General features: G+C 64.4%; 56 protein-coding genes and 2 pseudogenes (1 of these 58 only partly in view). 20 read left to right on the forward strand and 38 right to left on the reverse strand.

Translation table 11 applies throughout. The features are described 5' to 3' along the window. Positions 1–250 carry the 5' portion of a DUF2267 domain-containing protein gene (locus tag BMY29_RS04180; protein WP_049990788.1) on the reverse strand. The gene continues 161 nt to the left of window position 1, outside the view, so only the first 250 of its 411 coding nucleotides appear in the window; it begins with the start codon at positions 248–250; its stop codon lies off the left edge, out of view. Between the two features lie 175 nt (positions 251–425). On the opposite strand from BMY29_RS04180, the gene BMY29_RS04185 reads away from it, so the two are divergent. Together BMY29_RS04185 and BMY29_RS04190 are read left to right on the forward strand one after the other, a co-directional pair. Next, entirely contained in the window at positions 426–1604 is a 1179-nt protein-coding gene (locus BMY29_RS04185) for a redox-regulated ATPase YchF (protein WP_049990789.1), read from the forward strand. 126 nt (positions 1605–1730) lie between these two features. Beyond that, entirely contained in the window at positions 1731–2207 is a 477-nt protein-coding gene (locus BMY29_RS04190) for a hypothetical protein (protein ID WP_074854625.1), read from the forward strand. Positions 2208–2481: 274 nt separating this feature from the next. On the opposite strand, the gene BMY29_RS04195 is transcribed toward BMY29_RS04190, so the two are convergent. The 4 genes from BMY29_RS04195 to BMY29_RS04205 all read right to left on the reverse strand — a co-directional run bounded on the left by BMY29_RS04195 (position 2482) and on the right by BMY29_RS04205 (position 4376). Then, entirely contained in the window at positions 2482–2838 is a 357-nt protein-coding gene (locus BMY29_RS04195) for a hypothetical protein (protein ID WP_074854626.1), read from the reverse strand. 227 nt (positions 2839–3065) lie between these two features. Next, complete coding sequence (locus BMY29_RS20895; RefSeq protein ID WP_007141801.1) at positions 3066–3206, reverse strand: hypothetical protein; 141 nt, start codon at positions 3204–3206, stop codon at positions 3066–3068. 25 nt (positions 3207–3231) lie between these two features. Beyond that, a complete protein-coding gene (locus tag BMY29_RS04200) occupies positions 3232–3720 on the reverse strand; it encodes a type II toxin-antitoxin system death-on-curing family toxin (RefSeq protein ID WP_049990790.1) in 489 nt (162 codons plus the stop codon). Between the two features lie 260 nt (positions 3721–3980). Further along, positions 3981–4376, reverse strand: a complete 396-nt coding sequence (locus BMY29_RS04205) for a GNAT family N-acetyltransferase (RefSeq protein ID WP_081985479.1) — start codon at positions 4374–4376, stop codon at positions 3981–3983. 28 nt (positions 4377–4404) lie between these two features. On the opposite strand from BMY29_RS04205, the pseudogene BMY29_RS04210 reads away from it, so the two are divergent. After that, positions 4405–4626: pseudogene (locus BMY29_RS04210) on the forward strand (hypothetical protein); the annotation flags it as partial. Positions 4627–4802: 176 nt separating this feature from the next. Further along, on the forward strand, positions 4803–5060 hold the full coding sequence (locus BMY29_RS04215) for a hypothetical protein (protein ID WP_173424923.1): 258 nt from the start codon (positions 4803–4805) through the stop codon (positions 5058–5060). Positions 5061–5120: 60 nt separating this feature from the next. Here the strand turns inward: BMY29_RS04215 and BMY29_RS04220 are convergent, their stop codons facing one another. Then, the gene (locus BMY29_RS04220) at positions 5121–5981 is read right to left on the reverse strand and encodes a UbiA family prenyltransferase (RefSeq protein ID WP_049990793.1); all 861 of its coding nucleotides are present in this window, start codon (positions 5979–5981) and stop codon (positions 5121–5123) included. A gap of 114 nt (positions 5982–6095) precedes the next feature. Between BMY29_RS04220 and BMY29_RS04225 the strand changes: the two genes are divergently transcribed. Then, on the forward strand, positions 6096–7796 hold the full coding sequence (locus BMY29_RS04225; protein WP_049990794.1) for a thiamine pyrophosphate-binding protein: 1701 nt from the start codon (positions 6096–6098) through the stop codon (positions 7794–7796). Positions 7797–8143: 347 nt separating this feature from the next. Here BMY29_RS04225 and BMY29_RS04230 read toward each other — a convergent pair whose 3' ends face one another. From BMY29_RS04230 to BMY29_RS04250, 5 genes are all read right to left on the reverse strand, one after another. Further along, positions 8144–9400 (reverse strand): cation:proton antiporter, encoded by a 1257-nt coding sequence (locus BMY29_RS04230; RefSeq protein ID WP_049990795.1) that lies wholly within the window; start codon positions 9398–9400, stop codon positions 8144–8146. Beyond that, the gene (locus tag BMY29_RS04235) at positions 9401–9940 is read right to left on the reverse strand and encodes a cation:proton antiporter regulatory subunit (protein ID WP_049990796.1); all 540 of its coding nucleotides are present in this window, start codon (positions 9938–9940) and stop codon (positions 9401–9403) included. A gap of 326 nt (positions 9941–10266) precedes the next feature. Further along, on the reverse strand, positions 10267–11925 hold the full coding sequence (locus tag BMY29_RS04240) for a potassium channel family protein (RefSeq protein ID WP_049990797.1): 1659 nt from the start codon (positions 11923–11925) through the stop codon (positions 10267–10269). A gap of 197 nt (positions 11926–12122) precedes the next feature. After that, positions 12123–13670: a TrkH family potassium uptake protein gene (locus BMY29_RS04245; RefSeq protein WP_049990798.1), complete on the reverse strand. Its 1548-nt coding sequence runs from the start codon at positions 13668–13670 to the stop codon at positions 12123–12125. Positions 13671–13894: 224 nt separating this feature from the next. Next, positions 13895–15325 (reverse strand): FAD-binding oxidoreductase, encoded by a 1431-nt coding sequence (locus BMY29_RS04250; protein WP_049990799.1) that lies wholly within the window; start codon positions 15323–15325, stop codon positions 13895–13897. 6 nt (positions 15326–15331) lie between these two features. On the opposite strand from BMY29_RS04250, the gene BMY29_RS21695 reads away from it, so the two are divergent. From BMY29_RS21695 to BMY29_RS04265, 3 genes are all read left to right on the forward strand, one after another. Further along, entirely contained in the window at positions 15332–15835 is a 504-nt protein-coding gene (locus BMY29_RS21695) for a DUF8152 family protein (protein WP_394297064.1), read from the forward strand. 141 nt (positions 15836–15976) lie between these two features. Further along, on the forward strand, positions 15977–16984 hold the full coding sequence (locus BMY29_RS04260) for a TIGR04024 family LLM class F420-dependent oxidoreductase (protein WP_049990800.1): 1008 nt from the start codon (positions 15977–15979) through the stop codon (positions 16982–16984). A gap of 131 nt (positions 16985–17115) precedes the next feature. Then, on the forward strand, positions 17116–17517 hold the full coding sequence (locus tag BMY29_RS04265) for a DUF7344 domain-containing protein (RefSeq protein WP_049990801.1): 402 nt from the start codon (positions 17116–17118) through the stop codon (positions 17515–17517). 72 nt (positions 17518–17589) lie between these two features. On the opposite strand, the gene BMY29_RS04270 is transcribed toward BMY29_RS04265, so the two are convergent. After that, positions 17590–18555, reverse strand: coding sequence for an NADPH:quinone reductase (locus BMY29_RS04270; protein WP_049990830.1), 966 nt, complete (start codon positions 18553–18555; stop codon positions 17590–17592). A gap of 145 nt (positions 18556–18700) precedes the next feature. Here BMY29_RS04270 and BMY29_RS04275 point away from each other — a divergent pair, with 145 nt between their 5' ends. After that, positions 18701–19267, forward strand: coding sequence for a type 1 glutamine amidotransferase domain-containing protein (locus tag BMY29_RS04275; protein WP_049990802.1), 567 nt, complete (start codon positions 18701–18703; stop codon positions 19265–19267). A gap of 43 nt (positions 19268–19310) precedes the next feature. On the opposite strand, the gene BMY29_RS04280 is transcribed toward BMY29_RS04275, so the two are convergent. Together BMY29_RS04280 and BMY29_RS04285 are read right to left on the reverse strand one after the other, a co-directional pair. After that, positions 19311–19640, reverse strand: coding sequence for a YbjQ family protein (locus tag BMY29_RS04280; protein ID WP_049990803.1), 330 nt, complete (start codon positions 19638–19640; stop codon positions 19311–19313). Positions 19641–19769: 129 nt separating this feature from the next. Next, positions 19770–20891 carry a pyridoxal phosphate-dependent aminotransferase gene (locus BMY29_RS04285; RefSeq protein ID WP_049990804.1) on the reverse strand — a complete coding sequence of 374 codons (1122 nt, stop codon included), beginning with the start codon at positions 20889–20891 and terminating at the stop codon, positions 19770–19772. 110 nt (positions 20892–21001) lie between these two features. Between BMY29_RS04285 and BMY29_RS04290 the strand changes: the two genes are divergently transcribed. Beyond that, the gene (locus tag BMY29_RS04290; RefSeq protein ID WP_049990805.1) at positions 21002–22048 is read left to right on the forward strand and encodes a hypothetical protein; all 1047 of its coding nucleotides are present in this window, start codon (positions 21002–21004) and stop codon (positions 22046–22048) included. A gap of 89 nt (positions 22049–22137) precedes the next feature. Next, complete coding sequence (locus BMY29_RS04295) at positions 22138–22806, forward strand: DUF6517 family protein (protein ID WP_049990831.1); 669 nt, start codon at positions 22138–22140, stop codon at positions 22804–22806. 163 nt (positions 22807–22969) lie between these two features. Here the strand turns inward: BMY29_RS04295 and BMY29_RS04300 are convergent, their stop codons facing one another. After that, entirely contained in the window at positions 22970–23836 is an 867-nt protein-coding gene (locus BMY29_RS04300) for a 2-oxoacid:ferredoxin oxidoreductase subunit beta (protein WP_049990806.1), read from the reverse strand. Beyond that, positions 23836–25590, reverse strand: coding sequence for a 2-oxoacid:acceptor oxidoreductase subunit alpha (locus BMY29_RS04305; protein ID WP_049990807.1), 1755 nt, complete (start codon positions 25588–25590; stop codon positions 23836–23838). The genes BMY29_RS04300 and BMY29_RS04305 overlap by 1 nt, the downstream gene beginning before the upstream one ends. A 271-nt stretch (positions 25591–25861) precedes the next feature. Here BMY29_RS04305 and BMY29_RS04310 point away from each other — a divergent pair, with 271 nt between their 5' ends. After that, complete coding sequence (locus BMY29_RS04310; RefSeq protein WP_049990808.1) at positions 25862–26497, forward strand: FAD-dependent oxidoreductase; 636 nt, start codon at positions 25862–25864, stop codon at positions 26495–26497. 13 nt (positions 26498–26510) lie between these two features. Here BMY29_RS04310 and BMY29_RS04315 read toward each other — a convergent pair whose 3' ends face one another. Next, positions 26511–26987, reverse strand: coding sequence for a DoxX family protein (locus tag BMY29_RS04315; protein ID WP_049990809.1), 477 nt, complete (start codon positions 26985–26987; stop codon positions 26511–26513). A 135-nt stretch (positions 26988–27122) separates the two neighbouring features. Here BMY29_RS04315 and BMY29_RS04320 point away from each other — a divergent pair, with 135 nt between their 5' ends. Further along, positions 27123–28076 carry a hypothetical protein gene (locus tag BMY29_RS04320; RefSeq protein ID WP_049990810.1) on the forward strand — a complete coding sequence of 318 codons (954 nt, stop codon included), beginning with the start codon at positions 27123–27125 and terminating at the stop codon, positions 28074–28076. A 34-nt stretch (positions 28077–28110) separates the two neighbouring features. Here the strand turns inward: BMY29_RS04320 and mce are convergent, their stop codons facing one another. The 5 genes from mce to BMY29_RS04345 all read right to left on the reverse strand — a co-directional run bounded on the left by mce (position 28111) and on the right by BMY29_RS04345 (position 34154). Continuing rightward, a complete protein-coding gene (gene mce, locus BMY29_RS04325) occupies positions 28111–28497 on the reverse strand; it encodes a methylmalonyl-CoA epimerase (protein ID WP_049990811.1) in 387 nt (128 codons plus the stop codon). Between the two features lie 90 nt (positions 28498–28587). Further along, the gene (locus BMY29_RS04330; protein ID WP_049990812.1) at positions 28588–29424 is read right to left on the reverse strand and encodes an aldo/keto reductase; all 837 of its coding nucleotides are present in this window, start codon (positions 29422–29424) and stop codon (positions 28588–28590) included. Positions 29425–29536: 112 nt separating this feature from the next. Then, the gene (locus tag BMY29_RS04335) at positions 29537–31732 is read right to left on the reverse strand and encodes a PQQ-dependent sugar dehydrogenase (protein WP_049990813.1); all 2196 of its coding nucleotides are present in this window, start codon (positions 31730–31732) and stop codon (positions 29537–29539) included. 290 nt (positions 31733–32022) lie between these two features. Next, complete coding sequence (locus tag BMY29_RS04340) at positions 32023–33705, reverse strand: acyl-CoA mutase large subunit family protein (protein ID WP_049990814.1); 1683 nt, start codon at positions 33703–33705, stop codon at positions 32023–32025. A gap of 86 nt (positions 33706–33791) precedes the next feature. Continuing rightward, positions 33792–34154, reverse strand: coding sequence for a DUF7967 family protein (locus tag BMY29_RS04345; RefSeq protein ID WP_074854627.1), 363 nt, complete (start codon positions 34152–34154; stop codon positions 33792–33794). Positions 34155–34210: 56 nt separating this feature from the next. On the opposite strand from BMY29_RS04345, the gene BMY29_RS04350 reads away from it, so the two are divergent. Further along, a complete protein-coding gene (locus BMY29_RS04350; RefSeq protein ID WP_049990833.1) occupies positions 34211–34456 on the forward strand; it encodes a DUF8142 family protein in 246 nt (81 codons plus the stop codon). A gap of 74 nt (positions 34457–34530) precedes the next feature. Here the strand turns inward: BMY29_RS04350 and BMY29_RS04355 are convergent, their stop codons facing one another. From BMY29_RS04355 to BMY29_RS04365, 3 genes are all read right to left on the reverse strand, one after another. Continuing rightward, positions 34531–35112 (reverse strand): GNAT family N-acetyltransferase, encoded by a 582-nt coding sequence (locus BMY29_RS04355; protein WP_049990815.1) that lies wholly within the window; start codon positions 35110–35112, stop codon positions 34531–34533. A gap of 155 nt (positions 35113–35267) precedes the next feature. Next, positions 35268–36209, reverse strand: a complete 942-nt coding sequence (locus tag BMY29_RS04360; protein WP_049990816.1) for a DUF7983 family protein — start codon at positions 36207–36209, stop codon at positions 35268–35270. A gap of 141 nt (positions 36210–36350) precedes the next feature. Next, complete coding sequence (locus BMY29_RS04365; RefSeq protein WP_049990817.1) at positions 36351–37025, reverse strand: HAD family hydrolase; 675 nt, start codon at positions 37023–37025, stop codon at positions 36351–36353. 131 nt (positions 37026–37156) lie between these two features. Between BMY29_RS04365 and BMY29_RS04370 the strand changes: the two genes are divergently transcribed. Next, complete coding sequence (locus BMY29_RS04370) at positions 37157–38293, forward strand: alpha/beta fold hydrolase (protein ID WP_049990818.1); 1137 nt, start codon at positions 37157–37159, stop codon at positions 38291–38293. A gap of 2 nt (positions 38294–38295) precedes the next feature. On the opposite strand, the gene BMY29_RS04375 is transcribed toward BMY29_RS04370, so the two are convergent. From BMY29_RS04375 to BMY29_RS04390, 4 genes are all read right to left on the reverse strand, one after another. Next, the gene (locus BMY29_RS04375; protein WP_049990819.1) at positions 38296–39123 is read right to left on the reverse strand and encodes an alpha/beta fold hydrolase; all 828 of its coding nucleotides are present in this window, start codon (positions 39121–39123) and stop codon (positions 38296–38298) included. A gap of 9 nt (positions 39124–39132) precedes the next feature. Beyond that, positions 39133–39636, reverse strand: a complete 504-nt coding sequence (locus tag BMY29_RS04380) for a YciE/YciF ferroxidase family protein (protein WP_081985481.1) — start codon at positions 39634–39636, stop codon at positions 39133–39135. A 134-nt stretch (positions 39637–39770) separates the two neighbouring features. Further along, on the reverse strand, positions 39771–40328 hold the full coding sequence (locus tag BMY29_RS04385; protein WP_049990821.1) for an FAD-dependent oxidoreductase: 558 nt from the start codon (positions 40326–40328) through the stop codon (positions 39771–39773). 135 nt (positions 40329–40463) lie between these two features. Beyond that, entirely contained in the window at positions 40464–41765 is a 1302-nt protein-coding gene (locus BMY29_RS04390) for a cation:proton antiporter (RefSeq protein WP_049990822.1), read from the reverse strand. Positions 41766–41921: 156 nt separating this feature from the next. Here BMY29_RS04390 and BMY29_RS04395 point away from each other — a divergent pair, with 156 nt between their 5' ends. Beyond that, on the forward strand, positions 41922–42479 hold the full coding sequence (locus tag BMY29_RS04395; protein ID WP_049990823.1) for a DUF8159 domain-containing protein: 558 nt from the start codon (positions 41922–41924) through the stop codon (positions 42477–42479). 48 nt (positions 42480–42527) lie between these two features. Here the strand turns inward: BMY29_RS04395 and BMY29_RS04400 are convergent, their stop codons facing one another. After that, positions 42528–43070 (reverse strand): YciE/YciF ferroxidase family protein, encoded by a 543-nt coding sequence (locus BMY29_RS04400; RefSeq protein WP_049990824.1) that lies wholly within the window; start codon positions 43068–43070, stop codon positions 42528–42530. 63 nt (positions 43071–43133) lie between these two features. Then, positions 43134–44024 carry an SDR family oxidoreductase gene (locus BMY29_RS04405; protein ID WP_049990825.1) on the reverse strand — a complete coding sequence of 297 codons (891 nt, stop codon included), beginning with the start codon at positions 44022–44024 and terminating at the stop codon, positions 43134–43136. Positions 44025–44171: 147 nt separating this feature from the next. Between BMY29_RS04405 and pdhA the strand changes: the two genes are divergently transcribed. Both pdhA and BMY29_RS04415 read left to right on the forward strand, forming a co-directional pair. Beyond that, on the forward strand, positions 44172–45260 hold the full coding sequence (pdhA, locus tag BMY29_RS04410) for a pyruvate dehydrogenase (acetyl-transferring) E1 component subunit alpha (RefSeq protein ID WP_049990826.1): 1089 nt from the start codon (positions 44172–44174) through the stop codon (positions 45258–45260). Further along, a complete protein-coding gene (locus BMY29_RS04415; protein WP_049990827.1) occupies positions 45253–46221 on the forward strand; it encodes an alpha-ketoacid dehydrogenase subunit beta in 969 nt (322 codons plus the stop codon). The genes pdhA and BMY29_RS04415 overlap by 8 nt, the downstream gene beginning before the upstream one ends. Positions 46222–46269: 48 nt before the next feature. Here the strand turns inward: BMY29_RS04415 and BMY29_RS04420 are convergent, their stop codons facing one another. Beyond that, complete coding sequence (locus BMY29_RS04420; protein WP_083402516.1) at positions 46270–47094, reverse strand: hypothetical protein; 825 nt, start codon at positions 47092–47094, stop codon at positions 46270–46272. A 184-nt stretch (positions 47095–47278) separates the two neighbouring features. Between BMY29_RS04420 and BMY29_RS04425 the strand changes: the two genes are divergently transcribed. Both BMY29_RS04425 and BMY29_RS04430 read left to right on the forward strand, forming a co-directional pair. After that, complete coding sequence (locus BMY29_RS04425) at positions 47279–48856, forward strand: FAD-dependent oxidoreductase (RefSeq protein WP_049990902.1); 1578 nt, start codon at positions 47279–47281, stop codon at positions 48854–48856. A 275-nt stretch (positions 48857–49131) separates the two neighbouring features. Beyond that, positions 49132–49373 (forward strand): annotated as a pseudogene (locus BMY29_RS04430) (IS5/IS1182 family transposase); the annotation flags it as partial. Between the two features lie 244 nt (positions 49374–49617). Here the strand turns inward: BMY29_RS04430 and BMY29_RS04435 are convergent. From BMY29_RS04435 to BMY29_RS04455, 6 genes are all read right to left on the reverse strand, one after another. Next, positions 49618–50370 (reverse strand): YqcI/YcgG family protein, encoded by a 753-nt coding sequence (locus BMY29_RS04435; protein WP_074854628.1) that lies wholly within the window; start codon positions 50368–50370, stop codon positions 49618–49620. Positions 50371–50393: 23 nt separating this feature from the next. Continuing rightward, complete coding sequence (gene cysC, locus BMY29_RS04440; RefSeq protein ID WP_049990900.1) at positions 50394–51251, reverse strand: adenylyl-sulfate kinase; 858 nt, start codon at positions 51249–51251, stop codon at positions 50394–50396. Continuing rightward, on the reverse strand, positions 51251–51418 hold the full coding sequence (locus tag BMY29_RS20900; protein ID WP_160290109.1) for a hypothetical protein: 168 nt from the start codon (positions 51416–51418) through the stop codon (positions 51251–51253). The genes cysC and BMY29_RS20900 overlap by 1 nt, the downstream gene beginning before the upstream one ends. Positions 51419–51497: 79 nt before the next feature. Next, a complete protein-coding gene (locus tag BMY29_RS04445; protein ID WP_049990899.1) occupies positions 51498–52721 on the reverse strand; it encodes a sulfotransferase domain-containing protein in 1224 nt (407 codons plus the stop codon). A gap of 674 nt (positions 52722–53395) precedes the next feature. Beyond that, entirely contained in the window at positions 53396–54172 is a 777-nt protein-coding gene (locus BMY29_RS04450) for a hypothetical protein (protein WP_049990898.1), read from the reverse strand. 97 nt (positions 54173–54269) lie between these two features. Next, entirely contained in the window at positions 54270–54863 is a 594-nt protein-coding gene (locus BMY29_RS04455; RefSeq protein ID WP_049990897.1) for a DJ-1/PfpI family protein, read from the reverse strand. Positions 54864–54915: the final 52 nt, after the last annotated feature.

Raw genomic sequence — 54915 nt, forward strand, 5'->3', positions numbered from 1 at the left:
CGTCGCCGACTTCCTCGCGGTCGGCGACGCGGTCGACGTACCCGTCGAAGTCGAACCGCTCGACGTCGTCGCCCTCCTCAAGGAACCGACCGAGTTCCTCGGGCAGTTGGGCGCCGATATTCTCCGCCTGGCCGGGTTGAGTTCGCTCGGAGAGGGTGGTCAGGGTGGCCCGAGTAATGCTCAGCGCGGCCTCTCGGGAATCGAGCTGTGCGCGGTGCTGGACTTCGCCGATGAAGTCGTCGTACTGCATGTGCGGCGGTTCCGCCGCCGCGGTGTTGAGGCTGAACCCTTCGGTACAAGCGATGGACGATGGGTGACGGGTGGACGGTGGGTGACGGGTGGCGGATGGCGAGCGCAGGGGCGCGCTCTCGGAGCGCATTCGAGGAATCGAAAGACAATTCCTGTAGACGGCGCTACGACACGGTATGCTTTCGATCGCGCTTGCCGGAAAGCCGAACGCCGGCAAGTCCACCTTCTACACGGCGGCGACGATGGCGGACGTGGACGTCGCCAACTACCCCTTCACCACGATCGACGCCAACCGAGGGGTGAGCTACGTCCGGACCGAGTGCCCCTGCCTCGAGCGCGACGAGCGGTGCAACGCCGATAACTGCGAGGACGGCAAGCGCTACGTCCCGATCGAACTACTCGACGTGGCGGGCCTGGTCCCCGGCGCCCACGAGGGGAAGGGCCTGGGCAACCAGTTCCTCGACGAACTGACGAACGCCGATGTGATCGTCAACGTCGTCGACGCCTCCGGCGGGACCAACGAGAAGGGCGAACCCGTCGACATCGGCGCACACGACCCGCTCGAGGATATCGACTTCATCGAGGAGGAAATGGACCTCTGGCTGGCGGGCATCGTCGAGCGCAACTGGGAGTCCGTCGAGCGCAAATCCCGCTCGCCCGACTTCGACATCGACGACGCCCTGGCGGAGATGCTCTCGGGCTTCGGCGCCTCGCCGAAACAGATCGCGACCGTCCTGCGGGAACTCGACTACCCCGAGGACCCGATCCAGTGGGAGGACGACCACCGCGAGGAACTGGCGCGCCTGGTCCGTGAGCGCACGAAGCCGATCGTCGTCGCGGCGAACAAGATCGACGTCGCGCCCGAGGAGAACGTCGAGCGGCTGCTCGACCTCGATAAGCCCGTGATCCCCACCACCGCGGAGGGCGAACTCGCGCTCCGCCGGGCCGCGGACAACGGCCTGGTAGAGTACGATCCGGGCGACGAGACGATCGAGATCGGCGACGACGTCAGCGACGCCCAGCGGGAAGCGCTGGAAGGCCTGGCGGACACGATGGCCGAGTGGAACGGAACGGGCGTCCAGTCGGCGCTCGACTACGCAGTCTACGACCTGCTGGACCACCTCACCGCCTACCCGGTCGAGGACGCCTCGAAGTGGTCCGACGGGAGCGGAAACATCCTGCCCGACGCCTTCCTGTTATCCGAGGGGTCGACGCCGGTCGACCTGGCCTACGCCGTCCACTCCGACATCGGCGACGGCTACCTCCACGCGGTCGACGCCAAGTCGAACCGAGAGGTCGGCGAGGGCTACGAGTTAGAAGAGGGGGACGTAATCAAGATCGTGAGCACTAACTGACAATAAGATAACAAACCGAATACTGTGTTTTAGGCGGGTGTGGCGACCAGTACAGGGCGTACAAGCATCGTCCATTCCAATTCCTCACACAGAAAGCTTATATGAATATGTCGCAGATATGATTATATGATTTCTCGTCGCGCTACCCTCCGAGCTACGTTCCCTCTACTCGCCGGTACGCTTTCTGGATGTACTGCCTCGGCTTTTTCCAACAGGCATCCTCATCTCAACTGTATCGAACTAATTAATTTAGACACCGAATCGAATACTGTTCACCTGCGTGTTGAATACGAGAATGGAGAAACATTCTCTGATTCCTATACTATTGATGGTCGTGAAGAAGACGGTCGGGTTAAACAACGATGGATTCCACAGGAGTTGCCCGATGAGACGGGACAATTCCGTGTCCATTTTCGGATGGACACGCATTCAGAGTGGGTAACAATCGAATCTGAGGAGGAGTTGGGCGAGTATGCTATCCAGATAGCGTATCGGATTGATTCAGATGGCCACGGCATACCCTTTTGGGAAATGCGTGATGCTGATCACGACGAGCGAGGTTGTAGCGAATCGCTCGCAAACCCAATTGAAATTGACGGGTGAACCAATGTTCATATTGAATGTGGTTTCCGTCGTTCTCCCCCCATAGCCGGTCAGTTCGCATCTGCAGTGATCGCGAAGTTCGAAGCAGATCAAAATGGAGTTTATATGTTGTGTACACTGTGTGTACTCAGAAATGGTAATCAAGATCGTGAGTACCAACTGACAAAAACCTAATAAATATGGCCTCCGCTTTTTATTTAGTTGGCCCCAGCGATCAGTACGGGGATTCACGTATCACTCGGTACAGAGTAGATACTGAGCGCCGATAGCTTGTTTAGGCAGTCCGAGATTTCTGATATCGGGACGTAGAGAGATGGAGAGCGGCAAATGTACTCAACAGAATAACTGCACTCAACAGGACAGTGATCGACATTTCATTGCTGACCGTAGTGAATTCAACCACAATCCGTGGGACAAGGACACCTGCAATAATAACCGCACCGACACCGAGGACACCAGAAGGTAACCATGCCTCGCGAGGTACGAATATGACTGTTCCAATAAGAACCCCTCCGAGAACAATCGCGGGAAGAGGATCAGAGACACCCATCAACATATAGATGATCAGCGCCAGACTGCTGGCGACGGTGACCACTATGTTGAACTCGATCTCTTGAACCGTGTTTCTCATGCATAATACCCCATCTTGATTTGATAAAATTCTATGAGTTATAAGCGCTATTGACAAGATGGTGTTCGTCTCCGATCCCAATTGTGTATCTACAGCATTTGCATCTGTAGTGATCGCGAAAGTCAGGTCGGGTCAAAATGGAGTTTATACGTTGTGTACACTGTGTGGACTCAGTATTGGTAATCAAGATCGTCAGCACGAACTGATAAAATTAGAGTCGAAGTGCGTTACTCGTTTTCGAGCGCGTCGTAGATATCTCGATTCGAGTCTCGGTCAGCCGCCGCCACTCGCTGGACGAGTTCTCGTCGGATATCGTCCATCACTTCATCGAGCGGGGAACCGGACTCCGAACCTTCCTCGGTCGCCATATTTGGGGTATCGTCCCGACCGTGGTTAACCGTTCGGGTTAGATGAGTCACCGGTTAGTTCATCCAGTCCGTACTGGATGAGGTCGTCTCGCCACTGTTCGATCTCGCCTGCAAGGTCGATTTCTTCAGTGTGAGATCGAAGATATTCGAGAGTTTCCGTTTCGTCGACGGTCGCCTGATCGGTGCCGAACTGCTTGAGGATCGTCCTGATTTCGTCGTCGTACGTGAACCGATATCCGTTGAGAAAGTAGAACACGACCGTTGTGTTGAGCGCAGTGCGCTTGTTTGCGTCGACGAACGGATGGTTCGCCACCAATAACCGGAGGAGGTGAAACGCCTTCTCGTGAATCGTCTCGGGTGTCGTTCCGAAACTTCCGTTCTCGATGTAGTTCAGGGCAAACTCGATATCGCCACGATTCTGGACGCCAGCGTGCGTGTCGGAATACTCTGATACGATGTCGTCGTGGATGGCGAGTACGTCGTCGACTGACGGGTACCAGAGTGAGTCTGCCATTCGATCCGCCGTTTAGGCCGCATCCGGGTAATCCTTGCTATCAACTTCGGCCAGCCAATACGTGACCTCTCTACGATCCCATCGTTAATCGGACTGTATTTATTCGTTGTGTACACTGTCTGCACTCAGATGTACTGATCAAGATCGTGAGTACTAACTAACGATATCGGGACACACCGAGACCGCCGTTTTCATCTGCAGTCCAGTTGGACGCAGAGATCAGTACGGAGGCGTATTCTTCGGAGAGGACGTGTTTCGCCTCACTCTAGTGGCTGGACGTAATCGACCTGTTTCGGTCGGAAGTTCGTATCGCGGTGGAACCGGCGGGCGTCCTCGTTCCGCCACTCGCAGGAGACTTTGAGGTGGTCGTAACCTTGATCGCGAGCCAGCTCCGTTACGCGCTCGATGACTCTCGAGCCGTGACCTCGGTTCCGGTGGTCTTCGTCGATAGCGAGGTTTACGATGCGGAGATACCGAGAGTACTGTCGGGAGGAGTGGTGACCCTCGCGGAGCGTAACGAAGCCGATTGTCTCGTCCTCGTGAACGACGAGGTAGTCGGTGATCGCATCGTCGTCGAGATGGGCGTGAAAGCCGTCGTCGGGCACTTCGTCGACATCCGCGTAAACGAGTTCGTTCAGTTCGTCGTACACTTCCATCGCTTCCGCGAGGGAATACCAGCGGTCAATGCCCGCCGACCCGGGATCGCTCGAGGAGTTCCGCGAGTATCTGGATCATCATCTGCGCTGCCAGATCCGGGACTGTTACGTCGGGATGGGGCTGGTCCCGCCGGAGCCGTACCGCGTCGTCGGCTTCGGAAATTTCATCTACGCCCGCCGGTACGATCACTACGATCTGTACCCGCGAGTTCACCTCCAAGAGGGCGATCACAACGCCGCCTTTCGGTAACGCTGGTCTGGACCAGTTTTCGATCACGAGCATACTCACTCGAGTGATTGTCGATGGATCCGATTTCCGTTCGGACGATCGGTATCACGACGATTTTTCTGGCGGTGAGCGGAACGTGTTCAGCGTTTCTGGCAGGTAGAGATGCGCTTTTCGTCGCTGGCGTCCTATACGTCGGTATGACGTATCGACCCAGTCGGGTTTCCCAGCCTCGACCCCAGCGCGAACGACCGATCGCGGCGCAGTTGGCCGCTCTCAACGAGCGCCTCGAGGTCGCCGAGCGACAGCACCGGCAACTGCGGAACACGGTCAGCGCGCTCGGCCGCGAACTGGGAGCCACAGTCGGCAGTCCGTGCGTCCACTGCGAGGAGAGCTATCTGCTCATCAAAGACGGGAGCATGTCCTGCCCTCGATGCGGGTACCGGGAGTCGCTATAGGCACGGCCCGAAGCGCGCGGTCGCCTCCACCAGGCGTGTCCGACTGACGCGCCCGCGTGTTCACACGAATGGTGCGATCGGTTCGAACCAGGCGGCCGCGACGAGCACGGCGAGGAAGACGTAGGAGCCCCGGATGAGCAGCATGGTCGCGAGCGTGGGGTCGGCCCGGCGGGCGACGGCGGCGACCGCGCCGAAGGCAAGCGCCGCGAGGATCGCCGTCGGCGGGAAGACGCGGACGACCGCCAACGCGACGACCGTCGCTAACGCGAGGGCCATTAGCCCGTAGGCGAGGTCGTACGCTCGTTTCGGACCGATCGCCACCGCGACGGTCCGCTTCTCGATCGAGCGGTCGTAGTCGAAGTCCTGTGCGTCGTCGATCACCTTGATCCCCGAGAGGAGAACGAGGAAGACGACGGCGAAGCCAAGCGGCACGGCGGTGACCGTCGACGTCTGGACGTAGAAGCCGCCCAGGAGGGCCAGCGCGATTCCGAGCGGGTAGCCCGTCGTCGCCGTCACTGGGTTCATGTCGAGTTGCGGCGCGTGGTGGTAGGCGATCAGCCAGGTCGGGAGGACCATACCGAGCACGAGCCCGTCGACGAGGGCGACGAGCAGGACACAACAGAGCGCGAACGTCGTGGTCGAGAGGGCGAGCGCGACTCGACAACCGGTCTCGGTCAGCGGGTGGTCGTCGTCCTCGCCGCGGACGTGGAAATCGACGTAGCCGTCCTTGACGTGGGCTGTGTAGACAGCCGCGAACATCGCGACGACGTGGACGGCCGCGAGCGTCGGATCGACGCTGCCGGCGAGGATCGCGCCGAACAGGGACGCGGCCAGCGGCGGCGTCATGAAGACGGGGTGGACCTGCGACCAGAGGGCTCGCACCGCCGGGCCGACACCGGTGCCGTCTCTCGCGAGGACCATCTCTGTGTCGAGCGACAACGAACTGACGTATAATACCACGGCTGGAACCGTCGGCGTCGGACGCCGACGGCCGGAACACACAGTTTGATGTGCCGTGCTGTGCCACGAGAGAGCATGACTGACAGTGCTGGCTACACCGGCGCGGATCTCTTCACCGACGCCCTCGAGTCCTACGGCGTCGACTACGTCTTCGGCAACCCAGGGACGACCGAACTGCCGATTCTGGAGGCCATCGGCGAGAGCGACCTCGAGTACCGGCTCGGACTCCACGAGGACATCGCCGTCGGGATGGCCGCGGGCTACGCCCAGCGCCGTCGGTACCACGCCCACCACGACGACTCGGTCACGCCGGTCGGCGTGGCGAATCTCCACATCGCGCCCGGCCTGGCCCACGGCCTGGGCAACCTCTACGCGGCCAAGGTCGCCGGCGCGCCGCTCGTGGTGACCGCGGGCAACCACAGCACCGATTTCCGCCACGAGGAGCCGATCCTCTCGGGCCGACTCGCCGACATGGCCAGGCAGTTCTGCAAGTGGTCCGACGAGGTACTCGACGTCGCGGCGCTGCCGACGATGCTCCGGCGAGCGTTCCGAGTCGCGATGACGCCCCCGACGGGCCCCGTCTTCCTCGGCTTGCCGCTGGACGTGACGATGAGCGAGACCGACGCCGACCCGGAACGGCTCGGCCCGATCCCCAACGCCGGCAGCGGCGACCCCGCGCAGCTCGAACGCGCCGCCGAGCTACTCGCCGAGGCCGAGAGCCCGGTGCTGGTCGTCGGCGACGGCGTCGCCCGCTCGGGCGCGGACGCCGTCGCAGCAGCGGTCGAACTCGCGGAGGCAACGGGCGCCCGCGTCCACGGTGAAATCCTCGCCTCCGAGATCGACTTCCCGACGGACCACGAGCAGTGGGTCTCCTACCTGCCGGCCAGCGAGGAGGCCGTCTCCATGCTGCTCGACACCGACACGATCGTCTTCGCCGGCTGTTCGACCAACACCACGCTGACCCGCCACGAGGAGCCGCTGGTCGACGCCGACGCGACCTGCATCCACCTCGGCGACGACGCCTGGCAGGTCGGCAAGAACCAGCCCGCCGACGCGGCCGTGATCGGCGACCCCGGCCTGGTCATGCAGGGAATCACCGAACGCGTTCAGGGGAAGCTTTCGGACGGCGCGGTCGAAGACCGGCTCGACGACGTCGCCGAGGTGAAGGAACTGGTCGAGACCAAACTGTCCGGCTACGGCGAGGGCGACGAGAACGGCGACGATCCGCGCGCTTCGAAAGCGCAGTTAGTCGACGCGATGGAGCGCGTCGCCGGCGACGCCGCCATCGTCGACGAGGGCGTCACCTCGAAGTACGCGATGCTGACCAGGTGGGAGCTCGCGCCCGAGCAGTACATCTCGAACAAGGGCGGCGGCCTCGGCTACGGGCTCCCGGCGGCGGTCGGCGCCGCGGTCGCGGAGGAACAACGCGACGATCCGCGGGACGTGGTCGGCTTCATCGGCGACGGCTCCTACCAGTACTACCCCCACTCGATCTACAGCGCCGCCCGCTATGATCTGGACCTAACCGTCGTGATCTCGGACAACCGCAACTACCGCATCCTCAAGGACAACACCCTGGACCTACTGGGCGGCGACGAGGACGACCACGAGTTCGTCGGCATGGACTTCGAGCCGGGGGTCGACCTCGTGGGGAACGCCGAGAGCCACGGCGCGCGCGCCGACCTCGTCGAGACCCCCGACGCGATTGAGGACGCACTCGCCGACGCGCTCGAACGCGACGGTCCCGACGTGCTCGACGTGCTGGTCCACGACTGACGAGTCCGCGGCGAACGGTCCGTACGTCGATCGACGGTCATCAGTTGCCGGCTTCCGGTCATCGCTCGCTCTCGCGGGCGGATGGACTGTTCGATCGGCGGATCTTCCGGCCCTCGACCCGCCGATTACCAGCAGTTGGCAACTCAGTTTTACCTAGTTTTGACGTGAAAACAATACGAGTTCTTAGCTGGAACCGCAATGACTAAAATGACTCACACACCCTCCAGATCCAACCAATCCATTGATGTTTCGACTTGAGTAACAGTAGATAATAGCACGGTTTCTTTATTCAGATATGGGTTGAGATGGGATTGAGCGGCCCGGTAACTACGTGTACAAATTGAACATCAATGTTGGTCCGGTTTTCCATCGACGAGGTACGGCTCTACGGCGGCCCACAGCACCTCAGAGTATTGCATTAGCACGCTTCCGAGGATGCTCATCACAAGTACATATCCGACTGTGAGATCGGGAATCGTCTCCGACATGATGGAACTGGTACCGGCCGTGGCGATCGTGGCTGCAATAATTAATGAGAACTCGCCGCGAGTGACCATGCCGGTCGCAACGCGCAGTGATCGACGCTCGTCAAGGTCATAGATACGGCCACCGAAGTAGCCGCTGATAAGTTTCGTTGGTGTCGTTGCCAACACCGTGACTGCGAGCAGGACGACCAGTCCAAGATCAGTGAACACGAGCGGATCTGTTCCGAGTCCGACCCAAAAGAAAAACACCGCTGCGAACACGTCACGGACTGGTGACAGCAGGTCCTCAATTTCCTCGACGTGATCAGTACTCGAAAAGCCCATCCCGACGAAGAAGGCTGCGACGGCTTCGCTGACATCGAGTAGTAATGCAACCCCCGCAACGAATACCACGAGGGCGATCGTCCGGAGTACTGTCAGTTCCCGAGAGTCGATCGCTAAGAACTGCTGGAAGAACGCATCACCGTAGAAGACCCCCGTGATGAGAACCAGAAGGAAGCCGAGTGCGACACCGATGTCTGTCGCTGCTTCACTGATATCACCACTTCCGACCACGACTGCGGTCATAATCGCAAGATAGAACGCGATAAAGAGATCCTCGAACACTAGTGTTCCTAACATCGGATCGCTCTCATCGTTGGCGATCCATCCGAGATCGATTAGCGATTTGGTGATTACCGCACTCGAGGAGATGTAGACGATCCCGCCAAGTAGGACGGCTTCGATCAGTGACCAGCCAAGCACGAGGCCAAGCACGATCCCGGCCGGGAAGTTGATCGCCAAGTCGACGAGACCCGCTTTGCTGATCCGCTCGCTGCTTTCGAGTAGTCGGTTCACGCTGAACTCTAAGCCAAGGAAGAATAGCAGGAAGACGATTCCGAGTTCAGCTCCGAGTTCGACAAACTCGTTTTCGGAGATATATGGCTGCTGAACCTGCACGCTGAGATCAGCGAGCGCGAGCGTTAATGGTGCGACGGTCCCGAGGACGTGTTCGCTAGCGATCATTCCGCCCACGATATAAAACGGGATGACAGACTGCCCGGTTCGGTTGGCAGCCGCTCCTGTAAGAGCTACAATGACGAATAGAGCCCCGATCTCGATCAGCGGAGTCTCCGCCATCTATGACTCGTCGATAGTCGACTGGTCGTCGCCTTCTGAGGGTTTGTTTAGGCTCGTATCGCCTGCCGCAAGGCGCTCGAACTCCTTGTGACTCTCTCGATCACCGATGGAAACGAGCGTGTCTCCTTCGTTGATCGTGACATCCGGTGGTGGATTCTGGATTGTCTTGTCGCCGCGTTGGATGGCAATAATTGAGACACCAGTTCGTTGTCGGATGCCTGACTCAGCGAGTGTTCTGTCAACTAGCTCGGACTCGGAAGTGACTTTAGCCCATTCGATGATCGTGTCCCCGTCCAGTACGGTACTGATTTCGTTATCCCGGATTGGCTGGAAGTACGCACCCTCCATGATCGTGCCGACTTGCCGGGCGAGCTTGTCTGATAGTTCGACCAGCTTCTCGGAGTCGGCGTTAGGATTTTGCCGGAAAAACAACTCTCGTTTACCTGTGTTGTGGGTGACAATGATAAGCTGGGATTCTCCATCGAGGTCAATCTCGAACTTTTTGCCGACCCCCGGAAGATCAGTTTCGTAGACGGCCATGTGAGAGACAAGACGGGAAAAGACAAAAGAACCTACGGGGAATGTTTTCGGGAATTAAATAAATATACTCTACATATATGCCAGATCACATTCCGTTTTATGTTACTGGTGGATGATGGTAAAGCAAGGGCCGTGCAATCGACCATCGATTATCAAATGTTTTCGATGGGGTGAGAATTGGAATATAAAATTAACACTATAACCATCTATATATCAAATATGAGGCTAAGTTATCGGTTAACTAATATTTCACCCGCGCTCTGTGGGAGCATCTGAATAGACCATGATTATCGAAGATATAACACACCCCTATGAAAGCACTAGAATTATTGAACGTCGACCGTTTGTTCGAATTCTTGAATCGCCTCATCGCTTCCTGCAACAAATATCTCGTCGTCAGCTCTGATGGTGGTCTGTTCATCAGTATGGACAGTACTGTCGCGTGAGACGCCAATTACGGTCCAACTCCGTTCGGTGTCACGACGGGCATCCGCTAAGGTCTCACCAGTGAACAGAGCCGCGTCGGTTCGAACGAGTCGGATCTGGCTTGCTGGGTCCATGACACGTTCACCATGAACTTCCGCTGCAACCAGTCGAGCAGATACTTGTTGGATAGAAAGGACATAATCAGCGCCTGCTCTGAATGCCGCCCGTGTCTTATCACTATCGGTCACACGTGCAAGAATTTCCACCTCGTTGGAGAGTGATCGGGCGACGGCGATGGTCATCAATGCAGTCGAATCGGCACCGACGGTGACGACCAACGCCGACGCATCCTCAATGCCGGCTTCGCGGAGCGTTTCGGGTTCAGTAACATCGCCAATGACATCGGGATTACGCTCCTCCGATTCATCGACAGTCGTTACCGAAACATCTGTTGAGAGCACATCGACGGCTGCGGTTCCGCCCTCGCCAAAGCCGGCGACGACGATCTTGGATTGGGTCGTGATGGGCCGTGATCGGACGCCCCCGATCTCGCTCGTCATTTCGTCAATCTCGTTTATCGGCCCGGCGACAGTCAGAACGGCGTTCGGCGTGAGTTTGTCGTCAGGGGATGGCGGCAGTCGCAGTTCTCCGTCGAACCATCCGGCAACCAGCGTCAGATTCGGATGTCTCACGATTGGTGAGTCACGCACCTGAACACCATGGAGTGGGCTATCCCGTCGGACCAGTATCTCGCGAATGTCGATTTCGTCCTCTTCAGACTGTTCATCAACTGTAACAGGCGTCGTCGCTTTCTCTGCTAGTTGTCGACCGATCAGCGCGTGTGGAGCGACGCTGTAGTCGACGCCAATTTCCGTGAGCGCTACGTTATGGCGTGTCGACTCGGTGAAACTAATTACCCGAAGGTCCTCGTTGGCTTCCAGCGCAGTTAGGACGATGCTCGCAGTTTTATCGCCAGCATCGGTGATGAGTAGCGACGCTCGTTCGATCGTCGCACGGTCAAGGTCGGCCTGTTCCTCCGGATCGCCGTTGATAGCCTGATATCCGGCATCAGAGAGGCGTTTTGCTTCCTCTACGTCGGATTCGATGAGGACGTAATCGATGTCGAGTTCTTCGAGTTCGTCGAGTAGCACATCGGTGTCACGCTGGTACTCCGCGATGACGACGTGGTCGTCCTTACTTGTGAGCCGACCGGCGAGGTTCAGCGGCGTCTGCTCAAATAGCGGGATGACCAAGACACGCAGTGCAACGAATCCGATGACGATGCCAGTCAACTGGATCGTCACCATCAAGATGTTCATTACCGATGTCGCCCACGGTGAGTCCGCACCGAATCCGGTCGTTGTCATCGTCTCGACCACCGTCTGGAACGACCGAAAGATAGATTGGGGGCGATTTTCGAGCGCTCGCATCCCCCAGTTATAGATGAGTGTATAGAAAAGGACAACTAAGCCAAGACTGATAACGAAGATTACTAACAATCGTTGTCGTTGTGTGAGATCGCGGGGATGTAACCCCTCGATGTTCCGGAGCTCGCGCATTCACTGCCCTCCAGTCGTCGGTAGTAGTTCCTCTAATTGATTAAAGAACTAGTCGGCTGTTGCTGGGGTCTACCGTGGAGAAGCAGCTACACTAACCGTGATTGACCTGTGACTCAGGTTGGTGGATTGTTTATGAAACACCTATACTGAATGAAAGGTTCCAATATATAAATAATGGGATCTATCGCCAACAACCGCTACGAGCGCCAGTACGCCGGCGTCAGGATCACCAGCACGGAGAGGATCTCCAGGCGACCGATCCACATGAGAAAGACCATGTAGAGCTTCGCGGTGTGGGAAAACGGCTCGTAGTTATTCATCGGCCCGACGACGCCGATGCCAGGACCGATGTTCCCGAGCGTCGCGATCGCGGCGCTGGTCGCCTCGAGCGCCGACAGCGAGAGCCCCGGCGTCCGGTGGGCGTCGAGGAACAACACCACCGTCGAAATCGCGAACAGCGACAGGAACAGCACCATGAAGACGAAGATGCTGTGGATCGTCTCCTCGTCGATGACCTCGGTACTCCGGCCCATCCGAACCGGCCGGACCGCTTGCGGATGGACGACCGTGAACAGCTCCCGCCGGATCGACTTCCCGACGACGTACCAGCGGATGATCTTGATCGATCCCGCCGCGGACCCCGCCGAGCCGCCGAGGAACATCGCGAACAGGAGGATCACCTGCGTCGAGTCGCTCCACGTATTGAAGTCCATGCTGGCGTAGCCGGTCGTCGTCACGATCGCGAGCGTCTGGAAGAGCCCGTGTCGCAGCGACCGTTCGAGGCTCCCCGGAATCGCGGCCACTCCCTCGGGGACCTCGGCCAGGCCGACGCCGAGGAACAACAGTACCGAGAGGAGCGCGCCGATAACGGTCATCGACGCGAGGTACGACCGGAACTCGGCGTTGCTTATCAGGCGTTCGGGATGGCCGCGCCAGGCGTACCAGTAGAGCGCGAAGTTCGTCCCGGCGATGACCATGAAGGGCATGACCGCCCACTGGACGATCGGTTCGAAGGCCTCGATGCTGCGGCCTTCCGGCGAGAATCCGCCGGTCGGGAGCGACGTGAGCGCGTGGGCGACGGCGTTGTAAAACGTCATGTTCGGGGCCAGCCCGAACAGGTTGAGCGCGTAGTAGACGACTACGGCGGCGAGGGTGAACCAGGCGTAGAGCAGCCACAGCGCCCGGGCCGTCTCCCGGATCCGGGGCGTCAGTTTCTCGACCTGGATGCCGGGTGCCTCCTCGCGGATGAGTTGCGTGCCGCCCACCGACAGCTCCGAGAGGATCGCGACCATGAGCACGAGGATCCCCATCCCGCCGAGCCACTGGGTGAGCTGGCGCCACAGCATGATCGATCGGGGGTGGGCCTCGACGGAGATTTCGTCCATGACCGTGGCTCCCGTCGTCGTGAAGCCGCTCATGCTCTCGAACAGCGCGTTGGCCGGGTGTGCGAGGGTCCCCGTGCCGTCGACGAGATATGGGATCGTGCCGATGACGGGGACGAAGAACCACGTCAGCGCGACCATCAGGAACGCCTCGCGGTGCTCGAGCTCCGGCTCGGGCTCAAGGTGTTCGAGCCCCGTGCCCGCAGCGATGGCGATAGCTAGGGCGACGAGAAACGGAAGCGGCGACTCTCGGTAGTACAGCGCGACCGCTGTCGGCAGTAGCAGCGTCAGGGAGAGGTACTTCAACGCCGTTCCGAGGAGGCTGCAACTGGATCGGACGTCGACGTGAAACCGGCGACTCATGGATATCGGTGAGCTGTGACGTAACGACCGACGAGCGTCGCTGCCGAATACACCGTTGCCATCGTGTTCGAGCGCGACCGACAAAGTCGCCGTGCCGACTGTCGCAACCCGCGACGCCGGCTGCCGCCGTCGCCGTCAGCAGCGGCGCACGGCCTCACGAGAGGAACTGCCGGTAACGGGCGGTCATCGCCTCGGAAAGGGTGACCGACGAGTGCGACCGGCCCTCAGCTCTTCGGATTGCCGATTCGGCCCCCGTCGGCCGTCTCGGGGAAAATCTTGCCCGGGTTGAGCGTGTCGGCCGGATCGAGCGCCCGCTTGATCGTCCGCATGGTCTCGACCGCGCCCGCCCCGTGTTCCGGTTCGAGGTACCGCTGTTTGCCTGCGCCGACGCCGTGCTCGCCGGTCGCGGTGCCGCCCAGCGCGATCGCGCGCTCGACGATCGCGCGGTACAGCGCCTCGCCGCGCTCGACCTGCTCCGTGTCGTCCGGATCGACGAGCACGGTGTAGTGGAGATTGCCGTCGCCCGCGTGCCCGTAACAGGGCGCGAGCAGCTCGTACTCGTCGGCCAGGCGCTTGGTCTCGCGGACGATCTCGGGGTAGGAACTGATCGGGACCGTCACGTCGCCGGGGTGGAGCGGGTCGCGGTCGGGATCGTAGTTCGCGACGGCGTAGGCCATTTCTCGGCGGGCCTGCCAGAGGGTCTCCATCTCGGCGTCGTCGCCGCTAATCTCGAAGCGGGCAACGTCGTGATCCTCGAAGATCGCCCGGCAGAGGTCGATCTCCTCGCCGATGCCGTGGTTAGCGTGGAACTCGAGAAAGACCATCGGCGCGTCGGGGAGGCCGGTGTCGAGGTAGTCGTTGGCCATCCGCGCGCTCAGCCCGTCGACGAGTTCGATCCTCGCGACGCCGATCTCGGACCGGATCGCGTCGAAGATCGCCTCGGCCGCGTCGTCGAGCGTCTCGAAGATCGCCCGTCCGCCGCGGATCTGCTCCGGGCGGCCGGCGAGTTCCAGCGTGGCTTCGGTGACCACCGCCAGCGTCCCCTCGCTGCCGACGAGGAGATCGGTCAGGTTGTAGCCGCTCGAGGTCTTGCTCGCCCGCGAGCCCGTCTCGATGACGGTGCCGTCGGCCAACACGGCCTCGAGGCCGAGCACCCAGTCGGCGATCTCGCCGTACCGGACCGTCTGCATACCGCTGGCGTCGGTCGCGATCATCCCGCCGATCGTCGAGATGTCGCCCGAGGAGGGAAGCGGCGGGAAACAGAGGCCGTCGGCGGCGACGTACTCGTCGACGTCCGACCCGATGATCCCCGGCCCCACGTCGATCTGGAAGTCGTCCGGACGGTAGTCGACGACGTCGTCCATCCGCGTGAGGTCCAGGCTGATCCCGCTGTGGGCCGGGACGGCGTTCCCCTCGAGGCCCGTCCCCGCGGCGTAGGGCGTTACGGGGACCGCGCGGTCGGTCGCGGCGGCGAGCACCGCCGCGACGTCGTCGGTGCTCCCGGGCCAGACGACGGCGTCCGGAAGCACGCCGCTCTCGTGGTCGTTGTGCTCCGTCCCCCAATCGGTCGCGTGCGATTCCCGCCGGCCGTCCGCGAACGAGACCTGATCGTCCGCGAGGGCGAGGTCCGTGAGGAACGAACAGTCGGCTGTCATACAACCATGTTATCAACTACCAGTATCAACGTTTCCCACCGGTACGATCCGCGAAGGCGGTTCGCCGGCGAGCGGCCCGCGCTCCCGGTCGCTCCCGGCGTCGGAACCATCACGGTGCTCGCGACCGATACGCCGACCGTGACTGACGATCCCGCTGCGTCCGAATCCGCATCTGAGCCCGCGCCGGACGACGATCGCCGCGACCGCGACGTCGAGACCGACGGCGGTGCGGACGACCAGGCGTCGCTCGAGGACCGGACCCGCGCGCTCGCCGACCACCTCGAGGCGACCGCCGAACTCCCGATCGAGCGCCGGACGAACCGCTGGCTCGGCGAAGCCGAGGCCGTCGCCCGGGACGCCGCGACGAGCGACCTCGATCCCGAGATCGCGCGCGAGCGCGTCGAGAAGGTCCGAGGCCTCCTCTCGGAAGCCGACGAGCCCGATCACGACCGGGCGCGCGAACACCTCGCGACGGCGCGACGGCTGTGTGCCGACATTCTCGACGAGTGAACCGCGATTATCAGCTCGCCCCGGTACGTCGTCGAACGGACGGCGACATTACATTTTATGTGAATCCGTGACGCGGTCAGTGATGATGGGAGTCCGACGCACGACCCGATCGCTGCGAGCACCGACGCGGAGGGAAGCGCCGTGAACGCCGAACTGGACCTCCTGATTCGACTCGGCGACTACGACCGGCCCCAGGGCGTCGCCGAGCGCGCCGTGCAAGCGGAAGAACTTGGCTTCGACCGACTCACGGTCGGCGAGACGACCGGGTGGAACATCGTACCGCCGCTGACGCTGGCCGCAGACCGCACCGACGAGTTGGGGATCTCCAACGACGTCATCTCGCCGTACGGGCGGTCGCCAGCGATGCTCGCCCAGACGGCGCTGACGCTGCAGGCCGCCGCGGACGGCCGGTTCCGGTTCGGGCTCGGGCCGAGTTCGCCCGCGATCACGGAGCGATGGCACGGGAAAGAGTTCGACCGCCCGCTGCGGCGGACCCGCGAGGTGATCGAAATAATCCGTTCCGTCTACGAGGAGGGCAATCCCGCCTACGAGGGCGAGATCTTCGAGATTCCCGGCCTCGACTACGAGCGCGGAATCCCCGAGACCCCGCCGCCGATCGACCTCGGGACCCTCGGCCCGAAGGCCACCGAGCTGGCCGGCCGCTTCGGCGACGGCTGGGCTCCTCAGCTATTCACGAGGGACGGCCTTCGAAATCGGCTCGCAGACCTGAAACGCGGCGCCGACCTGGCGGGCAAGGATCTCGACGACCGCCGCGTCGCGCCGATCGTGCGCGGGATGGCTTCTGACGACCGCGACGAAGCGCGCGAGAAGACCCGCGCCACGATCGCGTTCATGCTCGGCGCCTACGGCCCCTACTACGGCGACTCGGTCGCCGGCCAGGGCTATCCCGACGTCGTCGAGGAGATCCGGGCCGCCTGGCGGGACCGGGATACGGACGCGATGGCCGCGGCCCTGCCCGACGACGTGCTCGACGACCTGGCGCCGGCGGGGACGCCCGCGGAGGTCCGCGAGTGGGTCGAGGCCTACGGCGAAATCGACGGCGTCGACGCCGTGCGGCTCGGCTTCGTCGACGGGATGACGGCGGACGACAAGCGGGCGACGATGGAAGCGGTCGCCGACCTCGTCTGACGCGTTCTCTCGTCGCCGGTCGGCTCGTAGCCGGCGGAAACCGCGCGAGATGGGGCAACCGATCCGCTTCCGGTGAGTGTTTCGATCGGACTCACAGGTCGTATAAATACTGTTCGGCCCATAGTCATGATATGATCCCGCTACTCAGTTCGCCCGACAGTCTCACTGCGTTCGGTGAGACGCGCGCAGACGCGGTCGATACAGCGATGGACCTGCTGGCGGACCGGCGGCGGCGGGCAGTGCTGGAGTACCTCGAGCAGACCGACGGCTCCGCCCCGCTTACGGAGCTGGCAGTAGAAATCGCGAATCAGGAAGCGGGGGTGGAGCCGAACGCGATCTCGGATCACGGCGAGATCTCCTCGCGGGAGCGACGATCGGTCCAGATCTCGCTGCACCACACCCACATTCCGAAGTTAGCCGCCGCGGACGCGGTCGACTACGATTCGGACGCGAAGCTGGTCACGCTCACCGAGCGCGGCCAGTCGCTGCTCTCCCGCCGAGACGCCGTCGACGGGCCGGCTCAGAAGGCGTAGGCTACTCCCGTTTTTCGGCGTCCGTCGCGGTGCTGTTTCGATCCCGTCCGAGCCGCTGGTCCTCGCAGCGGACTACGGCTCGATAACGAGTTTTCCGAGGAAGCTGTCCGCCATGACGGCGCGCTGGGCCTCGTCGGCCTCCTCGAGGTCGTAGGTTCGCGCCACGTCGATCGAGAGGTCGCCGGCGTCCATGAGGTGTGCCGCGCCGCGCAGCGGCACACGCAGATCCGGCGTGTTGAACATACTCATGAACTGGTAGGAGACGTCCTTCGATCGGGCGGCGCCGTCGTTCGTGAAGCCCGGATCCGGGCTGTTCTCGCCGATGCCGACCACGCGGGCGCCCGTCGCGGCCACGTCCGCGTCGAACTGGAGGTAGTCGTCGAGCCGGTGGTCCAAGACGGCGTCGACCCCGCCGTCAGAGGCCTCGCGGACCGCGTCCGCCAGGTCGTCTCGCGTATAGTCGAGCACCGTCTCGGCCCCGTAGTCGGCGAGTTCGTCGTGATACTCCTCGGCGGCGGTGGTGATCACGCGCGCGCTCACGGCGGCCGCGATCTGGACGGCCGCGTGACCGACCCCGCCCGACCCGCCGTGGACCAGGCAGTACTCCGCGGGATCGAGGTCGGCGTGGTCGATCAGCGCCCGCCAGGCGGTGACGGCGACGACGCCCGCGGCGCCCGCCTCGGTGATATCGGCGCCGTCGGGGAGGAGGACGACTCGGTCCGTGGGGATCGTCGCGTACTCGGCGTAGGAGCCCTGGGAGGAGCCGTTGCCGATGCCGGTGCCGTAGACGCGGTCGCCCGCCGCGAACTCCTCGACGGCCGCTCCGGTTTCGGCGACGACGCCCGCGACGTCGACGCCTGGCGTGAACGGCACGTCGACCGGGGTGTACGACCCGTCTCGGAAGTAGGTGTCGACGGGGTTGACGCCGGCGGCGGCGACCTCGACCAGCAGTTCGTCGTCGGCCGGCTCCGGTCGTTCAATTTCGTCTACGTGCAGTACGTCGGTGTCTCCGTGCTCGTGAAGGCGTACGGCGCGCATCTCGTTCGGGAGCACGTAACGCGGTGGCATAAGGGTACACGAGACGGCAGCGTGAGCCGTCTTCCCGACGGAGAGTACCATCGCGACAGCCGGTGTTGCAGCAGCAAGTCCAACCCTTGTCAGTGCACCGGCCTTTCGTATCGATATGAGCAACTCCGATCAGCAACCGCTCGCGGACGTAACGGTCGGGATCTTTCTAGCGCCCGAAGGCACCGAAGAGGTCGAGTTCACCGAACCGAAGGACGCGGTCACCGACGCCGGCGCAACGGTCGACGTGCTCGGCAGCGAGACCGGGGAGGCCCAAACGGTCAACAACGACCTCGAGGAGAGCGACAGCTACGAGGTCGAGAAGCCCTTCGGCGAGGTCTCCGCGGACGACTACGACGCACTGATCGTCCCCGGCGGGACCGTCGGCGCGGACACGCTCCGCACCGACGAGGACGCCGTCGAACTCCTGCGACGGCACGTTGAAGACGGCAAGCCCGCCGGCGTGATCTGCCACGGCCCCTGGACGCTGATCGAGGCCGACGTCGTCGACGGGAAGACGTTGACCTCCTACCACAGCCTCCAGACCGACGTCCGCAACGCCGGCGGCGAGTGGGTCGACGAGGAAGTCGTCGTCGACGACGGCCTGGTCACTAGTCGGAACCCGGACGACTTAGAGGCGTTCTGCGAGACGATCGTCGAGGCGTTCGCCGAGCGGAGCGGCTAACGGTGACGGCGGTTACGGAACGGTAACGCACCGGTCTCGCCGACTACTCGCGGCGCGTCTTCACCGCGGTTCCCGAGACGTTGACCCAGAGCATCCCCTCGCGCATCTCCTCGTAGTCGAACGTGGCACCGACGACCGCGTCGGCGCCCAGGTCGTCGGCCTCCGCGCGAAGGTCGGAGAGCGCTTCCTCGCGTCCTTCTTTGATCCGCTTCTCGTAGGAGGCGCTTCGGCCGCCGACGATGTCCCGGATGCCGCTGGCGATGTCGCTCACGACGTTCGCGCCGATGATCGCCTCGCCGGAGACGACGCCGCAGTACTCGGTTACCTCTCGACCCTCGATCGCGTCCGTCGTCGTGACGGTGATTTCGACCATAGTCGAGAGCGTGAACTCGACGACACATAAACGTAGAGTCTGAATTACAGCTCCGGCACACCGAGACGGGAGTATATACGGCCGATACCGACAGGGACGAGACCGGCACCGGTACCGGCCACCGTCCGCTTAGCGAACCGCCCGCGTCGCGTCGTCGATGATCTCGAGGGCCTCCTTCAGATCCTCGGTGCCCGTCGCGTACGAGAGCCGCGCATACCCCGCGCCGTTCTCGCCGAACGCGTCGCCAGGCACGACGACGACGCCGCGATCGAGCACTTCCTCGCACCAGCCGTCGGGGACCTTCGGCATCGCGTAGAAGGCCCCCTGGGGCGTCGGCACCTCGAGCCCGGCGTCCTCGAGCCCGTCAAGGACCAGGTCCCGCCGTCGCTCGAAGGTCTCGACCATCTCTTCGACCGGCTCCTGCGGTCCCGTCAGGGCGGCTTCGGCGGCGAACTGTGCGGGCGCGGAGGCACAGGCCTGGCCGTACTGGTGGACCCGGAGCATTCGCTCGATCCGGCGGTTCGAGGCGACGACCCAACCGAGCCGCCAGCCGGTCATCGAGTAGGTCTTCGAGCAGGCGCTGATGGCAATGACGTTGTCCGTCTCGGCGAATTCCATCGGCGTGTGGTGCTCGCCGTCGAAGACGATGTGTTCGTAGACCTCGTCGGAGATGCAGAGGACGTCGTGTTCGTCCGCGATGCGGGCGAACTCGCGTACGTCGGCCTCGCTCTGGACGGCCCCCGTCGGGTTGGCGGGGCTGTTGACGATGAACGCGGCCGTGTCGTCGGTGATGGCCTCCTCGACCGTTGCGGGATCGAGCGTCAGATCCTCGCGCAGTCCGACGGGCTTTGGCGTGCCGTCGGCGATCCGAGTGAGGGCGTCGTAGGAGACGAAGCCGGGGTCAGGGAAGATCACTTCCTCGCCGGGGTCGACGTGGGCCTCGAGCGCGAGATGGAGCGCCTCGCTGCCGCCGGACGTGGCGATCACGTCCCCGGGATCGATCTCGAGCCCGTAATCGCGGTCGTACTTCGCCGCGATCGCCTCCCGGAGCTGGGGAGTGCCCTTGTTCGAGGTGTAGGCGTCGGCCCGGCCGGACTCGATGGCCTCGATCGCCCCGCGGCGAGCGTGGGCGGGCGTCGGGAAGTCCGGCTGGCCGAGGCCGAGGTTGATCGCGTCCTCGTCGGCGGCCTCGAACACTTCGCGGATGCCGCTGATCGACACGTCTTCGACCCGCTTGGCAAACTCCGTCATGCGTAAACGGGTGGGGCCGACCCCGATAACTCTTAATGAGTCGGCCGGCACGGAACAGCGGTGTTTCGGATTTGTGAACAGTTAGGAATCGTGACCCGAAAGGGTTGCCGATGGAGGCGTCGAGTCGGATGTACGCGGCGGCGACGATCGGGGTGATTCTCATCGTCGCTCTGTTTCGGTGGACGCCGTTCGGTCTCTACCCGAGCCTGGTCGCCGTGATCGCTGGCGCCGCGGTGATACTCGTTCCGACGCGGTCGATCGGAGAAGGACTCCGTCGCATCTCGAGACGGACCGGCGTCGACCGGGAGCGGTGGCTCTTCGCGCTGGGTGCGTTCCTCGCGTTCGTCGCCGTGACGAAGCGCCTCGGCGCGCCGGACGTGCTGGTCGGGTGCGGGACCGGGAGGAGGATCCTCTGTCCGACCGGGTACGGCGTCGGCACGGCGCTCGTCCTCTTCGGGAGCAGTGCGCTGCTACTCGCGGTCGGGTTTGGATCGAAATACCGCGCGTTCCGCCGCGCGCCGGCGAGTCGCGTCCCGGGACCGGACGTTGATCGAGCGACGATCGAGGGTGTACTCGAGCCAGCGGAGCGGCCCCTGAAGACGCCGATCGACGGCGAGCGAGCGCTTTGGTACGGCTACGAGATCGCCGAACGGCAGCCCGGTGGCCCCCTCGCCGGCCGCTGGCTGCCGGTCGCGAGCGGCGAGCGATCGACGCCGTGTCGGGCGACGATCGCCCGGGAGCGACGGCCCTCGGTCGCGTTCGAGTCCGTTCGCCTCGCGCCGACGGTCGATGACGCGAACGTCCGAGACGCCGAACGGACGGTTCGGCCCGACGACCCGTTGCCGGCCGGTATCGCTCGCCTCGAACGGACGCTCGCGGATGGCTCGGACGATACCCGAACGACAGCGCGACGGTACCGCGAGTGGTACGTCGCCCCCGACGACGTCGTCGGCGCCACCGGTCGCCTGGCGTCCCGAGGACACGGCACGGATCGGGTGCTCGGCGGTGACGACGGCCCCACGGCTGTCGCGGTCGGCACGACCGCGCCCGAACTCCGCGCGACGCTCCGGGTGCGGACCGTGCTGTGGGGCGGTGTCGGTCTCGCGGTGACGCTCGTTGGCCTGGCGCTCGTCGGTCTGGCGATTCCGACTGTTTGACAAAACGACAGTTTCGGATTCCGAACGGTCTTGTCTGTGAGACTGAAGATGCCACAACTAATATGGCGTTCCTGGCGAACCTCTGGGTAATGACGACATCTCGACGATCGCTGCTGGCTGCAGGCGCGACGGGGACGCTCGCGCTGACGGCCGGGTGTCTCGATTTCGTACTCGGCAACGGACCGCTCGAATTCGATGCCGATCGCGTCGCTCCGAGCGACGACGCGCTCGAAGAAACCGGGTACGACGAAACCGACGCCTCCGAGGAGTCGATCGAGCGATCGGTCGAACTCTCCGGCGGCGTCGAGCGCGAGGTTCGGGCCTCCGTCTGGACCTCGGTCTACACGAAAGAGGTCGAATACGGGGGGCAGAAACGGGAGGGAGCGGCATTCGCCGCCGTCTCGATTCCCGGGATGGAGGTCATGGGACGGTCGGTCAATCCGCTCGACGATATGTCCAACAAGGACCTGCTCGAGGAATTCCTGAACCAGGCCGCCGGTGAACACGGCGAGATTCGACGCATCCAACACGAGGAATCGTTCGATCTCGAGATCCTCGACGATGGCCGCGAGGTCGATACGTTCGTCGGGGAGTCGGACCTCGAGGGCGAGTCGATCGAGGTCGAGATCAAGGTCGCGTCGTTCGATCACGAGGGAGATCTGCTCGTGTTACTCGGCACGTATCCGAAGCAGCTCACGGCGGAGTCCGCGAACGCCGAGGTGCTGATGGAGTCGGCCGAACACCCCGTCGAGGGGTGAGAGGGAGAGGGAAGCGGAGACCGGCGGACGGACGGCAGACGGGTCTCTCGTTTTCGGGTCGAGTCTCGATCACGGCACGGACTGCCGAACCGCGGGCTGAGGAGAGTTAGCGGAAAAAGACGGCACCGAGCGAACGGAGCGGCGGATCCGGGCGTCGCGCGAGTCAGTAGAACTCGCGGACGAGGTCCATCGCGTCTTCCGGCGCGCCGTCCGGAATGTCGGACATGTCCTCGGTGACGCCGTGTTTCTCGTGGTACGGCACCGAATCCTCGTTCTTGTACATGACGCCCTGGTACTCCTTCTCGCTGTCGAGGATGACTTCCTTGGCGGCCTCGTAATCGTCGGGGTCGTGGTCCTCCTCCTCCTGGAGGTCGACGAGACTGTCGCGGAAGTAGTCGTAGGTGTCGACGTCGTTGAACGTGACACAGGGGCTGAAGACGTTGACGAAGCCGAAGCCGTCGTGCTCGATGGCCTCCTGGATGATCTCCTGGTGGCGCAGCGCGTCCGAACTGAACGACTGGGCGATGAAGGACGCGCCGGACGCGAGCGCGAGGGCGAGCGGGTTGACCGGCGGCTGCTTGGGACCCTCAGGGGTCGTCGAGGTCTCGAAGTCCGACCGCGAGGTCGGCGAGGCCTGGCCCTTGGTCAGCCCGTAGATGCGGTTGTCCATGACGACGTAGGTCATGTCGACGTTCCGGCGGACGGCGTGGACGAAGTGACCGGCTCCGATCGAGTAGCCGTCACCGTCGCCGCCGGCGACCATGACCTCGATGTCGGGGCGGGCCATCTTGACGCCGGTACCGACCGGGAGCGCGCGGCCGTGGACCCCGTGCAGCGCGTAGCTGTGCATGTAGGTCCCGATCTTACCGGAACAGCCGATCCCGGCCACGACGAACGTGTTGTCGGGGTCGTTGCCGGTCTCGGCGAGGGCTTTCATCATGCCGTTCATCGTCCCGAAGTCGCCGCATCCGGGACACCAGGTCGGCTGCTTGTCGGACTTGAAGTCAGTGAATCGAACGTCGGAGCTCATTATGCTGGCACCTCTTCGGTGAATTTGTCGTTAATCTCGTCTGCGAGTTCGTCGGCCTTGAATCGCACGCCGGTGTACTTGTTGATGCGCTTGACGCGGGTGAGTACGTCGTGTTCGATCACGTCGGCAAACTGGCCGGTCGCGTTACACTCGACGACGACCGTCTTGTCGGCGGCTTCGATCTCCTCGGACAGATCCGGCCGCGGGAAGATGTAGGGCACCGAGATGACGCGGACGTCGATCCCCTCGTCCTCGAGGTAGTCGAGCGCCTCGACGAGCGCGCCCTCGTTCGACCCCCACGAGATGATGAGGTTGTCGGCGTCTTCGTCGCCGAACTCCCGGTAGTCCCACTCCTCTTCGGCTTTCGCGGTCTCGACCTTGCGATTGCGTTTGTCGACCTGCTGGACGCGTTCGTCTTCGTCCTCCGTCCGGCGACCGAGTTCGTCGTGCTCGAGGCCGGTGGACATGTGGGCGCCCTCGGTCGTACCGGGGACCGCACGCGGACTGACGCCGTCATCGGTGACGGCGTGGGTGCGGAACCGACCCTGGGCGTCGAGCCACTCGTCGATTTCGTCCTCGTCGACGAGTTTGCCGCGATCGATCTCGACCTCGTCCATGTCGAAGGCCTCCGGCGGGAACGTCTGTTCGGTGACCGACATCGCCAGGTCAGAGACCAGGAAGACCGGCGTCTGGTACTTCTCGGCGAGGTTGAACGCCTCGACGGTCTTCCAGAAACACTCGGTGATCGACGTGGGGGCGACGACGAACCGCGGTACTTCGCCGTGGCCGCCGTACAGCGCCATGTTGAGGTCGCCCTGTTCCTGCTTCGTCGGCATCCCGGTCGACGGACCGGAGCGCTGAACGTCGGCGATGACCAGCGGGGTCTCGCTCTGGGCGACCAGGCCGAACGTTTCGGTCATCAGGTCGATCCCGGCACCGGAGGTGGCGGTCATCGAGCGGGCGCCCCCGCGGGCGGCACCCAGCGCCATGTTAATCGCCGACAGCTCGTCCTCGGCCTGAACGACGTGGCCGCCGTAGTCCTCGATGCGCCCGGTCAGATACTCCATGATCGACGTCGCGGGCGTGATCGGATAGCCGGCGTAGAACCGGCAACCGGCAGCGAGCGCGCCCATACCGATCGCCTCGTTGCCGTTGAGCAGGACGTAATCGTTGTCGGTCGTCTCGACGTTGTAGCCGAGGTGGTCGAGGTCGTAGTTCTCCTGAACGTACTCCTGTCCGAGGCGCGCGGCCTCCTTGTTGTTCTCGACGATCTTCGAGCCCTTGCCGCCGAAGCGCTTCTCGAGGGCTTCGTCGAGGTACTCGACGTCGAATCCGGTGATCTCACACGCGGCACCGAGCGCGACGATGTTGCGCATGATTGCGCCACCGGCGTCCTCGGCCAGCGACTTCAGCGGGACGTCGACTGCCGTCATCTCGTCGGGGATATCGGCCTCCCAGGAGCGCTCGCCGTCGTAGATGATGGCGCTCCCCTCGTGTAGCTCGTCGAGGTTCTCGTCGATCGTGCGCTGGGTCAGCGCAACGAGAATGTCGAGTCGGTCGACGACGCTTTGGACGCGGTCGACCGACGTCCGAATCTTGTAGGCGGTGTAGCCGCCGCGGATCCGCGACGCGAAGTCCTTCGACGTGAACACGTGCCGTCCGGCCCGGGACAGTGCCTGAGCGAAGATTTTACCGGTAGAGTCGATACCGTCACCGGCCTCGCCTCCGACCGCCCAGTTGAGATCCTCAGCCATGTTAGGCTGACCCTTGCCCCCCATAAATGAAAAGGCTTCTGAAACCCCAGGCGGACCACCGCAACGATCGCCGAACTGTTCGGCTTCAGTGGACAGTATCCGGAACGCGTTTGTGATCATAGAATAGGAGTTCACGGGATATAGAACCGAAAAGCGAGTAAATTCGTTCACGCCACGTCGGTGACGTATCACGAACCATATTCGTCCTCGAACCGGCGTCGGCGCGGACAGAACGGAACGCCTTTTCAATCGGCCGTCGAACCGGTTCGACATGGAAGGGACGTCAGTCACCGTCGCATCGGTCAGCGAAGTCGGTCCCGACACCGTCGCACTCGAACTCGAGACGCCCGAAGGCTTCGATGCCCTCCCGGGTCAGTTCGTCTTACTGCGGGCCGAGCCCGAAGACGAGGTCGTCTCGCGTCACTACACGCTCTCATCGTCCGTCGACGACACCTTCGAACTCACCGTCGGGATCGATCCCGACGGCGACCTCTCGCCCTGGCTCGCCGATCTCGAGGGCGGAGAGACCGTCCACATCGAGGGCCCGTTCGGGACGATCACCTACGAGGGCGGGGACGACATCGTCGCGATCGCCGGCGGGCCCGGCGTCGGTCCTGCAGTCGCGATCGCCGAGGCGGCCGAGGAGGCTGGCCACGGCGCCGTCGTGATCTATCAGGATGACGAGCCGGCCCACGTCGACCGGCTCGAAGCGCTCGAGGACGCGGGCGCGACGGTCGTCTTCGTCGACGAGGACGCCGACGACGACCTGGCGGACGCCGTCGCGAGCCACCACGAGGCGGGCCAGGCGTACGCGTTCGGATTCGACGACTTCGTCACGGCCGTCGCCGAGGCGATCGAGGACGCCGGCGGCGACGCGGACCAGGCGCTGATCGAGAACTTCGGGTAACGAGCGGGCACCCTCACCGCTCGGATTGCTGTGACCGACCCAGTTGCAGGAACGTCAGCGCCGCGCCGAGCAGTGCGGTGTTTTTCGCGAATCCGATGAACTCCTGTTGTTGCTCCTCGGGGTCGTCGATGTTCCAGAAGTCGTGCATCACCGGTGTGACGCCCGCGAAGAAGCCGGCCACCGCGGCCGCGGACGCGACCGGGGCCCGCCACAGCGCCACGCCGGCGCTTCCGAACAGGAGCCCGCCGCTGATCGCCGGCACGGAGAACGACGGCGCGGGGGCACCCTTGGCCTCGGCGTACTGGACGCGGCCCTCGAGATTTCGGAGGTTGTCCGCCGCCATGAACGCGAGGATGGCTCCGTAGATGAACCGGCCGAGCCGGAACAGGGTGGTTTCGGCGAGCTGTCGGTTAGTTCCGCCCGACTCGTTCCGACTGCGCGGTCCGCTGTCGCTCTCCCGTTCGCGCTGTTGCTGGAGAAGGCTATGCATATCCGACGCTATGCTCGTGCCTCGGTTCAGTACGAGCGTGACATTTGCGTGTGTTCGGCGGACTGAATATCTGCCCTGAATACCAGTTAGAAGCGCTGACAAAGGTGTTTATTCCAGATCGTCGTTGTTTCGCGTATGCGACGACGCGACTTGCTCGCCGGGACGACCGGCGCGCTGTGTGGCCTGGCCGGCTGTACGGGATCGGGATTCGAGCGCCTGCAGACCGAGGCGGGAAACGGTGGCGGCGACGCTGGTGACGACGAGACGGAGTCGAGCGGCGAGTCCGAAGCGACCGAAACGATAACGGTCGGCGATCCGGACGAGGTTCCGTTCCCCGACGCACACCCGCCCCACGAACTCGAACTCCGGAACGAAGGGGAGACGGATCGGACGGTTTCCGTCGCGGTCGAGTCCGACGAGGACAGGGGCGGGAATGAGGACGAAGGCGCGGACGGAAACGGAGACGGGGACGACGAGGAAGCGCCGCTGTTCGAGCGCGACCTCGACCTCCCCGCCGGCGAGGCGATCACGGTCGTCCTCGTCGAGCCGCGGTCGTACACGGCGTCGATCACGGCGACCAGGCCGGACGGGAACGGCGAGTCGAGCGTGACCGACGGAATCACGCGGCGACCGTTCGACTGCACCCGCTCTCGGACGACCGTGACGCTCGGCGAGACCGGGACCGAGACGGAATCGACCTCGACGACGAGTTCCTGTCCGGTGCCCGAAGTCGCGGACGAGACGCTCGAAGCCGGCGACGGGGAGTGTGCGGGTCGGACGAACGGCGACCGCGCGACCGTCGACTTCGCGGACGAGGTCGTCACTGTCGACGGCGCGATGACGATTCCGACGCCCTGCCACGGCCTGGCGCTCGCCGAGGCGAGTTACGACGAGCGTCGCGACGTCCTCGCGCTCGCCATTGCGGTCGGCGAGCAGGAAGCGGAGACCTGCGTCGACTGTCTCGGGACCGCCGAGTACGAGGCCCGGGTCGACCTCGAGGGTCGCTATCCCGGCGGCGTCGAGGTCTTCCACGAGCGCGGCGGCGAGCGAGAGCGAATCGCGGCGACCGAGTATTCACCGGACTGGTAAGTTGCGAGTCGATTTCGGGAACCGGCTGGCGGCGTCAGTGCTCGACGAGTTCCAGTAGTATGCCGCCGGTGTCCTTGGGATGGAGGAACGCGACCGAGTGCCCCCAGGCGCCGGCTCGCGGTTCCTCGTCGACGGGCGTCACGTCGTGCTCGCGGACCGTCTCGAGGGCGCGGTCGATGTCGTCGGTCGCGAGCGCGAGATGGTGAATCCCCGGGCCGCTGTCGGCGAGATAGCGAGCGATCGTCCCGTCGTCGTCGAGGGGCTCGAGCAGTTCGAAGTACCCGTCCCCGCAGTCGAGGAACGTGACGCGCATCCCGTCGAACACCTCCTCGTGGGCGACCTCGAGCCCGAAGAGATCGCCGAACAGGTCCGCCAGCGCCTGTGCGTCGTCGGTCGCGATCCCGGCGTGATCGAAGTGCATCGGATGGTACTCGATCGGACGACGACGTTATTATTATGATTTATCGTTCGGTTCGGCCGCGTCGATTCGGTCGATCGGGTCGACTCCTACTCATCGGTCCAACTCCAATTGGGCGGCCAGGCGCTCCGATAACTCGCCGCCGACCTCGAACACCGCGCGCATCTCGTCGGGCGAGAGTTCGAAGTCGAAGACGTCCGCGTTCGCCTCGATATGTGCACGGCTCGCCGCCTTCGGAATGGCCGCGACGGAGGGCTGCTGGAGGAGCCACCGCAGCGCCACCTGGGTCGCCGACTTCCCGTGGGGCTCGCCGATCGCCGCCAGGCGCTCGTCGCCGGCGACGGCGCCCTCCGCGAGCGGGCTGTACGCCGTCAGCAGGATCTCGTGGTCGATGCAGTACGCGAGCAGGTCGTCGGGGCGGTGGTAGGGGTGGTACTTCACTTGGTTCGTGACGATCGGCGTCTCGGAGTACTCCCGCGCGGCGTCGAGCCCCTCGACCCCGAAATTGCTGATGCCGATGTGATCGACCAGGCCGTCGCGCTGGAGGGCGTTCATCGCGCCGATGGTGTCCGCGAGCGGGACGTCGTCGCTCGGCCCGTGCAACAGGAAGAGATCGACTGTCTGGAGCGCGAGCCGGTCGAGACTCCCTTGCGCGGACGCGCGGACGTCGTCCGGGGCGGCGTCGTCGGGATGGACCTTCGTCACGACGAAGACGTCCTCGCGGTCGATCTCGCTCTCGGTCAGCGCTCGTCCGACCGCCTCTTCGTTGTCGTACAGCCGGGCGGTGTCGACGTGGCGGTAGCCGAGGGCCAGGGCGGTTTCGACGGCCCGCCGGCAGTCCTCACCCGTCATGCGCGCGGTGCCGAGGCCGAGTGCCGGCACGTCGGCCCCCTGCGCGACGACCGTTCCGGTCGTCGAGTCGGTGCTCATGGCCGGGGGTTCGGCGGCGGCCGTAATCAAGGCGGACCCGGCGAGCGACGAGCGACGGCGCCGTCGTAGCGAAGAAAAAGCGGTTTCGGGGCGAACGCGACCGACCGCGCCGTTACTCGTCAGTGGCGTTCCCGTCGCCTGCGGACTCGTTGCCCGCGGACTCGTTACCCTCGCCCTCGATGGGCTCGTCCTGCGTGTCTTCCGTCGCGTTCTCGTCGGTCTCGTTTCCGTCACCTCCCTGTCCCTCGGGGGCGTCGCCCTCGGGGGCCGACAGGGAGTCGCCCTCGTCCGGCGGGACGATCTGCATGACCGCGCCCGTGTCACCTTCGGGGACGCCCTCCTGATTCGCGAGCACGTAGACGTTCCCGTCGCCGTCCTGTCCGAACTGCCGAACGAAGTAGGGGAACGAGCCGTCCTCGGTCCCCGCAACTTGGAGTTCCTCCATGTCCCAGAGTTCGTCGCGCGGGACGACCTGGTCCTGGCCCGCTGCACCTGCGTCGGCCATGGCCTCGTCGCCTGCGGTCTCGTTAGTAGCGTTGCCGTCGCTCTCGTTGTCCTCGCCTTCGATCGGCTCGTCCTGGGTGTCTTCGGTCGCGTTCTCGGAGACGTTCCCCGTTTCGTTGGCCGCGGTTTCGTTGGCCTCGGCGCCCGTATCACCGGCGCCGTCGTCGGGTTCCGACGCCGCGAGGAGTGTCCCCGCTGGCGACTCCCGCGCCGGATCCGACGTCCAGTCGCCGAAGATGTACTTCCCGTCTAATTCCCCGATGTCGCCGGCCTCGTAGACGTGGCCGCCGATGATCGTGATGCCGACCACCTGGTCCCCGTAGACGTGGGGGTACTCGACGATCGGGTCCTGGAGTTCCTGTCCGTCGTAGGGCGATTCGTCGGGGGCCGAGTCCGGACAGTCCTCCGGCGGCTGGCCCGGGCTCTCCGTGCTGAAGCAGTGGGTCCCTTCCTTGACGTTCCAGCCGTAGTTGCCGCCGGCTTCGACGATGTTCGCCTCCTCGAAGAGGTCCTGGCCGGCGTCGGAGACGAACAGTCGATCGTCGCTGTCGAACGAGATGCCGAACGGGTTCCGGAAGCCCCACGCGTAGTATTCGGGGAGGGCATCGTCGGAGTCGACCAGCGGGTTGTCGTCCGGGATGCCGTACGGCCGGTCGTCGCCCTCGCTATCGACGTCGATGCGGAGCACGCTGCCGAGCAGGTTCTCGCTGACGTCCTGCCCGTTTCCGCCCTCGTTGCCGTCGTACCAGTCGTCGACGTGACCCTCCATGTCGTCGTTCGCTCCGCCGCCGTCGCCCATCGGGATGTACAGGTACCCGTCGGGTCCGAACGCCATCGGGCCGGCGTCGTGGTTGAACTGAGGCTTCTGGAACTCCATCAGGACCTGCTCCGACTCGGGGTCGGCCTGGCTCATGTCGTCGTTGGCCTGGAACTCCGAAACGACTTCGACGTGACTCCAGCCGTCGGGCGTCTCGTCGTTCGGCGGCGCGCTGTAGTGGACGAAGAAGCGACCGTTCTCCGAGAAGTCGGGGTGGAGTTCGACGCCGAGCAGCCCCCGTTCGTCGTAGTCCTGGTTCGGGTCGGCGTATTCGCCCTGGAACGTGCCGAGTTCGACCATCCGATCGCCCACGTCGAGGAACGGCTCGTCCTGCAGTCCGTCGTCGGTGACGACCCATAGTTCGCCGGTCTGGTCGGCGACGAAGTACCGGGTCTGCTCCTCGTCGGCGGCCGCCATGTCCGTCGGCGCGGTCATCCCCTCGGCGATCATCTGCACGCCGATCTCCGTGCCGGCCTGGAAGAACCCCTGCTGTTGGCCATCTTGCTGCTCCTCCTGAGCGGCGCCACCGCCACCGCCGCTGACCGATATCTCACCGTTCATCGTCGGCCGGTGGGGGTCGCAGAAGTACACCGCCATGTCGCTCGTCGCCTCGAACTCGAGCGTCTGCGTCTCGCCCTGGGAACTCATGATCTCGGTCGATTCGAGCTCCTCGCCGTCCTCGCTCTCGATGACGAAGTTGTGCGGAGCGCCGTCGAGGTTCTCCCACGTGACCTCGTACGTGGTCCCCTCCTCGAGCTCGAGCGTGGGGTTGGTCTCGTCGGCGATGTCCTCGGGCGCGACGCCCTGCCAGCCGCTGGTCTCGCCGCCGAGCTCGATCGTCTCGGTGTCCTGCGCGAGTGCGAGATTGCTCAGGCCGACGACGCCGCCCGCGGCCACGGCCGCTTGCAGGACGCGCCGGCGGGAGGCCGACGGATACCTGTCTGACTCGGTCCCGTACGTCGTTCGCTCGTCAGGAGTCTCACTCATGTCTGACTCACAACGGCGCCGTCGGCTGATATGAGGATAAACAGATCCGACCGTTCCCCCGAATTCCCCGCTCAACGACGGATTGGATCGCAATCACCGGGCGGTGGCGACCGTAAATCGATTTTACTCGCGATGTATCGATCCTGTTACCCGATTCTAATATCCCATTCAGTCGCTCGGAGACTACTTTCCTCGTGGTATTCACCGACCTCGTCACGACACTTGTCAGTCGAGCAACGACGAATCGCTGGCAGCCGAACGACGCGTCGATCGGCCGCCGTCCGCGTCGATCAAACCGCGCCGCCTGGCTGGTACTCTCCGAACTCCTCGCGCATGACGTCGCAGATCTCGCCGACCGTGGCGTAGGCCTTGACCGCGTCGATGATGGACGGCATCAGGTTCTGGTCGCCCCGCGCCGCGTCGCGTAGCGCTTCGAGGGCCGCGTCGACGGCCTCGTCGTCGCGCTCCTCGCGGACGGTCTCGAGACCGTCGATCTGGCGCCGCTCGTCCTCCTCAGTGACCTCCTGGACGTCCATCTCGGGCTCCTCGTCGACCTCGAACTCGTTGACGCCGACGATGACGCGCTCTTTCTCCTCGATCTCCTTCTGCCGGTCGAAGGCGGTGTCCTGAATCTGGCGCTGGACCCACTGCTGTTCGACGGCCTCGAGCATTCCGCCGCGCTCGTCGACTTCCTCGAGGATTTCGTACGCCTCTGCCTCGACGTCGTCGGTCAGCGACTCGACGTAGTAGCTGCCGGCCAGCGGGTCGATGGTGTCGGCCGCGCCGGACTCGTGGGCGAGGATCTGCTGGGTCCGCAAGGCGGTGCGGACCGACTCCTCGGTCGGCAGGGCCAGCGCCTCGTCCTTGCCGTTGGTGTGGAGGCTCTGGGTGCCACCGAGGACGGCCGCGAGCGCCTGGTAGGCCACGCGGACGACGTTGTTCTCGATCTGCTGGGCGGTGAGCATCGAGCCGGCGGTCTGGGTGTGGAACTTGAGCTGCTTCGATTTCGGGTTCTCGGCGTCGAAGCGCTCTTCCATGATGTCGTGCCACATCCGGCGGGCCGCGCGGAACTTGGCGACCTCCTCGAAGATGTTGTTGTGGCCGTTGAAGAAGAAGGAGAGTTGGGGCGCGAACTCGTCGACGTCCAGACCGGCGTCGATCGCCGCCTCGACGTATTCGATCCCGTTGCCGAGGGTGAACGCGAGCTCCTGGGCGGCCGTCGACCCCGCCTCGCGGATGTGGTACCCCGAGATGGAGATGGTGTTGAACTTCGGCGTCTCCGCGGCGCAGAACTCGAAGATGTCCGTGATGATCCGCATCGACGGTTCGGGCGGATAGATGTAGGTGTTGCGCGCGATGTACTCCTTGAGGAGGTCGTTTTGGATCGTTCCCCGCAGCTGCTCTCGGTCGACGCCCTGCTGGTCGCCGACGGCGATGTACATCGCCAACAGCACCGATGCCGGCGCGTTGATCGTCATCGAGGTGGAGACCTCGTCGAGCGGAATGCCGTCGAAAACGGTCTCCATGTCGTCCAGGGAGTCGATCGCGACGCCGGCCTTCCCGACCTCGCCGGCGGCCATGTCGGCGTCGGAGTCGTAGCCCATCTGGGTCGGCAGGTCGAAGGCCATCGACAGCCCCGTCTGCCCCTGATCGAGGAGGTAGTGATAGCGCTCGTTGGTGTCCGCCGGCGTCGAAAAGCCGGCGTACTGGCGCATCGTCCACAGCCGCCCGCGATACCCCGTCGAGTACACCCCACGCGTGTACGGCGGCTCGCCCGGGTTCCCCAGATCCGCCTCGTAGTCGAGGTCGTCGATATCGGCCGGCGTGTAGAGCCGATCGACCGCCTGGCCTCCCGTGTCCGTCGTGAAGGTTTCCTTGCGCTCGCCGAACCGCTCGAGGACCGGTTCGACTTCCGCCTCGTGCCACTCCTCCTTGCCGGCACGGATCTCCTCGAGTTCGTCGGGATCGAACATTATGTTTATCGTGTACGGGCCGGGGCTTGAACTTTGATGAACACGTCAAGTTTCCGCGACCGACCCCTCGGTCCGGGCCCGCGCCGTCAGACGGTATCGTCCGGATCGTGTTCGGCGGCCATCCGAGACGCCTCCTCGGCGTAGCGTTCCCGCGTCTCCGGATCGTCGACCGTCCCGAGTTCGCCTGGCGCGACCGCCAGGCCGGCCTTCGTCTCGCGAGCGGGGCCGGTGAAACTCGTCAGCGCCCGCTCGCGGCGGTGATAGCGTCGGCCGTCTTCGGTCGCGTACACCAGGATGATGAGGTTGAGTTCGTCGTCCGAGTAGGTCCGTTCGACGAGCCAAACGCGGACCCGATCGCGCTCGTTCGGGTCGGCGTCGTCGGAGGTGTCGGATTCTTCGATCTCGATACGACCGTTCTCGACCGTCGAATCGGAGCCGTTAGATGTCATGACTGTTCGCTGAATCGCCACAACCGCTTATGACGCGGGCCGTCGACGCCTCGCGTATGGCCGCGGACACAGAGCCGTCGATCCCGTCCGACGGCGTCGGCGATCGCCGCCGCGCCGCCCGCTACGTCGCCCCGTTTCTCGTGCTCGGGGTCGGGAACCTGATCCTCCTGCTCCTCTGGGGGCTGGACCCGTTGTGGACCTTCGCGATCCTGCCGCCGATCCTGTTTCTCTCGGCCATCGCCTGGCTCGCGTTTCGGCACGACTTCCACCGGCGGCCCGCCGGCTCCGGCCCGAACCGGTGACGAGCGTTCGGCCACGGGCCCGGCCCGGACCAGACCGGACCTGAACCAGCGTCGGGGAGGCACTCGTCGATCGCTCACCGACCCGTATCGTACTTGTACGTCGCCGAGTCGGGATCGATCCCGAAGTCCTCGGCCGCCTCCTCGTCGTCGGCGTCCTCGCGGCCCTCGGGGGCGCGCTTGAACGCCTCGCGGAGCCGGTCGGGCATCCGGAACTCGGCGACGTCGATCGCCAGGGGCACCGCGTCGGGATCAATGCCCTCGCGCTTGGCTTCGAGCCGCTCTCGGAGGACGGGCGGCAGATCGGACTCCCCGATCCGCTGGAAGCCGAACTGCGCGAGGTAGGCGCCCTCGCCGGTCAACGAGTAGACGGTGTCGAACCCCTCGTCGCTGGCGTACTCCACGAGTCGTTCGACGACGTGGGCGCCGACGCCCTGACCGCGCCAGCCCTCGAGGACGCCGATGCTGGTTAGCTCGCAGACGCCGCCGGTGTCGTCCTTGTGGACGCGGATACGGCCGAAGCCGGCCTTCTCGCCGGTCTCCTCGTCGACCGCGACGACGTAGTCGCGCGAGCGGAACGCCGTCTCGTCGAGCCCCATCGACTCGATGTGATCCAGCAACCAGACCTCTTCCCTGTTTTTCGCGTCCCGCACGTACATGATTTGACGTAGGCGGCGTGCAGCCAAAAGGGTTTGTGGGTTGCCAGTATCTCGCCGCAGTGCCGGCGCGCCGACTCGGAGCGGTCGCCTGGTCGCATCGCCGCCGTTCCCGCCGAAGCGAAGTTCGAAAAGAGCTACGGACGGTTCGACTCCGGTTAGCCCGCGGACAGCGCCGCTTCCAGGCGGTCCTCGATGGCGTCCAGTTCGTCGCGTAGGGCCTCTCCTTCGGCGCCCTCGAGGTCGTCGATCCGGTCGGCGAGTCCCTGGAGCCGCGAGTACTTCTCGTCCTCGTCGACGCCGGTCTTCTGGACGTAGACGTCCTCGTCGACGTCGTAGACCTCGTCCTCCTCGAGCTCGGTCACGGCGAGGACGACATCCAGCCTGTCCTGGTCGACGCCCATGACCCACTCGCGGGGGATGCCACGCTCGTCGAGCGCGTCGAAGATCGTGTCCGCGTCCTTCGGCTGTCGGCGCTCTCGCGTCGTCCGCCGAACGGTCCCGTACCGTCCGTGCAGCGTCTGGTCCGGCCCGAGCCGATCGAGCAGCGGCTCCCGCGCCGACCGGCGCACCCGATCGGCGCCGTGTTGGACGTCCGACGCGAGCACGTAGAGGTCGGTCAGCGCGTCGGTGGCGAGGGCCGCGGGCTCGTCCGCGTCGGTGTCCAAGCGCTCGAGCAGCGCGGCCAGCAGCATCGCGTCGTCGTGGACGCGCTCGGGCTGGGTCCGGGCGTCCGGCGCCGGGACGAGGTACGGACTCTCCCCGCCGACGGCGTCGTCCGGGTCGTACCTGATCGCCTCCTCGTCGGCGGCGTACTCCGCGGCGAGGGTCACGACGCTGGCGTAGGGCTCGACGCCTGGCGGAAGCTCCGCGATCGGCACCGTTCCCTCGTCGAGTTGCTCGAGGAAGACGACGAACTGTTCGCGCCAGAGCGGGCGCCGCTCGCCGCTGTCGCCGAACCGGACGACGATCCGATCGCCCGCGGTCCGCTCGATCTCGAACGGCCGCTCGGAGACCGGCGTGAGGAGTTCCGCGCCCGGATCGAGATCATCGCACTGGGTGCGGAGGTCCGTCCAGGTGTCGTCGGCGTCGGATTCCATACCGAATGTACGGCGAGCAGGCTGAAAAAGCGCGACCACGAATCTGCCACCGGTTCGGCCGCCGACGGCGACCTGCGGCCCCGGCTGTTCCGGACGCGCATCTACCGGTGAGAACGCGAGGCGCCGCGGAGGCGCGACCGACTACTGGATAATCGACGGCAGCTGCGAGAGCGACGGCAGGTGATAGGTCGGTTCCACTCCGATGTCGGCCCGGTCGTCGTCGGCTTCACCGGATCGGGAGAGCAACACCGAATCGATGCCCGCGTTGTCGGCCGCCCGCACGTCGACGGCCCTGTCGCCGACGTACAGCGCCGACTCGGCCTCGAGGGACGTCATCGCGGCCTCGATGTTCGTCGGGTCCGGCTTGCGTTTGGCCAGGCCGTCGGGGGTCAGCGGGCAGCCGTAGACGGTCTCGAACAGCGACCGGAGCCCGAACCGGTCGAGCAGCGTCGAGACGACTGTCGGGTGGTTGTCGCTGACGATTCCCAGGGGTTGGTCGAGCGATCGCACGGCAGTGACGTCGTCGTAGGCCGAGCGCAGCCCGCGTTCGACCGATTCGCGCTGGGCGCGGACCATCTCGCGAGCGGCCTGGGCGCAGAACGCGTCCGTCTCGATGCCGAGGCTGTGACAGCGCCGGGCGATCGACTCGAAGTCGCCGCCCATCAGTTCCTGAACCGTCTCGGCCGCCGTCTCCGCCGCCGGTCGAGAGCGACCGAGTCGCTCGTACGTTCGGCCGAGCGCATCGTACAGTCGCTGGGACGAGGGGTTCTCGACCACGACCCCGTCGAAGTCGAACAGGACCGCGTCGTATTCCATTGCTGGCACCACCTAATCAGGTATCCGACTTAACAGTATCTCACTTCCGGCGCGGTACGGAGCGGTTACGATCCGGCGAACGCGCAGGTCGCGGACTCAAACGGCTTCGGTGCGTTATCGGCCCACACCGAATGCTACCCCACGAGTTCGCTCGCCAGGCCGCCGACCGCGCGGCGCGGACGCCGATGAAGCTCGGCCAGGCGCCCGCGCAGCTGGCTCGCCTGGCGACCGCCGAGCCGGACGAGACGCCGTACGAGGTCGTTTACGAAGAATCGCCGGTTCGGCTCCGGCGGTACGAGCCGCGCGGCGGGTCCGTCCGCGACGCGCCGGTCGTGATCGCTTACGCCTTCATCAACGATCCCTCGATCTTGGACTTCGCGCCGGATCGGAGCGTGATCCGCGGGTTCTGCGAGCGCGGCTTCCCCGTCTACGTCGTCGACTGGGGCGACGCGTCGCCGATCGACCGCTCGCTCGGCCTCGGGGATTACGTCGTCCGGTACCTCCGCAACTGCGTCGACGTCGCGCGCGAGGAGACCGGCGCCGAGGCGGTCCACCTGTTGGGGTACTCGACGGGTGCACCGCTGTCGGCCGGGTACGCAGGCGTCTTTCCCGAGACCGTGCGGACGCTCCTGCTTCAGGGGCCGCCGCTGGCGTTCGGCGACGGCGACACCGACGGCGAGCCTGACACCGAACGTAGCGTGGACGAGGTGGACGGAATGGACCTGTTCCGCACCCTGGCCGCCGAGCACGACCCAGGCCTGGTCGCGGAGACGTTCGATACGGTCCCCACGCCGCTGCTCGAACTCGTCTTGGCGCTGCGGAAACCCGTTGAATACGCCGTCACGAACCCGCTGCGGCTCTGGGACCGGCTCGACGACGACGCGACCGTCGAGGAGTACGGCCGGAAACTCGACTGGGTGCGGGGCGGCCCCGCGCTCCCGGCCACCGCCTATCGGGAGTTCGTCGAGGACCTTCTGCTCGAGAACCGGCTGCTCGAAGGTGAATGGGAACTGCTCGGACACGCGGTCGACCTCGACCGAATCGAGATGCCGGTCGCGCTCGTGATCGGCCGCGACGACGCGTTCGTGCCGCGGTCGGCGAGCGTTCCCTTCCTCGATGCGATTCCCAGCGCGGAGACGCGGATCTTCGAATCGCCGGTCGGTCACGTCGGCCTCTCGGTCTCGCGCGAAGCACACGCGGACGCCTGGCCGCGAGTCCACGAGTGGGTCGCGGCACGAGAGCGAGCGGGATTCGAGCTGACCGAGTAGAATCAGCGCTCGAGGAACGACCGAACCCGGGAGTCGAACGTCACCTTTCGTTCGTGGAAGGCGGCGTGTTTCGCACCCGGCGCGAGCGACACGGTGCCGTCGGGGATCAGCGCCGCGGTCTCCCGGGCGATCGGCGGCGGGAAGATCGGATCGCGGCCGCCGCCGAACACGAGCGTCGGTCGCTCGATCTCCGCGAGCCGGTCGCGGCCGTCGAACTCGAGGGCGAACTCGAGCGAGCGCCAGACGTCCGCGGGATCGGCCGGTCGGGGTTGGACGAATCGGCCGACGGTCTGGAGCGTCAGCGGGTAGGCGATCGCGCGGCTGTCCGAGAACATCGCGACGGCGAGTGCAGAGCGGAGCGACGCCCAGTCGTGCTCTCGGGCGTAGTACTCGAGCCGCCGCACCGTCGGGCGAGCGTCCTCGTCGATCCGGTAACCGCTGTCCGCGAGGACGAGCCGGTCGACCAGGTCGGGGCGGCGGCGGGCCAGTTCTTGCCCGATCAGTCCACCCATCGAGACGCCGACGACGTCGATCGCCTCGTGCTCGTCCGCGATCGCCTCGAGCGCCAGGCGGTGCGTCGCGACGGCGTCGTCGGCGTCGTACCCGGCCGGGAGACCGCGCGGACGGCTGAGGAGGTAGACCGCGTAGTCGTCGAGGTATCGCGCGAAGTAGGGCGCGAGCGTCCAGCCGGAAAACGGGGGATACGTCCCCGGGAACATCGCGTCGCCGATGCCCGGAAGGACGACGAGCGCCCGCGACCCGTCGCCGACGGTGGCGGCGCTCGCGTAGGGGTGGTCACCGGGGAGCTCCCCGGTGTCGGTGCGTAGCACGGGTCCGGGTTACGACGGGGTTAGCCGGTCCCACAGCGACTTCATGTCCTTCGCCGTCGCCAGCGTCTCGAGTTCGCGGAAGGCGGATTTCTCCTCGTCGTAGTTGGATTCGAGCGGCCGCTGGACGTCGTTGCCGAGTTCGAGCTGCTCCGCGAGGGTCGTCAGCCCCTCGTAGGCCGTCATCTCGACGCGCTCGGTCATCATCCCCGCGTTCAGGTAGACCATGTTCAACATCTCGTCGTCCTCGATCTGAGCCTCGAGTTCGCGTCGGTCCTCCTCGAGCCCGTCGAGGAGGGCGCAGTCGCGGGCTTCCGCAGGACGGTCGAGCGCCGCGAAAACGTCCTCGAGGCGCTGGACCTGCGTTCGCGTCTCGTCTCGGTGGTCGGCAAAGCCCTGGCTCATCCGGTCGTTGGTCGTGTTGCGGGCCATCTCGTCGAGCGTCTCGACGAGTTCCTGTTCGATGTAGTACTGCTGTGCGAGCTTGTGGACGAACAGCTCGTGGAGATCGTTCATCGGCATACAGGTAGATCACCACCGACCAGCGGCTTAGTCGTCAACCCCGAACACGCAGGTGCGGCGAGATCGCTCGATTCCGCCGATCTGCCGCGGGTGAAACGTCGCGATCGATTCCCGCGCTTGCCGCTCGATCACGGCACGTCGTCGGGTACGTCGAAGTCATGGAAGTGCTCGCCCTTCTCCTTGCTGAGGATATTCAGCGCCGCCGACGCGCCGTCGCCCGCGGCGATGACGGCCTGCCACTCCTCGGCCCGGACCATCGCGCCCGTCGCGTACAGGTTATCGATGCTCGTCTCCATATCGAGGTCGACGTCGACGGTGTCCTCGTCGTCGAAATCGACGCCGAGATCCTCGGCTACGGAGCGGTCGGCACCCGTCGCGAGTACCACGTAGTCGGCCCGGTACTCGTCGTCCGCGGTCTCGACTCGGAAGCCGCCGTCGCTCGGTTCCACGTCGGTGACCTCCTCGCCGACCCGGACGTCGGCCCCGCGGTCGCGGACCTGGCCGCGCGTGAGCTCCATGAATTCGCTCCCGCTGATGCTCCGGATTCCCGGGTAGTTGAACAGGTGGGCCTTGTGCATCCACGTCTCGTCGGTATCGAAGACGACGGTCTCGAGGCCGTTTTTCGCAGTGAACAGGGCTGCGCTCAGACCGGCGGCACCGCCGCCGACGATTGCGACATCTACCATGGGCGAAGCCACAACGGATCCCCGGATAAAAATTCTCGACAGTACTCATGACTGTTACAAATGCTGATCGGCCGAATCGAAGCGGCCCGGCGGGCCAGCGGACCAGCGAGCGTCCGTCCGAACGGCCCGCGGCCGTCACACGTGTTCATACGGTTCCTCCTGCCAGTCCTCCATCGGTTCCTCCTCGCCGAGCCACTCTTCGACGACAGGGGTGGCGCTGAACCCGAGCGGGACGACCGAGACGAGGATCGTTAGACCAGACAGCGCCCAGATCACCTCGGGGTCCCGGAACGCGGCTTCGTTCAGCCCGAACGCGAGGTAGTACAGCGTCCCGATGCCCCGCAGTCCGTACAGGGAGATGATCGTCCGCTCCGTCCAACTGCGATCGAACCCGATCAGCGCGACGAGCCCGGACAGCGGCCTGACGACGAAGACGACGAGGACGGCGGCGACGGCCAGGCGCCACGTCAGCGGCGCGAACAGCCCGTGGGCGATGAGGCCGCCGAACAGCGTCATGATGACGCCAAGTAGCAACTGTTCGCTCATCTCGGAGAGATCGTGCAACCGCTCGTAGTAGACGTGGTCGTACTCGTAGTTGCGCAACACGGTCGCGGCGATGAAGACGCCGATAAAGCCGTAGCCGCCGAGGAACTCGATCAGGCCATAGACGGCGAACGTTCCCCCGAGCGCCTGAAGCCCGAGTACCGACGTGGCCATCGGCGCGTCGGGGACGCCGGCGAAGACCACCTTCGCGAGCAGCCAGCCGAATACCAGGCCGCCGAGCAGCGCGACGATGATCCGAAAGACGACATCGACGAGAATCCATTCGCCGAGCCAGTTCCCCGGCGCGGCGCCCGCGATCGCCATCGCGACCGCCAGGTTGGTAAACGGAAACGCGAAGCCGTCGTTCAACCCCGCTTCCGACGTGAGGGCGAATCGCACCTCGTCCTCGTGGCCGTCGGCGTCCTCGCGCTCTCGGTCTTCGGTGCTTCCTTCCGGGCCCTCGACCATCACCTCCGAGGCCATCACGGGATCGGTCGGCGCGATGACCGCCCCGAACAGCACCGCCGTCGGGATCGCCAGGCCGGCCCACCAACCGACGACGGCGGCCAGGCCGATCGTCAGCGGCATCGTGATCCCGAGCAGCCGCCAGGTCGACGCCCAGTCGCGCAGCCCCGGCGGGCGGTCGATCTTCAGCCCCGCGGTCATGAGCGCGATGATCACGCCGAGTTCGGCGAGCCGTTCGGCGAACTCGCCCTGCAATAGCGGATCGAGCGAGGGCAACCCGAGCGGTAACCAGAAGATAAGGAATCCGAAAAGAACGTAGATCGGCGGCCTCGTGAGCGGCTTGTTCTCGACGAACCGCGGTATCGCACCGACCCCCAGTATTATCAACCCGAGAAGAACGAGAACCTGATCGTAGAATTCCAACGCCATCGATGGGATTCACGTCGGATCGATGGAAAGGACTTGGCCCTGTATTTCCCGACCGGAGTTATTTCCGCGACGTCGGCCTAGAGCCGGTCGAACCGACCGAATCGACAGTCCCGCTGCGACCGTCTTCCGAACGAACGTGTCTGAAGTTGGAAATACATGGATCGACGAACCTATCTCGACCGATGCGCCGCCCTCGGCGTCGCGGTCGCCGTCGCCGGCTGCACCGATCAGACTCTCGAGGACGCCAAGGATCAGCCGCCGGTGTTCGACGACGTCTACGACGAGTCGTCGGGCAGTCTGCCGGTCGAAGACGAGTTCGACGTCGTCGCGGCGGGCATCGAGCGCGCCGACGGCGTGACCCTCGACGAGCCGGCCGCGCTCGAGGAGTTCCTGGTCGACGCCGGTATCGCGGTCGAGCACCTCGCGGAGGCCGAACTGCACGGCGACACGGTCCTCGAACTCGAACACGTGGTCGGGGAGACGATTTCGGAGGGAAACGGGCGGAGCATGGGCATCGTCGCGGGCGGGTACACGGCGCTCGTCCGCGGCGGGTACGACGGCGACGAACTCTCGGCCAGCCTCCTCGACCCCGACGGTCAGACGTTCGGCGAGTACGAGGTGCTGACCGATTGGGCCGAGGAGTACGATGCGGGCGGGATCACGGCCGCCGTCTACGCCAGCGAGGTGTTGCACACCCTCGAATCGGCGCGATGAGCCCCTACTCGGGACGGGGTCGATGCGCCGAATCGGACTCAGGAGCCGTCACGCGCTCGTGATCCGCCGCCAGAGCCGGCCGAGATCCGGACCGCCCGCGCCAGCGAGCGCCTCGAGCTTCCGAAGCGTTTTCTCCTCCTGTCCGAGGTTGGCCGCCAGCGGGTCCGTGACGTCGTCTCCGAGTCCCGCCTTCGCGGCCGTCGCGAGCAGCCCCTCGTAGCTGGTGATCTCGATTTGCTCCGTCTGGATCGCCAGCGTGAGATACCGGCGGTTCCGGAGGGCGGCGTCCGCCACGTCGCCCTCGACCTGCGCCTGCGCCGCGATCAGGCCGTCGACGAGCGGGTCGGCCCGCCTGGTCGGCTCGGCGCCGAGCGCGTCGAACGCGTCCTCGACGCGGCGGACCTGCGTCTCGGTCTCGGTCCGGTGGAGCGCGAAGCCCTTGCTGAGATTATCGTTCGTGGCCGTCTCCGACAGGTCGGCCAGAGCGTCGACCAGCTTCACCTCCATGTCGTAGACGGCCGCGAGGTCGTAGGTGAACAGGGCCGCAGGGTCTCGGATCTCCGTCTCCGGCGGGGACTGGGAGTCGCTCACGGTTGCTCTACGGACGCGTTCGAGAGGCCGTTACAAAGCCCATTTTCCGCCGCTACGAGACGGTCACTCCGGCCGATGATTCCGCGCGAACCACCAGGCGAGGACTTTCTTTACCGGCTCGGTCGTCGAGAGCCGGACGGAAGCGGCGAGGAGCGACGTCCGCCACGACGGAGGGAGCACGGCCGCGACGACCGCGCCGGCCTTGGCCGGCCAGCCGACCCCGTATCGCCCCTTCGGGTCGTCGCTGGTCGCCGCCTCGAGTATCGTTTCGGCGACCGCCTCGGGGGCGGTGATCCCGACGCCGCCGGCCTTGGCGGTGTGGAGCAGTTCGAGCACCTCGTAGAGGTCGGTGTACGCCGCGTTGTGATCGACGTCGACGAGTTCGTCGCGCGCCCGGTCGTAGAAGTCCGTCCCCACGACCGTCGGCTCGACGATGACGACGTCGATCCCCTGCTCGCTGACCTCCTGACGAAGGGTCTGACTGACGGTCGCGAGCGCGGCCTTCGAGCCGCTGTAGCTCCCGAGTCCGGCGATCGGAAACCGGTCCGTGATGCTCGTGACGTTGACGATCGTCCCGGCACCCTGCTCGCGCATCTGCGGCAGGACGGAGCGCATCAGCCGCTGGGGACCGAAGGTATTCACCTCGTACTGCTCGCGGACCTTCTCGATCGGCACGTCCTCGACGGGGCCCAGCTGGCCGAACCCGGCGTTGTTGACGAGGCAGTCCAGCCGGCCCTGCTCGTCGATGATTCGATCGACGACTCGCTCGACGTCGTCGGACGAGGTCACGTCGAGCCGATCGGTCAGGGCCCCGGCCGCCTCGAGGGCGGCCAGGTCGCTCGGCTCGCGGGCGGTCGCGTAGACCGTCCAGCCGGCGGCGAGAAACCGGCGAGCAGTTTCGCGCCCGACGCCCGAGGAACAGCCGGTGATGAGGACCGTCTTACTCGTACGCATAGGGTCCGTACGCTCCGAGCGAGGATAGAACCCCGGCGGGCCGACCTCCGCTGACGCGGCCTTTCCGGAGGCGAACGGCGCCAGGGACGGTCTCGAAGCAATATGCCGGGCCGTGTGCTAACTGCCTCGAGCGCCTAGTTCGGTCCCATGCCGCGAGAGGAAATTGCCGATTTCACTATCGAGACCGTTCAGGTGCTCTCCGAGGAGGAGACCGTCGACGAGGACCTGGTCCCCGAACTGAGCGACGACGAGTTGCTCGAACTGTACGAAGCGATGAAGCGATCGCGCCGGCTCGACGAGCGCGCTATCGCGTTACAGCGCCGAGGCGAACTTGGGACGTACGCGCCCGCGATCGGCCAGGAGGCCGCCCAGGTCGGCACCGCATTCGCCATGGCCGAGGACGACTGGCTCGTCCCGTCGTTCCGCGAACAGCCCGCGCTCCTCGTCCGGGGTACGCCGCCCGAGCGGATCCTCCAGTACGCACTGGGGATGGAGGAGGGCGCCGAGATCCCGGGCGGGAAGGGGGCGCTCCCGCCGGCCATTCCCGTCGGGTCCCAGCCGTTACACGCCGTCGGCGTCGGCTGGGGCGAGTCGTTGCAGGACAGAGAGACCGTCGCCGTCACCTACTTCGGTGACGGCGCGACCAGCGAGGGCGACGTCTACGAGGCGTTGAACCTCGCCGGCGTCTACGACGCCCAGACCGTCTTCGTCTGTCAGAACAACCGGTACGCCATCTCGACGGGGACCGAGAAGCAGACCGAAGCGGAGACGTTCGCCCAGAAGGCCATCGCGGCGGGCATCGAGGGCATTCAGGTCGACGGCAACGACGTCTTGGGCGTCTACCGCGTCGCACAGGAAGCCATCGAGAAGGCCCGGAACGGCGATCCGGTCTTCATCGAGGCGCTCACCTACCGGCGGTCGATGCACACGACCTCCGACGACCCCTCCGCCTACCGCGAACACGAGGAGGAGTCCGAGTGGGAGGCCCGCGACCCCATCGTCCGTTTCCAGATGTTCCTCGAAGACCGCGGGATCCTCGACGCGGACACCGAAGCCGAGATCGACGACCGGATCGAGTCCGAACTCGCCGACGCGATCGACCAGGCGCGGACGGCTCGCGAGGAGCTCGATCCGGCGGACATGTTCCGCCACGTCTACGCCGACTTGCCGCCCGAACTCGAGGACCAACTCGCGGCGTTCGAGGCCGACGGACGAGGGGGTGGTGTGGATGGCTGAACGCCTCCGGATGGTCGAAGCCGTCCGCGACACGCTGGACGCGGAGCTAGAGCGCGACGACGACGTCGTCGTCTACGGCGAGGACGTCGGCCGAGCTGGCGGCGTGTTCCGGGCGACGCAGGGGCTGATCGACGACTATCCCGACCGGGTGTTCGACTCGCCGGTCGCGGAGGCGGGCATCGTCGGCATGGGCGTCGGCCTCGCGGCCACCGGCATGCGACCGGTCCCGGAGATCCAGTTCCAGAGTTTCCTCTACCAGGGGTTCCATCAGCTGGCCCAACACGTCGCGCGCATCCGGAGCCGCACTCGGGGGACGATTACCTGTCCCATGACGATCCGGGCGCCCTACGGCGGCGGCATCCACGCCCTGGAACTGCACTCCGAGAGCTTCGAGGCCGGGTTCGCACACGTGCCGGGCCTACAGGTCGTCTTCCCCTCCTCGCCGGCCGAGACGAAGGGGCTGCTCACGTCGGCCATCCGCGATCCGGATCCGGTCGTCTTCATGGAACCGACGCGGCTGTACCGCTCGTTCCGCGAGGAGGTCCCCGACGACCACGAGATCCCGCTCGGCCAGGCGCGCGTGGTCGAGCCAGGCGACGACGTGACGGTCGTCGCCTGGGGATCGATGCTCCGCGAGACCCTCGACGCCGTCGAGGACGTCGACGCGAGCGCCGAGGTGGTCGACCCGCGGACGCTCTATCCGCTCGACACGGAGACCATCGCCGAGTCGGTGAAGAAGACCGGCCGCTGCGTCGTCGTCCACGAAGCGCCTCGGACAGCGGGCATGGCCGGCGAGATCACCGCCCGCATCAACGAGGAGGCGTTTCTCTACCTCGAGGCTCCGGTCGAGCGGGTAACCGGCTACGACGTGCCCGTCCCGCTGTTCGCCCGCGAGGACGACTATCTGCCCGACGCCGACCGGATCGCGGACGGGGTTCGGCGCGCGCTCGAATTCGGGTGAGGAACGCGGCGCCGTCGATAGCTGCGGTCCGACGGCGACGTCGCCACGTCACCGCTCGGACTCGTCTTCGGCTGTCCCGTCTCCATTTTCGTCCTCGGCCTGGCGATCCGCGGCGTCCCGATCGGCGTTCGCGACGGCCCCGCTACCCCGCCGCTCGGGAGCCTTCTCCGACGTCGGCTCGGGGTCGGTCCCCTCGCGGGCCGGGTACGACTGCTCCGGAGTCGGGCCGGTCGCCTCGCTGGCCTCGTCGGCCATCGCGGCGTCCGAGAGGTCGATCTCGACGCCCTCGTTTCTCCCGTCTTCGCCGTCGTCGACCCGCGGGTCCGTCCGCTCCGCGTCGTCGAGGGAGGGCTTCGGGCGCGGCTCCTCGCCTCCCGTCGTGAACCGGACGTCCCCCTCGTCGTCTCCGGTGACCGTCTCCACGTCAGATTCGCCCGAAACGCCGCGCGGGTTCGTCTCGTCTTGACTCATGACGTCGTCGCGCTCGCGGGCGGCGCGGGCGTCGTCGGCGACCGTCTTGGAGTGTGTCGCCTGGTCGTCGGACTCCTCCGATTCGGTCCCGCCGAAGGCGGACAGACCGCCGTCGGAGTCGCCGGAGCCGTCGGCCGAGCGGCGCTGTCTGAGGCCGACGGCGAACAGCGCCGCGCCGGCGAGGAGGTGCGCCGCCGCTCGGGCGCCGCTTCGGTTCCGGTTCCGGGACGCCGCCCGGACCGCGCGCATGAGGAGCGCACCACCGGTCAGGACGGCGAGCGAGCCGTTCCGCGCGGTGCCGGCGAGCGTCGAGCCGGCTCGCTTCGCGCGGAAGGGAAGCCTCGTTTCGGTACCGCGATCGTCGTCACTCCGTCGCGTCGAATCGGATTGGTGGGTCGACATGGTGTACTAAGGGAGCCGCGTCGGTCCGAGATACCGTACGACCTCGCCACAGTTGAATCCCGACGCGGCAACAACAACGGTGAACCGTTATTCCGGTCCTTCGAGCGAGCCGCGGGCCGCGAGCGAGCGGTTTCAGCCCTCCGTTCCTTGTAGCTGGGCGTAGACAGCCGGAACGCTGATCCCAATGCCGGACGCAACCCCACCGGAGTCCCCGCGCCAGGAGTCGCTGTGGCTGGCCACGACGCCGACGACCGAGTACGGTCCCCTCGAAGACGGCCTGAACGTCGACGTGGCGATCGTCGGCGGCGGCATCACCGGGTTGACCGCCGCGATCGAGTTGAAAGAGGCCGGCCGGACCGTCGCCGTCGTCGAGTCGGACCGCATCGTCGAGAGCACCACCGGGCACACGACGGCCAAACTCACCTCCCAGCACGGGCTGCTCTACGACGCGCTCGTCTCCCAGTTCGGGAAAGAGAAGGCGAGACAGTACGCGAACGCGAACGAGGCGGCGATCGACGCGGTCGAGCGCCGCGTCGAGGACGAGAACATCGACTGCGACTTCCGCCGGACGGAAGCGTACACCTACGCCGGTTCGGCAGACGACGCCGAGCGGATCCGCGAGGAAGTCGACGCGGCCCGGCGAGTCGGTCTCCCGGCCGCCTTCGTCGAAGAGACGCCGCTGCCGTTCGACGACTACGGCGCGATCCGGTTCGACGACCAGGCGGAGTTCCACCCGCGGAAGTACCTGCTCGCGATCGCGGAACGGGTCCACGGCGACGGCAGCCACGTCTTCGAGGAGACCCGCGCGCTCGATATCGATCCGGGGTCTCCGTGTCGCGTCGAGACGGAGCGCGGCGAAATCGTCGCCGACGACGTGGTGGTCGCGACGCACTTCCCGTTCTTCGATCGGGCGGGCTACTTCTCGCGGATGCACCCCCATCGCGCGTACCTACTCGCGGTCCGGATCGCGGAGACACCGCCCGAGGGGATGTACTACAGCACCGATTCGCCGCCGGCGACGATCCGGACCTATCGGGCGAGCGGCGACGGGAGCGGGTCTGGCGACGGTGCCGAAGACGGCGACCTCCTCCTCGTCGGCGGCCAGAGCCACAAGCCGAGCGTCGACGGAGTGCCGACCTCCGAACGGTACCGTCGGTGCGAGGCCTTCGCCCGCGAGCACTTCGCCGTCGAGTCGATCGAGTACCGCTGGTCGACGATGGACTACTCGCCGGTCGACCAGGTGCCCTTCATCGGACAGATCGACCCGCTGTCCGAGCACGTCTACGTCGGCACCGGGTTCAAAGGCTGGGGGATGACTGGCGGCACCGCCGCGGGGATGATCCTCTCCGATCTGATCGTCGAGGGATCGAATCCGTGGGCCGACGTGTTCGACCCTCAACGGCTCCCGACGAAATCCGGCGCGAAGACGTTCCTCGAGGAAAACGCGACCGTCGGCGGGAGCTTCGTCGGCGACCGGATCAAGGCCGCGCTCGCGTCGCTCGGCGCCGACGGGGCTGACGACCTCCCGGCGCCAGGCGACGCCGAAATCGTCCGGCGGACGGGCGGATCGATGGGACTCTACCGCGACGAGGAGGGAACCGTCCACGCCGTCTCGGCGACCTGCCCGCACATGGGCTGTCTCGTCCGGTGGAACGACGCCGAGCGGACCTGGGACTGCCCCTGCCACGGCTCGCGGTTCACCCACGAGGGCGACGTGCTGTCGGGCCCGGCGCTCGAGGGATTGCTCTATCGGGAGCTGTAACCGTCTCTGCCCGTACTCGTCGCCGGTGAGTAGGCCATAATTGGCGCGATTTCGTCGTCCGTGTGGAATTCATCAATGTTCTTCCCCGCGAAGTCGTGCTTGTGGCCTCGCGCTTTCCCTCGCTGCTGATGGACTCCGGGTCTTGATCGCGGGGAGTTCCGCGTCGAGAAAACTCTTGCCAGCGGACAATCCCACGTCGAGGAGGTGGTCGTCCAACTCGGCCGGAAGTACTCTGTGACGGTAGTCCCGGTGACGTCTCGGAGAACGGATGGGTGGATTTTCGTCCACTCATCATACACCGTGAGTTCTCATCACTCCAAAAACATAGAACGTGCGGCTGGATGCCGACCTCGACGGCTAACGGAACCAGAGCGAAACGGTGAACTCTCAACTCAAGCGCAAATACGGTGCGTTCGTCTGTTCACGACGCTGGTGGAACCAGTTTCGTGAACTCGCCCTTGCGTGTATCGTCCACAATCTCGACCGAACCCTCTACCGACCAGAACAGATCAAATAGATAACATATAGGGCGCCGATCTGTCTGGAAGATAGTAGAAACTGTGTGCTGAATACGGAGATACGTTCAGCAAACAGATCTAACAACAGTGGTGGCAAGTAACCGAAGTGCTTACTAAGTCCATAGAAGACGACCTCAGCGTACGACTGGAGAATTGCCGCCCTAGCATTCTGGTGGAAACACGATTTCATCAAACTGCGTCATGATTCACTACTATCCCCACCGTAAGAGTGAAAAGAATGTTCTATGATCTTTCTACGCTTATTTCAAAAGGAAATTCTTTCAAGCTTTCACCGTTAGATTTTGGGAGCAGATATTGTTTCCATTCCCGAGTATTGGGGTCGCTGTAGTCACCGATGTCCGGATGAGGTGCAACATCATCATAGTCTTTTAATCGGTTTTTGATAACCGAGCGAGCACGTTGGCCTTCTATCGTATCTCCACTAACATCGTCAAGAACACCCCGTGGTTGGATCGTTATTTCCAGTCCATACGGTGTATACCTGCTCTTCCGATCCGTATAGAATGGGGCACGTCCGACGATAAACATCGATTCTCCACAGAAGCAGAATTCCCATTCCGGATCACTTGGGTCCTCGGGAATATCACTCGGCCACGGTTCCGGATCTCGTTTGTGTAGAAATTCGAGTATCCGCCAGAACTGATCACGGTATTCCTGTTCACTCTGATTCTCATCAGGAGATTTGAAAAATATCACCAAGGTCGTCCGGTCGGCTATCGATTGATACCGTTCGAGATATTGTTGCAATCCTTCTTTCACTTTGAAGAGCGCATCATGATCACGGGAATCTCCTACGAAAAGGTAACGAGCGGTATCGTTCTGCTCAGCGTTCACCGCGAAATAACATGGATAGCGAGTATTCCGCATCGTCTCTCGGAACTGAATATATCTCTTTTTTTTCCATGCGATCAGTTCCTCTGCCTCGATCGCGTCTTGTAATTCAGATTGGTCGAACAGCAGTCCCGTTCTATTCATGATCAAAATATTGGTTAAATTATTCAATCATCGAAATGCTGTCCTGCAAGAAGTTCGCTCTTCTCGTACTTCTCACGTGTCTCTGTTCCACTGATTTCTGCAATCTCTTCAGGTACTGAGACAACCGCGTATCCAACATCTCGTCCGATAGCGACGGTATCGACGTCTGGAATGATCATCGTTTCAACGTTCGGATGGTCCTCGTAGACATCCTCGATCAGTTCCTGACGTTCCTGTGCGGTGAGTGGGTTCTTTTCGCTGAGCTCGGTATCACGGATGGCGATAATGACGTCTTTTCCGTTATCAGCAGCTGAATCAATGATCGTTCGGTGACCATCGTGGAGAGGTTGCCAACGACCGATGAAGAGGTGGCTCGGATCGAATTTGAGGTCCAATTCTGTATTGATCTTCTTGATGCTCTCTTCCTCCGAGTGCGTCGCCGTCCGAACTTCGAGTCCAACCTCCTCTCTCGTTGGCTCCTCGAACGGCGCGTCAATGCCGGTAAACCCCTCGATCTCGCCCTTACGCGCCTGTTCGTACATTCCTTTCACATCGCGTTCCTCGCACACTTCGACGGGTGCGTTGATATGGACGAACGAGACGTCCTCAATCTTCTCGGCGATCAGTTCTCGCTGGGAACGGTACGGGGTAATGAACGACGCGACGACGTCGAATCCCTGTTCGTTCAACGCCTGTGCAACTCCGGCAGCTCGCCTGAGGTTCTCGGTTCGATCCTCCTTGGAAAACCCGAGATCAGAATTGAGAGTGTTCCGAAGATAATCTCCGTCTAAGTGGACCGTACTCGGACCGATTAACCCCTCGGCGAGCGTCGTCTTTCCGGAACACGGCAGGCCGAAAAGCCATATCGTTTCTCCTGACATCAATCGATCTCCCCCGGAAGCATACGACGGCAGAGTCCGTCCGCACCGTTCCGAATCTCGTCGACGGTGGTGGGTTCGACATTATACGCCTCGGTCAGTATCGACCCCGCATTCGGCGTATCGTTGAACATGAACATCGCCTCGTTTATTGTGAGCGTGGAATTCATTATCGGCGACCTCGACGATCGGTGCCTCCACGAGCGACGCGAGTTGCCTTGCTGCTGCCGCCATCCGTCGCCGTTTCGCTCAGATCCATTCCGACTCCTCCGTGTATTTCAACTCCCGGAGTACCTCGGTGTACGGTTCGTCGGCCCGAGCGAGCGCACTCTTGATGAAGTCCTCCCTATCTCGCCAGCGAGCGTGTCTCGGTTCCTTCGTCGTCATCACCTTATTGGGGTTTTCGACGTTCTCCGAAAACAGCGCTGACTCACCGAGATCGGCGAATTCGACGATCTCCCCGACAGTGGAGCGAGTGTCGGTAAGAACGTCCTCGAACCGAACTCGAAGGACGTTCTCGAACGCGTCACGGCTATCGAGGATGTGGCGATGGGCTTGTGCCCATTGCATCAAACAGACGTCGATGAGTTTTCCCTGACGAACCCACCCCGGTGGGAGATCGTAACACCATAGCGAGCCATCGTATCCGTCGAGATCGAGATCTCCTACGTCATATGTTTGGAACCCTCTGTTCAATCGCCAACCATCGTAGAGGCCGTTGATCGACGCTGCTGGATTCCGTGTGAGATGAACGAGTTTGATATCGGTTTCGGGAAATAGCTGTTTGCGGATCCACGGGAGTCGGTACGCGTCGCCGCTCGCTTTGAGGACGAGCGTCCGCTCGAAGTCGTCGACCGTGAGCGCGCGCTTGTAACTGTGCGAAGACACGAACGGCCGATCCTCGATCGTTTCGGTTTTGAACGGACTGTTCGCATCTCGGTCCGCGTATTCGTCGTACTGTAACGGTGAGAGTCCCAGCTCCCTGAGAGTCTCGTCGAACGAGACTCCGTCGAGCAACGCGTCGTGTATCTCCTTGTACGGGAGTTCTCGATCGGGAAACTGCAACGGAAGCCGGACGAGCGTATTATCCACGCGGTGCGTTCGATCGCCGGATCGGTCGGTTGCACCGACCTCAGCGAGTAGATCCGTCAGGAGCTTCTCTCTATCGAACGACCCGAAGTCGGCCGGAACGACGTCGGATTCGAACGTCGGGTAACAGACTCCGTTCAGGGTGTACCATCGGTCGTGTTCGCCATCGGGACTACACGTTTCTTCGTGATGTCGAAGGATATCGAAAAGGAGGCTACTTCCTCCTCTCGGGGCCGACGTGATAAGCAACACACTGTCGAAGTCGTTAATCTGGTACTCCGACAGAATCGATCGTTTCTCCTCCGTGACGACCTCGTTTTTTACGTGTTCGTCGTTCCGTTTGGCTTTGTCGCGGAAATTGTTCGGAGGTTCTTCGAGGCTCACCGGCTACCACCTCTCGACGTGCCTACCGAATCAATCCATAGTCGGTTCCGCCTGTTTAGTTTCATTGACCGTGATCGCATCGACATAGTTTGTCATTTGATAACCATCACCAGGTAGCGACTGCAAGTTACGTGTGGAGGATCGGTCGCTACCAGGCAGAGGTCTACGAGTGGTGTATCCTTACGGCGAATCACGAAGTGAATGAGGGTTTCACATGCAGGGAAACTGGCGAACCAGCAGGCGGCACCAACTCGAAACACTCCAGTATATGACGATTTACTGTTGGCGAATTACCATCGAAATTCGGATCAGCAGTTTCCGCTATCGACTCATCAGCGAATGAGAGTGCAGTTCTAAACCGATCAAATAATGGCCAACCCATCTGTTGTTCATCACGACCTGCTCAAAACGCTCTTCGGTAGCCTGACGGAGTAGTAGGCTAACAAGGAACGGCTGGAGCCATCAGATCGTCTGAAGCGGCCGAACACCGGAGAAATGCGGTCAGCTTACAGACCACTTGGGCGGTTCCGACACACTACCGAAGAGCGGGCTAAGAAGTAGCTCTGTGGGACGTAAACCCGGACGGACTCTGGTGGGATACTTATCTGTCGAAACGGTCTACGCAGCCACACAAACGCGGGTCAAACTGACCGCCGCACCGCTGATCGCAACGGTTACGAGAACGATACGTCAGCGGAATCGATACGAGTCGGTTCGGGAACCGACTCGCTCGAGACGGCGTACTCGCCCCGTCCACCCTCGCCGGCAGCCGCCTGGTTTGCTCGATCCGCTTGCTCAGCCTGGTCCCCGTCGCCTGGCAGAACGATCACGCCCCGGGCCAGCAGCGGCGCGATCACGCCCGCGGCGACGGTCCGGGGGTCCGAGAGCGGCCCGCGGACGACGACGCGATCGTCCGCGGCCAGGTCGTACGTCTCGACGACCTCGCGCGCGGCTTCGAGTACGGCCTGGTGGCTCACCGTCCGCTCGCCGTCGGTCAGGAGCGCGGTCTCGGGTTCGATCGACAGCGGCGGGAACGACGGATTTTCGGTCCAGACGCCGGCGTCGAAGTGGTGGACGGCCGGCGAGTCGGGCTCGTCGCCATAGCCGACGCGCTGTGCGCCCCGCGGGAGGTCGTAATCGTCGAGGGTCGCGACGGGCGCCACGAGGGCCCGGAACTCGTCGTCCCCCGCGAGGTCCGTCGGCGGCTCGAAGCGGGTCCGGCCCTCGAGCAGCGTCGTCCCGAAGAACGCCAGCAGGGCGAGCGGCCCGTCGCCGACGACGCCGACGGTGACGCCCTCGCGGACGCCCGCGTGGCGCAGGAAGTTCCCGGCCTTCCAGGCGGTCGTACACAGCCAGTGGTAGTCGTACTCCCGGCCCGTCGCGTCGACGAGCCCGATCCGATCGTCGCGGCGCTCCCGGGTGAGCAGGTGGTCGACCGTCGCTGCGTTCATACCCGGGACTGCTCGCCCGGCCGAAAAAAGCGCGCCGACTCGCGGCGCGCTATCGATTCCCGTCGTTCGACGGGTACGACGGGTTCAGGACGCGCCGTCAGTCGTCCGCGGCCGCCGGCTCGGCGTGGTCGACGTCGGTCCCGAGACACTCGAGGAACTCGGCGAGCCACTCGGGGTGATCCGGCCAGGCCTGGCCGGTCACGAGATTACCGTCGCGGGTGACCTCGCCTTCCCAGTCGGCGCCGGCCCCGCGGACGTCCGCCTCGAGCGCCGGGTAGCCGGTGCAGGTCCGGCCCTCGAGCACGTCCGCGGCCGAGAGGATCTGCACACCGTGGCACAGCGCCGCGACGGGTTTGTCTTCCTCGAAGAAGTGCCGGACGAGTTCGAGCACCTCGTCGTAGGTCCGGAGGTACTCCGGCGCGCGGCCGCCGGGGACGACCAGGCCGTCGTATTCGGCGGGGTCGACGGCGTCGAAGTCCGCGTTCAGTTCGAAGTCGTGGCCAGGCTTCTCGGTGTAGGTCTGGTCGCCCTCGAAGTCGTGGACGGCCGTCGGACAGGTGTCGCCGGCCGCCTTCTCGGGACAGACGGCGTCGACTTCGTGGCCGACCATCTGGAGCGCTTGGAACGGGACCATTACCTCGTAGTCCTCGACGAAATCGCCGGCCAGGAGCAGGAGTCGCTTGCCTTGCATGGTTCGTGTCACCACTCGAAAAGACGGCGTTCTCCGTGAAAACCTGTATTGG

Origin of the sequence: Natrinema salifodinae (genome assembly GCF_900110455.1) — an archaeon.
In the GTDB taxonomy this organism is placed as follows: domain Archaea; phylum Halobacteriota; class Halobacteria; order Halobacteriales; family Natrialbaceae; genus Natrinema; species Natrinema salifodinae.

Excerpts from the sequence above, each read along its gene's own strand:
- BMY29_RS04415 (WP_049990827.1), top strand. The coding sequence starts at position 45,253 with ATGGCTGAACGCCTCCGGATGGTCGAAGCCGTCCGCGACACGCTGGAC.
- BMY29_RS04365 (WP_049990817.1), bottom strand. The coding sequence starts at position 37,025 with ATGGAATACGACGCGGTCCTGTTCGACTTCGACGGGGTCGTGGTCGAG.
- BMY29_RS20900 (WP_160290109.1), bottom strand. The coding sequence starts at position 51,418 with ATGAATTCCACGCTCACAATAAACGAGGCGATGTTCATGTTCAACGAT.
- BMY29_RS04405 (WP_049990825.1), bottom strand. The coding sequence starts at position 44,024 with ATGCGTACGAGTAAGACGGTCCTCATCACCGGCTGTTCCTCGGGCGTC.
- BMY29_RS04360 (WP_049990816.1), bottom strand. The coding sequence starts at position 36,209 with ATGGAATCCGACGCCGACGACACCTGGACGGACCTCCGCACCCAGTGC.
- BMY29_RS04205 (WP_081985479.1), bottom strand. The coding sequence starts at position 4,376 with ATGGAAGTGTACGACGAACTGAACGAACTCGTTTACGCGGATGTCGAC.
- BMY29_RS04370 (WP_049990818.1), top strand. The coding sequence starts at position 37,157 with ATGCTACCCCACGAGTTCGCTCGCCAGGCCGCCGACCGCGCGGCGCGG.
- BMY29_RS04345 (WP_074854627.1), bottom strand. The coding sequence starts at position 34,154 with ATGACATCTAACGGCTCCGATTCGACGGTCGAGAACGGTCGTATCGAG.
- BMY29_RS04420 (WP_083402516.1), bottom strand. The coding sequence starts at position 47,094 with ATGTCGACCCACCAATCCGATTCGACGCGACGGAGTGACGACGATCGC.
- BMY29_RS04245 (WP_049990798.1), bottom strand. The coding sequence starts at position 13,670 with ATGAGTCGCCGGTTTCACGTCGACGTCCGATCCAGTTGCAGCCTCCTC.
- BMY29_RS04315 (WP_049990809.1), bottom strand. The coding sequence starts at position 26,987 with ATGCATAGCCTTCTCCAGCAACAGCGCGAACGGGAGAGCGACAGCGGA.
- BMY29_RS04450 (WP_049990898.1), bottom strand. The coding sequence starts at position 54,172 with ATGAACGCAGCGACGGTCGACCACCTGCTCACCCGGGAGCGCCGCGAC.
- BMY29_RS04330 (WP_049990812.1), bottom strand. The coding sequence starts at position 29,424 with ATGAGCACCGACTCGACGACCGGAACGGTCGTCGCGCAGGGGGCCGAC.
- cysC (WP_049990900.1), bottom strand. The coding sequence starts at position 51,251 with ATGTCAGGAGAAACGATATGGCTTTTCGGCCTGCCGTGTTCCGGAAAG.
- BMY29_RS04230 (WP_049990795.1), bottom strand. The coding sequence starts at position 9,400 with ATGGCGGAGACTCCGCTGATCGAGATCGGGGCTCTATTCGTCATTGTA.
- BMY29_RS04320 (WP_049990810.1), top strand. The coding sequence starts at position 27,123 with ATGCGACGACGCGACTTGCTCGCCGGGACGACCGGCGCGCTGTGTGGC.
- BMY29_RS04185 (WP_049990789.1), top strand. The coding sequence starts at position 426 with ATGCTTTCGATCGCGCTTGCCGGAAAGCCGAACGCCGGCAAGTCCACC.
- BMY29_RS04295 (WP_049990831.1), top strand. The coding sequence starts at position 22,138 with ATGACGACATCTCGACGATCGCTGCTGGCTGCAGGCGCGACGGGGACG.
- BMY29_RS21695 (WP_394297064.1), top strand. The coding sequence starts at position 15,332 with ATGTTATCAACTACCAGTATCAACGTTTCCCACCGGTACGATCCGCGA.
- BMY29_RS04215 (WP_173424923.1), top strand. The coding sequence starts at position 4,803 with ATGACGTATCGACCCAGTCGGGTTTCCCAGCCTCGACCCCAGCGCGAA.
- BMY29_RS04435 (WP_074854628.1), bottom strand. The coding sequence starts at position 50,370 with ATGAATAGAACGGGACTGCTGTTCGACCAATCTGAATTACAAGACGCG.
- BMY29_RS04250 (WP_049990799.1), bottom strand. The coding sequence starts at position 15,325 with ATGACAGCCGACTGTTCGTTCCTCACGGACCTCGCCCTCGCGGACGAT.
- BMY29_RS04380 (WP_081985481.1), bottom strand. The coding sequence starts at position 39,636 with ATGAACGATCTCCACGAGCTGTTCGTCCACAAGCTCGCACAGCAGTAC.
- mce (WP_049990811.1), bottom strand. The coding sequence starts at position 28,497 with ATGCACTTCGATCACGCCGGGATCGCGACCGACGACGCACAGGCGCTG.
- BMY29_RS04190 (WP_074854625.1), top strand. The coding sequence starts at position 1,731 with ATGATTTCTCGTCGCGCTACCCTCCGAGCTACGTTCCCTCTACTCGCC.
- BMY29_RS04395 (WP_049990823.1), top strand. The coding sequence starts at position 41,922 with ATGGATCGACGAACCTATCTCGACCGATGCGCCGCCCTCGGCGTCGCG.
- BMY29_RS04425 (WP_049990902.1), top strand. The coding sequence starts at position 47,279 with ATGCCGGACGCAACCCCACCGGAGTCCCCGCGCCAGGAGTCGCTGTGG.
- BMY29_RS04275 (WP_049990802.1), top strand. The coding sequence starts at position 18,701 with ATGAGCAACTCCGATCAGCAACCGCTCGCGGACGTAACGGTCGGGATC.
- BMY29_RS04240 (WP_049990797.1), bottom strand. The coding sequence starts at position 11,925 with ATGCGCGAGCTCCGGAACATCGAGGGGTTACATCCCCGCGATCTCACA.
- BMY29_RS04220 (WP_049990793.1), bottom strand. The coding sequence starts at position 5,981 with ATGGTCCTCGCGAGAGACGGCACCGGTGTCGGCCCGGCGGTGCGAGCC.
- BMY29_RS04385 (WP_049990821.1), bottom strand. The coding sequence starts at position 40,328 with ATGGTAGATGTCGCAATCGTCGGCGGCGGTGCCGCCGGTCTGAGCGCA.
- BMY29_RS04390 (WP_049990822.1), bottom strand. The coding sequence starts at position 41,765 with ATGGCGTTGGAATTCTACGATCAGGTTCTCGTTCTTCTCGGGTTGATA.
- BMY29_RS04340 (WP_049990814.1), bottom strand. The coding sequence starts at position 33,705 with ATGTTCGATCCCGACGAACTCGAGGAGATCCGTGCCGGCAAGGAGGAG.
- BMY29_RS04225 (WP_049990794.1), top strand. The coding sequence starts at position 6,096 with ATGACTGACAGTGCTGGCTACACCGGCGCGGATCTCTTCACCGACGCC.
- BMY29_RS04455 (WP_049990897.1), bottom strand. The coding sequence starts at position 54,863 with ATGCAAGGCAAGCGACTCCTGCTCCTGGCCGGCGATTTCGTCGAGGAC.
- BMY29_RS04265 (WP_049990801.1), top strand. The coding sequence starts at position 17,116 with ATGATCCCGCTACTCAGTTCGCCCGACAGTCTCACTGCGTTCGGTGAG.
- pdhA (WP_049990826.1), top strand. The coding sequence starts at position 44,172 with ATGCCGCGAGAGGAAATTGCCGATTTCACTATCGAGACCGTTCAGGTG.
- BMY29_RS04285 (WP_049990804.1), bottom strand. The coding sequence starts at position 20,891 with ATGACGGAGTTTGCCAAGCGGGTCGAAGACGTGTCGATCAGCGGCATC.
- BMY29_RS20895 (WP_007141801.1), bottom strand. The coding sequence starts at position 3,206 with ATGGCGACCGAGGAAGGTTCGGAGTCCGGTTCCCCGCTCGATGAAGTG.
- BMY29_RS04290 (WP_049990805.1), top strand. The coding sequence starts at position 21,002 with ATGGAGGCGTCGAGTCGGATGTACGCGGCGGCGACGATCGGGGTGATT.
- BMY29_RS04195 (WP_074854626.1), bottom strand. The coding sequence starts at position 2,838 with ATGAGAAACACGGTTCAAGAGATCGAGTTCAACATAGTGGTCACCGTC.
- BMY29_RS04335 (WP_049990813.1), bottom strand. The coding sequence starts at position 31,732 with ATGAGTGAGACTCCTGACGAGCGAACGACGTACGGGACCGAGTCAGAC.
- BMY29_RS04305 (WP_049990807.1), bottom strand. The coding sequence starts at position 25,590 with ATGGCTGAGGATCTCAACTGGGCGGTCGGAGGCGAGGCCGGTGACGGT.
- BMY29_RS04350 (WP_049990833.1), top strand. The coding sequence starts at position 34,211 with ATGGCCGCGGACACAGAGCCGTCGATCCCGTCCGACGGCGTCGGCGAT.
- BMY29_RS04355 (WP_049990815.1), bottom strand. The coding sequence starts at position 35,112 with ATGTACGTGCGGGACGCGAAAAACAGGGAAGAGGTCTGGTTGCTGGAT.
- BMY29_RS04200 (WP_049990790.1), bottom strand. The coding sequence starts at position 3,720 with ATGGCAGACTCACTCTGGTACCCGTCAGTCGACGACGTACTCGCCATC.
- BMY29_RS04235 (WP_049990796.1), bottom strand. The coding sequence starts at position 9,940 with ATGGCCGTCTACGAAACTGATCTTCCGGGGGTCGGCAAAAAGTTCGAG.
- BMY29_RS04300 (WP_049990806.1), bottom strand. The coding sequence starts at position 23,836 with ATGAGCTCCGACGTTCGATTCACTGACTTCAAGTCCGACAAGCAGCCG.
- BMY29_RS04280 (WP_049990803.1), bottom strand. The coding sequence starts at position 19,640 with ATGGTCGAAATCACCGTCACGACGACGGACGCGATCGAGGGTCGAGAG.
- BMY29_RS04270 (WP_049990830.1), bottom strand. The coding sequence starts at position 18,555 with ATGCGCGCCGTACGCCTTCACGAGCACGGAGACACCGACGTACTGCAC.
- BMY29_RS04310 (WP_049990808.1), top strand. The coding sequence starts at position 25,862 with ATGGAAGGGACGTCAGTCACCGTCGCATCGGTCAGCGAAGTCGGTCCC.